Annotated in this window: 46 protein-coding genes and 1 pseudogene; 29 read left to right on the top strand and 18 right to left on the bottom strand. The window is 73.6% G+C overall.

Annotated features, from left to right (window positions below; all coding sequences use genetic code 11):
* Positions 1-104 precede the first annotated feature (104 nt).
* The 3 genes from AB0L40_RS05035 (at position 105) to AB0L40_RS05025 (ending at position 4,568) form a co-directional block, all read left to right on the top strand.
* Positions 105-1,256 (top strand): methylenetetrahydrofolate reductase C-terminal domain-containing protein, encoded by a 1,152-nt coding sequence (locus AB0L40_RS05035; RefSeq protein WP_364350119.1) that lies wholly within the window; start codon positions 105-107, stop codon positions 1,254-1,256.
* A gap of 427 nt (positions 1,257-1,683) precedes the next feature.
* Positions 1,684-3,006, top strand: a complete 1,323-nt coding sequence (locus AB0L40_RS05030; protein ID WP_364350116.1) for a cytochrome P450 — start codon at positions 1,684-1,686, stop codon at positions 3,004-3,006.
* Positions 3,003-4,568 (top strand): amidohydrolase family protein, encoded by a 1,566-nt coding sequence (locus AB0L40_RS05025; RefSeq protein WP_364350113.1) that lies wholly within the window; start codon positions 3,003-3,005, stop codon positions 4,566-4,568. Before AB0L40_RS05030 ends, AB0L40_RS05025 begins: the two co-directional genes overlap by 4 nt.
* Before the next feature lie 83 nt (positions 4,569-4,651).
* On the opposite strand, the gene AB0L40_RS05020 is transcribed toward AB0L40_RS05025, so the two are convergent.
* Positions 4,652-5,164: a hypothetical protein gene (locus tag AB0L40_RS05020; protein ID WP_364350110.1), complete on the bottom strand. Its 513-nt coding sequence runs from the start codon at positions 5,162-5,164 to the stop codon at positions 4,652-4,654.
* Between the two features lie 62 nt (positions 5,165-5,226).
* Here AB0L40_RS05020 and AB0L40_RS05015 point away from each other — a divergent pair, with 62 nt between their 5' ends.
* The 3 genes from AB0L40_RS05015 (at position 5,227) to AB0L40_RS05005 (ending at position 7,562) form a co-directional block, all read left to right on the top strand.
* Entirely contained in the window at positions 5,227-6,699 is a 1,473-nt protein-coding gene (locus tag AB0L40_RS05015; RefSeq protein ID WP_364350107.1) for a PLP-dependent aminotransferase family protein, read from the top strand.
* Positions 6,700-6,871: 172 nt separating this feature from the next.
* Positions 6,872-7,036 (top strand): hypothetical protein, encoded by a 165-nt coding sequence (locus AB0L40_RS05010; RefSeq protein ID WP_364350104.1) that lies wholly within the window; start codon positions 6,872-6,874, stop codon positions 7,034-7,036.
* Between the two features lie 367 nt (positions 7,037-7,403).
* On the top strand, positions 7,404-7,562 hold the full coding sequence (locus tag AB0L40_RS05005) for a hypothetical protein (protein WP_364350101.1): 159 nt from the start codon (positions 7,404-7,406) through the stop codon (positions 7,560-7,562).
* Between the two features lie 172 nt (positions 7,563-7,734).
* Here the strand turns inward: AB0L40_RS05005 and AB0L40_RS05000 are convergent, their stop codons facing one another.
* From AB0L40_RS05000 to AB0L40_RS04990, 3 genes are all read right to left on the bottom strand, one after another.
* Positions 7,735-9,465: an NAD(P)/FAD-dependent oxidoreductase gene (locus tag AB0L40_RS05000; RefSeq protein ID WP_364350098.1), complete on the bottom strand. Its 1,731-nt coding sequence runs from the start codon at positions 9,463-9,465 to the stop codon at positions 7,735-7,737.
* Positions 9,466-9,553: 88 nt separating this feature from the next.
* A complete protein-coding gene (locus tag AB0L40_RS04995; protein WP_364350095.1) occupies positions 9,554-10,864 on the bottom strand; it encodes an amidohydrolase family protein in 1,311 nt (436 codons plus the stop codon).
* A gap of 139 nt (positions 10,865-11,003) precedes the next feature.
* A complete protein-coding gene (locus tag AB0L40_RS04990) occupies positions 11,004-11,858 on the bottom strand; it encodes a creatininase family protein (RefSeq protein ID WP_364350092.1) in 855 nt (284 codons plus the stop codon).
* A gap of 250 nt (positions 11,859-12,108) precedes the next feature.
* Here AB0L40_RS04990 and AB0L40_RS04985 point away from each other — a divergent pair, with 250 nt between their 5' ends.
* The 12 genes and pseudogenes from AB0L40_RS04985 (at position 12,109) to AB0L40_RS04930 (ending at position 30,584) form a co-directional block, all read left to right on the top strand.
* Positions 12,109-13,305 carry an LLM class flavin-dependent oxidoreductase gene (locus tag AB0L40_RS04985; RefSeq protein ID WP_364350089.1) on the top strand — a complete coding sequence of 399 codons (1,197 nt, stop codon included), beginning with the start codon at positions 12,109-12,111 and terminating at the stop codon, positions 13,303-13,305.
* Entirely contained in the window at positions 13,302-14,798 is a 1,497-nt protein-coding gene (locus AB0L40_RS04980; RefSeq protein WP_364350086.1) for an amidohydrolase family protein, read from the top strand. Before AB0L40_RS04985 ends, AB0L40_RS04980 begins: the two co-directional genes overlap by 4 nt.
* A 74-nt stretch (positions 14,799-14,872) precedes the next feature.
* Positions 14,873-15,574 carry an ABC transporter ATP-binding protein gene (locus AB0L40_RS04975; RefSeq protein ID WP_364350125.1) on the top strand — a complete coding sequence of 234 codons (702 nt, stop codon included), beginning with the start codon at positions 14,873-14,875 and terminating at the stop codon, positions 15,572-15,574.
* Positions 15,575-15,576: 2 nt separating this feature from the next.
* The gene (locus AB0L40_RS04970) at positions 15,577-16,449 is read left to right on the top strand and encodes an ABC transporter permease subunit (RefSeq protein WP_364350122.1); all 873 of its coding nucleotides are present in this window, start codon (positions 15,577-15,579) and stop codon (positions 16,447-16,449) included.
* 180 nt (positions 16,450-16,629) lie between these two features.
* Entirely contained in the window at positions 16,630-17,826 is a 1,197-nt protein-coding gene (locus AB0L40_RS04965) for an ABC transporter substrate-binding protein (protein ID WP_364350083.1), read from the top strand.
* Between the two features lie 170 nt (positions 17,827-17,996).
* Entirely contained in the window at positions 17,997-20,108 is a 2,112-nt protein-coding gene (locus AB0L40_RS04960; RefSeq protein WP_364350080.1) for a hypothetical protein, read from the top strand.
* Between the two features lie 1,161 nt (positions 20,109-21,269).
* Positions 21,270-28,532 (top strand): RHS repeat-associated core domain-containing protein, encoded by a 7,263-nt coding sequence (locus tag AB0L40_RS04955; RefSeq protein WP_364350077.1) that lies wholly within the window; start codon positions 21,270-21,272, stop codon positions 28,530-28,532.
* A 56-nt stretch (positions 28,533-28,588) separates the two neighbouring features.
* Positions 28,589-29,023 (top strand): hypothetical protein, encoded by a 435-nt coding sequence (locus AB0L40_RS04950; protein ID WP_364350074.1) that lies wholly within the window; start codon positions 28,589-28,591, stop codon positions 29,021-29,023.
* An 80-nt stretch (positions 29,024-29,103) separates the two neighbouring features.
* Positions 29,104-29,226 (top strand): annotated as a pseudogene (locus tag AB0L40_RS04945) (polymorphic toxin type 8 domain-containing protein); the annotation flags it as partial.
* Between the two features lie 99 nt (positions 29,227-29,325).
* The gene (locus tag AB0L40_RS04940; protein WP_364350072.1) at positions 29,326-29,685 is read left to right on the top strand and encodes a DUF2750 domain-containing protein; all 360 of its coding nucleotides are present in this window, start codon (positions 29,326-29,328) and stop codon (positions 29,683-29,685) included.
* Between the two features lie 51 nt (positions 29,686-29,736).
* Positions 29,737-30,102, top strand: a complete 366-nt coding sequence (locus AB0L40_RS04935; RefSeq protein WP_364350069.1) for a hypothetical protein — start codon at positions 29,737-29,739, stop codon at positions 30,100-30,102.
* Between the two features lie 71 nt (positions 30,103-30,173).
* Entirely contained in the window at positions 30,174-30,584 is a 411-nt protein-coding gene (locus AB0L40_RS04930) for a hypothetical protein (RefSeq protein WP_364350066.1), read from the top strand.
* 45 nt (positions 30,585-30,629) lie between these two features.
* On the opposite strand, the gene AB0L40_RS04925 is transcribed toward AB0L40_RS04930, so the two are convergent.
* Positions 30,630-31,115, bottom strand: a complete 486-nt coding sequence (locus AB0L40_RS04925; RefSeq protein WP_364350063.1) for a hypothetical protein — start codon at positions 31,113-31,115, stop codon at positions 30,630-30,632.
* 310 nt (positions 31,116-31,425) lie between these two features.
* On the opposite strand from AB0L40_RS04925, the gene AB0L40_RS04920 reads away from it, so the two are divergent.
* Positions 31,426-32,481, top strand: coding sequence for a hypothetical protein (locus tag AB0L40_RS04920; RefSeq protein ID WP_364350060.1), 1,056 nt, complete (start codon positions 31,426-31,428; stop codon positions 32,479-32,481).
* Positions 32,482-32,790: 309 nt separating this feature from the next.
* Here AB0L40_RS04920 and AB0L40_RS04915 read toward each other — a convergent pair whose 3' ends face one another.
* Together AB0L40_RS04915 and AB0L40_RS04910 are read right to left on the bottom strand one after the other, a co-directional pair.
* Positions 32,791-33,186 carry a PIN domain-containing protein gene (locus AB0L40_RS04915; protein ID WP_364350057.1) on the bottom strand — a complete coding sequence of 132 codons (396 nt, stop codon included), beginning with the start codon at positions 33,184-33,186 and terminating at the stop codon, positions 32,791-32,793.
* Entirely contained in the window at positions 33,183-33,443 is a 261-nt protein-coding gene (locus AB0L40_RS04910) for an AbrB/MazE/SpoVT family DNA-binding domain-containing protein (RefSeq protein WP_364350054.1), read from the bottom strand. Before AB0L40_RS04910 ends, AB0L40_RS04915 begins: the two co-directional genes overlap by 4 nt.
* Positions 33,444-33,698: 255 nt before the next feature.
* Here AB0L40_RS04910 and AB0L40_RS04905 point away from each other — a divergent pair, with 255 nt between their 5' ends.
* On the top strand, positions 33,699-33,959 hold the full coding sequence (locus AB0L40_RS04905; protein ID WP_364350051.1) for a type II toxin-antitoxin system CcdA family antitoxin: 261 nt from the start codon (positions 33,699-33,701) through the stop codon (positions 33,957-33,959).
* Positions 33,956-34,342: a PIN domain-containing protein gene (locus AB0L40_RS04900; protein ID WP_364350048.1), complete on the top strand. Its 387-nt coding sequence runs from the start codon at positions 33,956-33,958 to the stop codon at positions 34,340-34,342. Before AB0L40_RS04905 ends, AB0L40_RS04900 begins: the two co-directional genes overlap by 4 nt.
* Before the next feature lie 85 nt (positions 34,343-34,427).
* Here AB0L40_RS04900 and AB0L40_RS04895 read toward each other — a convergent pair whose 3' ends face one another.
* Both AB0L40_RS04895 and AB0L40_RS04890 read right to left on the bottom strand, forming a co-directional pair.
* The gene (locus AB0L40_RS04895) at positions 34,428-35,270 is read right to left on the bottom strand and encodes an alpha/beta hydrolase (protein WP_364350045.1); all 843 of its coding nucleotides are present in this window, start codon (positions 35,268-35,270) and stop codon (positions 34,428-34,430) included.
* Positions 35,267-35,881: a TetR/AcrR family transcriptional regulator gene (locus AB0L40_RS04890; RefSeq protein WP_364350042.1), complete on the bottom strand. Its 615-nt coding sequence runs from the start codon at positions 35,879-35,881 to the stop codon at positions 35,267-35,269. Before AB0L40_RS04890 ends, AB0L40_RS04895 begins: the two co-directional genes overlap by 4 nt.
* Positions 35,882-35,978: 97 nt before the next feature.
* On the opposite strand from AB0L40_RS04890, the gene AB0L40_RS04885 reads away from it, so the two are divergent.
* Positions 35,979-36,128, top strand: a complete 150-nt coding sequence (locus AB0L40_RS04885; protein WP_364350039.1) for a hypothetical protein — start codon at positions 35,979-35,981, stop codon at positions 36,126-36,128.
* Positions 36,125-36,406, top strand: coding sequence for a hypothetical protein (locus AB0L40_RS04880; protein WP_364350036.1), 282 nt, complete (start codon positions 36,125-36,127; stop codon positions 36,404-36,406). The genes AB0L40_RS04885 and AB0L40_RS04880 overlap by 4 nt, the downstream gene beginning before the upstream one ends.
* 323 nt (positions 36,407-36,729) lie before the next feature.
* On the opposite strand, the gene AB0L40_RS04875 is transcribed toward AB0L40_RS04880, so the two are convergent.
* On the bottom strand, positions 36,730-37,035 hold the full coding sequence (locus AB0L40_RS04875) for a metal-sensitive transcriptional regulator (protein ID WP_364350033.1): 306 nt from the start codon (positions 37,033-37,035) through the stop codon (positions 36,730-36,732).
* 196 nt (positions 37,036-37,231) lie between these two features.
* Here AB0L40_RS04875 and AB0L40_RS04870 point away from each other — a divergent pair, with 196 nt between their 5' ends.
* On the top strand, positions 37,232-38,275 hold the full coding sequence (locus tag AB0L40_RS04870; RefSeq protein ID WP_364350030.1) for a hypothetical protein: 1,044 nt from the start codon (positions 37,232-37,234) through the stop codon (positions 38,273-38,275).
* A complete protein-coding gene (locus AB0L40_RS04865; RefSeq protein WP_364350027.1) occupies positions 38,272-40,707 on the top strand; it encodes a heavy metal translocating P-type ATPase in 2,436 nt (811 codons plus the stop codon). Before AB0L40_RS04870 ends, AB0L40_RS04865 begins: the two co-directional genes overlap by 4 nt.
* A 495-nt stretch (positions 40,708-41,202) precedes the next feature.
* On the opposite strand, the gene AB0L40_RS04860 is transcribed toward AB0L40_RS04865, so the two are convergent.
* Positions 41,203-41,610, bottom strand: coding sequence for a hypothetical protein (locus AB0L40_RS04860; RefSeq protein WP_364350024.1), 408 nt, complete (start codon positions 41,608-41,610; stop codon positions 41,203-41,205).
* A gap of 717 nt (positions 41,611-42,327) precedes the next feature.
* Here AB0L40_RS04860 and AB0L40_RS04855 point away from each other — a divergent pair.
* Positions 42,328-42,693, top strand: coding sequence for a VOC family protein (locus tag AB0L40_RS04855; RefSeq protein ID WP_364350021.1), 366 nt, complete (start codon positions 42,328-42,330; stop codon positions 42,691-42,693).
* A gap of 95 nt (positions 42,694-42,788) precedes the next feature.
* On the opposite strand, the gene AB0L40_RS04850 is transcribed toward AB0L40_RS04855, so the two are convergent.
* Positions 42,789-43,220 carry a MarR family transcriptional regulator gene (locus AB0L40_RS04850; RefSeq protein WP_364350018.1) on the bottom strand — a complete coding sequence of 144 codons (432 nt, stop codon included), beginning with the start codon at positions 43,218-43,220 and terminating at the stop codon, positions 42,789-42,791.
* Positions 43,221-43,285: 65 nt separating this feature from the next.
* On the opposite strand from AB0L40_RS04850, the gene AB0L40_RS04845 reads away from it, so the two are divergent.
* The 3 genes from AB0L40_RS04845 to AB0L40_RS04835 all read left to right on the top strand — a co-directional run bounded on the left by AB0L40_RS04845 (position 43,286) and on the right by AB0L40_RS04835 (position 46,907).
* Positions 43,286-45,142 carry an MFS transporter gene (locus tag AB0L40_RS04845; RefSeq protein ID WP_364350015.1) on the top strand — a complete coding sequence of 619 codons (1,857 nt, stop codon included), beginning with the start codon at positions 43,286-43,288 and terminating at the stop codon, positions 45,140-45,142.
* Positions 45,143-45,155: 13 nt separating this feature from the next.
* Complete coding sequence (locus AB0L40_RS04840; RefSeq protein WP_364350012.1) at positions 45,156-45,824, top strand: MBL fold metallo-hydrolase; 669 nt, start codon at positions 45,156-45,158, stop codon at positions 45,822-45,824.
* 492 nt (positions 45,825-46,316) lie between these two features.
* The gene (locus AB0L40_RS04835) at positions 46,317-46,907 is read left to right on the top strand and encodes a hypothetical protein (RefSeq protein WP_364350009.1); all 591 of its coding nucleotides are present in this window, start codon (positions 46,317-46,319) and stop codon (positions 46,905-46,907) included.
* A 94-nt stretch (positions 46,908-47,001) separates the two neighbouring features.
* Here the strand turns inward: AB0L40_RS04835 and AB0L40_RS04830 are convergent, their stop codons facing one another.
* The 6 genes from AB0L40_RS04830 to allB all read right to left on the bottom strand — a co-directional run bounded on the left by AB0L40_RS04830 (position 47,002) and on the right by allB (position 53,360).
* A complete protein-coding gene (locus tag AB0L40_RS04830) occupies positions 47,002-47,286 on the bottom strand; it encodes a DUF427 domain-containing protein (RefSeq protein ID WP_364350006.1) in 285 nt (94 codons plus the stop codon).
* A gap of 59 nt (positions 47,287-47,345) precedes the next feature.
* Positions 47,346-48,632 carry a type II toxin-antitoxin system HipA family toxin gene (locus AB0L40_RS04825; protein ID WP_364350003.1) on the bottom strand — a complete coding sequence of 429 codons (1,287 nt, stop codon included), beginning with the start codon at positions 48,630-48,632 and terminating at the stop codon, positions 47,346-47,348.
* Positions 48,625-48,852, bottom strand: coding sequence for a helix-turn-helix domain-containing protein (locus AB0L40_RS04820; RefSeq protein WP_364350000.1), 228 nt, complete (start codon positions 48,850-48,852; stop codon positions 48,625-48,627). The genes AB0L40_RS04825 and AB0L40_RS04820 overlap by 8 nt, the downstream gene beginning before the upstream one ends.
* A 151-nt stretch (positions 48,853-49,003) precedes the next feature.
* Positions 49,004-50,614, bottom strand: coding sequence for a malate synthase A (gene aceB / locus AB0L40_RS04815; RefSeq protein ID WP_364349997.1), 1,611 nt, complete (start codon positions 50,612-50,614; stop codon positions 49,004-49,006).
* Positions 50,615-50,628: 14 nt separating this feature from the next.
* Positions 50,629-51,741, bottom strand: coding sequence for an allantoicase (alc, locus tag AB0L40_RS04810; RefSeq protein WP_364349994.1), 1,113 nt, complete (start codon positions 51,739-51,741; stop codon positions 50,629-50,631).
* Complete coding sequence (gene allB, locus AB0L40_RS04805; RefSeq protein WP_364349991.1) at positions 51,738-53,360, bottom strand: allantoinase AllB; 1,623 nt, start codon at positions 53,358-53,360, stop codon at positions 51,738-51,740. Before allB ends, alc begins: the two co-directional genes overlap by 4 nt.
* Between the last annotated feature and the right edge of the window lie 363 nt (positions 53,361-53,723).

Raw genomic sequence — 53,723 nt, 5'->3', positions numbered from 1 at the left:
CGGCGACTGGGACGGCATCCCGTACATGGCGATGGAGCTCATCGACGGGGTGACGCTCAAGGACGTCATCCGCGACCAGGCGCCGCTGGACCCGGGGCCTCCGAGTGACCATCGCGACCGATATCTCCGCGCCCCGGACGCCGGAGCCCCTGGGCCCTGCGGGCCCCGCGCGCCGGCCCACGGGCGCCGCGTGCCGTCCCGCCGGGATCCGGTCGGGGGCCGCGGAGCGGCGGGCTCCGCGCCCCGGCGTCGCGGACTGCCCGAAGACGATGGTCGACGGGCCGTGCGGAGGCGTCCGGTCCGACGGCGGCTGCGAGACCGGGGACCGGCCCTGCGCGTTCGTCGGGCCGGGCGCGGCGGCGCCGCGCACCAGGCCCGTCGGCCGCGTCCCCCTCGCGGCCCCGGCGGCCGCGCTGCTCGGCGTGCTCGACGCACGACCGCTGATCGTCGCCGAGCTGCCGTCGTCGGGCCCGGACCCCGACGAGCTGCGTCGCACCGCCGGCGTGCTCGCCGGCCACGTCGACGCCGCGCTGCTGGGCGACGCGCCGTGGGCGCGGGTGCAGCTGCCGCCGGCGCTGCGCGCGACGCTCGTGGCCGCCGAGGGCGTGCGGCCCTGGGCGAGCCTCAACTGCCGGGACCGCAACCGCGTCGCGCTGGAGGGCGAGCTCGCCGGGCTCGCGGCGGCCGGCGTCGCGGCCGTCCACTGCGTCACCGGCGACCACCCGCTGACCGGCGGTCGGCCGGATGCGCTGCCGGTCTTCGACCTCGACGCCGTCGCCCTCGCCGCGCTGGCGGCGGGCAGCGGCCTGGCGGTCTCGGTCGCGGAGTCCCCGAGCGCGCCGCCGGCTGACGAGCGCCCCGCGCGGGCGGCCCGCAAGGCGGCCGCCGGCGCCGACGTCGTGATCGTCAACCACGCCGGCGACGAGGACGCGCTCGGGGCGTTCGTCGTGGCGACGCGGGCCCTCGCCCCGGCGCTGCGGATCCTCGTCTCGGTCCCGCTGGTCTGCTCGACGGCGGGCGCCCGCCGGCTGGAGGCCTTCCTGCCCGGTGCGGTCCCGGCCGACGTGCTCGCGGCACTGGACGCCCCGGATCCGACCGCCGCGGCCGTCGACCGCGCGATCGCCGCGGCCGGCCGGGCGCTGGCCGTCGACGGGGTCGCGGGCGTCGACCTGTCGGGCGTCGCGGGGCCGGGCGAGGAGCCGGTCGTCGCGGCGGCCCTCGCGTGGGTCGGCGCCGACCTCGGGGGCGGCTCGTGAGCACGATCGCCCTCCACGCGGCGGCCCTCCCCGTCGCGTTCGGCATCGGACGGCGGCGCCCGACGCCGGGCCGGACGTCCGGCCCGGCCGGCGCGCGCGCGACGCAGGCCCGGGCGGCAGGTCCCGCCGGCACCCCGGCCACGCCGGGCCGGACCACCGGTCCCGCCGCCACCCGGCCCATGGCCGGCAGCCCCGGCGGCCCGGCCGTGCCGGGCCGCGCCGGGTCGGTCGCCGTGATACGCGACCGCGCGCCCGGCAGCCGCACGTCGGCGCTCCCCTCGACCCGGTCCCCGGGCCCGCGCCCCGGCCGCAACGTCCTTCCCCGGCCGCACCGCGAGGTGCCCGCCCCGATCCCAGACGCAGCACCGAATCCGTCCCGGCCCGCGACACCCGCGGCCCCCGGAGGCGACACCGAAAGCACCACCCCATGACCACGACGACCGACCCCTCCGCGGGCGGCTTCGACCTGTACGACCCCGAGCTGCCGTCGCGCCTGCACCGCGCCTTCGACGTGCTGCGCGAGGAGGACCCCGTCCACCCCACCGGCGACGGCCGCTGGCTCCTGACCCGCTACGACGACGTCCAGGAGATCCTCAAGGACCGCACGCGCTGCGGCACGGACATCCACGCCGTCCGCGGCTACGACGAGACCCGGCCGTTCGGCGCCGGCAGCGACCTCGAGCGGGTCCAGGAGGGCCTGCTCATCAACCTCCCCGACGTCGAGCACAAGCGCGTGCGCGGCGCCTTCACCAAGCCGTTCACCCGTCACAACGTCGAGGCCCAGGTGACCGCGCTGGTGGAGGGCCTCGTCGACGAGCTGTTCGCCGCGCTGCCCGACGAGGGCGAGGTCGACTGGGTCGACGCCGTCGCCCGGCCGATGCCCGCCCGGGTCTTCCAGGCGCTGTTCGGGCTGCCCGAGGACGACCTCGAGCGCCTGCTCGGCCTGCTGCACGAGGACACCGTCGCGATCGACGTCCTGCTCTCGCCCGACCTCGTCGCCCCCGACGACCTCGACCGCGCCGGTGCCGCGTTCCTGCAGCTGCGCGCCGACATCGACGCGCTCGCGCGGGCCCGCCACGCCGGGGCCGCGACGGGCACCGACATGCTCTCGTTCCTGCTCACGCAGCACGACGCCGGGCGGCTCTCCTGGGACGACGTCCTGACCCAGGCGATGGAGGCCCTGGCGGCCGGCACGAGCACGACGATGACGCTGCTGGCCGGCATGGTCGAGGCGTTCGCGCAGCACCCGGACCAGTGGGACCGCGTCCGCGCCGACGCGTCGCTGATCCGCCCCGCGGTCGAGGAGTCCCTGCGCTGGGTCAGCCCCGCGCTCTCGATGGGCCGCGTCGCGATGGTCGACTTCGAGCTCCACGGGACGACCATCCGTGCCGGCGACGTCGTGCAGTGCGGCGTCCTCCCGGCCAACCGCGACCCGCGGGTCTTCGCCGACCCGCACGCCTTCGACGTCGGGCGCGGCGCCACGCCCCGGCCCGACGGCGGGAAGGGTGCCCCCGGCCAGGCCGGTGCGGCGCACGTCGCGTTCGGCGGCGGCACGCACGTCTGCCTCGGCGCGCACGTCGCCCGGCTCGAGGCGCGCGTGGTCCTCGAGCGCCTGCGGGAGCGCTACGCGCGGATCACGATGGATCCCGACGCCGCGGCGCTGCACCCCACGCTCCTGATCCGCACCTACCGGAGCCTGCCGGTGACGTTCCACGCGGCCGAGGCGCCGGCCGGGCGGGCGGCGGCATGAGCGCGCCGGATCCCCCCGCCGGCGCGGTCCTCGAGGAGATCGCCCCCCTGGCCACGACCACCGACGAGGTCCCGGTGGGGGAGCCCGAGGTCGACCTCGTCGTCATCGACCTCGACGTCCTGGTCGCCCCCGGCGATCTGCGCACGGGCGTCGACCTCGTGATCGCCGGCGGACGCGTCGTGGCCGTCGACCCGTCGCCGTCGCCCTCCCGCGAGATGGCCGCGAACGTCCTGGACGGGACCGGGCTGCTGGCCGTCCCGGGCCTCGTCAACGCGCACACGCACTCACCCGAGAACCCGATGCGCGGCCTCGGCGACGGCCTGACGCTGGAGCCGTGGCTCGCGACGCTGATGGCCGAGAGCGGCCTCTACACCCCCGAGGACCACTACTGGTGCTCGCTGGCCAGCGCCGCCGAGCTGCTCTGCTCCGGCGGCACGTCGGTCATCGACCACCTGGTGATGACGCCGATCTCGCCCGCGTCGTTCGACGGCGCGATGCGCGCCTACCGCGACTCGGGCATCCGCGGGGGCGTCTCCCCGCTGCTCTCCGACGACGACGCGACGCTGCTGCTCGCGGCCGACCTCGGGGTCGACGTCGCCGGCCTGCGGATGATGATGCCCCAGCAGGTGCCGTCGATGCCGACGAGCGAGTTCCTCGCGATCACCGAGGACGCGATCTCGCGCTGGCACGGCACGGAGGACGGCCGCATGCACCTGCTGACCGGCTGCAGCGGCGTCCAGTGGGCGTCGCACGAGCTGATGGGTGGCATGGCCGCGCTGGCCGAGCGGACGGGGACGACGATGCAGCTGCACTGCGTCGAGACCCGGGTCCAGGCGGCCTCCGCCCGGCGCCGCGACGGGAAGTCGGCGGTGCGGACGCTCGACGAGCTCGGCGTGCTGAACGAGCGCGTCTCGCTCGCCCACTGCGTGTGGATCGAGGAGGACGACATCGGCCTGATCGCCGCGCGCGGCGCGACGGTCGCCCACAACCCGGCGGCCAACCAGCGCCTGCGCTCCGGCCGCGCGCCGATCGCGGCGCTCCTCGAGGCCGGCGCGAACGTCGGCGTCGGCACCGACGGCGCGGCTTCCGGCGACGACCAGAACGCCTGGATCGCGATGCGCCTGGCGGCCCTGATCCACCGCGACCCGGACGAGCGGTGGGTCAGCGCGATCGACGCGATGACGATGGCGACGACCGGCGGCGGGCACGCGCTCGGCGTCCCGGGCCTCGGCGCGCTGAATCCCGGCGCCCCGGCGGACGTCGCGCTGCTGGACCGCCGTGGCACCGGCCTCGCCGGCGCCCGGATCCTCGAGGCGTCACTCGTGTGGTCGGAGACGGGCGAGGACGTCCGGCACGTGATCGTGGCGGGCGAGGTCGTCCTCCGCGACGGCCGGCCGACGCGGTTCGACCTCGACGAGGTGCGCGACCAGATCGCGTCCCAGTGCGCGAAGCGCGCCCGGGTCGGGGCGCGCTCCCCGGAGCTCGAGGCGACCATCGGCCGCCTCGACGAGGTGCGCCGCCGGCTGGCGGAGCGCGACGGGCGGCCGTTCTTCGGGCCGTAGGGGACGGCGGAGGCGCGCGGCGTCGGCCGGCCGACGGGGCGGACGCGCGCGGGACCGGTCCGCCGCGCCCGCCGTGAAGGGCCTCAGCCCGCGACGCGCGCGCGGCGCTCGGCGCCGCGACGCGGGCGGCGGAGCCGCTCGGCCCAGGCGCGCCGGCGCGCCGCGCCGCGCAGCTCGGCCGCGTTGGCCTGCAGCAGGTCGACGGCCGCGGCGGTCGGGATCCACGGGTCCGCGATCACGCGGCGGTCGAGGATCCCGATGGCGGCGACGGGCGTGCCCGCGACCTCGGCGAGGAGGACCGGTTCGCTCGGGATCCGGGTCGCGCTGTCCAGGTCGGCGAGGCGGGCGAGGGCCGGACCGTCGCCGGCGTTGGCCGTGCGGATCGTCCAGTCGCCCGCGCCGTCCAGCGACGGGCGCCCGCCGAGGAGCGCGCTCCGGAGCTCGGCCTGCCGGGCGACGCCGCGGGCGACCGGGCCGCCGGCCGGGCGGCCCGCGGCGGCGGCCGGGGTGCTCGCGAGGAAGCGGTCGACGGGGCTCGTGCCCGAGGCGGAGGCGGTGCGGTCGACGGGGTTCGTGGGGTCGGAGGGGCGGGCCATGAGAGCAAGGTGACACCAAGTGGACTTGCGATCCAGGGCCACTTGCGTCAGAGTGGTCTGCGATGACGCCTCGCAGCATCAGCAGCGCTTCCCTCGTCCGCCAGCTCGGCGCGTGGCGGGACGACGAGCGGGCCGGATCGGGTGGCGATCCGTTGTACGTGCAGCTCGCCGACGCGATCCGGCTGCTGATCCTCGACGGGCGGGTCCCGCTCGACGTGCGGCTGCCGGGCGAGCGCGAGCTCGCCTCGGTGCTCGCGGTCAGCCGGACGACCGTCTCGACGGCGTTCGGGCGCCTGCGCGAGCAGGGCCACCTCGTCAGCCGGCACGGCTCCGGGAGCCGGACCAGCGTCCCGGCCGGCGCGGCGGGCCGGGGCCTGGGCGGCCTCGTCGCCGACGACGACCCGCGGGTGATCGACCTCGGCGCGGCGGCCCTGCCCGCCGCTCCGGGCGTCCACGCCGCCTACGCCGCGGCCCTGTCGGCGCTCCCGGCCCACCTGCCCGGCCACGGGTACCAGGCCCTCGGGGTGCCGGAGCTCCGGCGGGCGCTGGCCGACCGCTACACCGCGCGCGGCCTGCCGACGACGCCGGCGCAGATCCTCGTCACCAGCGGTGCGCAGCACGCGTTCGTGCTCGTCCTCCAGCTGCTCGCCGGACCGGGCGACCGGGTGCTGATCGACCACCCGACGTACCCGCACGCGATCGACGCGATCCAGCGCGCCTCATGCCGCCCCGTGCCGGTCGGCCTGCCGGGCGCCGGCTGGGACGTCGACGGCGTGATCGCGGCGCTGCAGCAGACCGGCCCGCGGCTGGCGTACCTGCTGCCGGACTTCCACAACCCGACCGGCCGCTGCATGGACCCGGAGAGCCGCGCGCGGATCGCGGCCGCGGCCGCGCGGACCCGCACGACGCTCGTGGTCGACGAGACGATGGCCGACCTCAACCTCGACGGCCCGCCGCCCGCGCCGTTCGCCGCCCACGACCCGACGGGCGCGGTCGTGATCACCGTGGGCGGCACGAGCAAGAGCTTCTGGGGCGGCCTGCGGATCGGCTGGGCGCGCGCCGACGAGGCGACGATCGCGGCGCTCGCGGGGATCCGGCCGGGCCTCGACCTCGGGACCCCGATCGTCGAGCAGCTCGCCGCGACCGAGCTCCTGACCGCCCACGAGGCGAGCCTCGACGACCGCCGGGAGATGCTGCGCGAGCGCCGCGACCGACTGATCGCCGCCCTCGCGACCCACCTGCCCGACTGGCGCGTCGAGCGGACGCCCGGCGGCAACTCGCTCTGGGTCGAGCTCCCGGCCCCGGTCAGCTCCGCCCTGACCGCGTCGGCCGAGCGCCACGGCGTGCGCGTCGTGCCGGGCCCGCGCTTCGGTGTCGACGGCGCCTTCGAGCGCTTCCTCCGCCTGCCGTACACCCGACCGGCGGAGGAGCTGGAGGACGCGGTCGTCCGCCTGGCGCGCGCCTACGCGGACCTGCGCGTGACCCCGGGCCCGCGCCCCGCCGCGCCGGCCGCGCCGGCGACCGCGGTGGTCTGACGCACGAGGGACGGGCCGGCCTCCACGGGGCGACGTCGTCCACCCGTCGAGGCGGCCGCCCCGGTCTCCGGGATCCGGCCCGCCCGGCCGACCACACGGGTGAGGGCGGAGCCGCCGGCCCTCGCGGGGGCGCCTCGACCGCGGCCCCCGGCCCCGTCCGTCCGGAGGTCCGATGAGCACCATCCACATCCCTCGCCCGATGCGCCACCACGGCGTCGCCCGTCGCCGGACCGCGGCCGTCGTGGACCCGGGCTCCTGGGCGCTGGCGCTCGCCGGCGTCGCGGCGCTCGTCGCGCTCCCGGCGGCGCTGGTCGGGCTCTCGCTGCTGCTGCCCTGACCGTCGCGGTCCCGCGGGCGATCGTGGGTCCGCCCGCGCACGACGGTGCGTCCCGGGGTTCCGGTCGCACGCCGGCGGCGTGTTGCGGACGACGGACGGACGACCTCCTGCCCGTCCGAGGACACGCGTGTCTCCAGGCCTATGTCGCTGGTGAATCGTTCTATTCATCAGCGACATAGGCCTTCGAGGGGTGCGCGTCCCCGGCGCGGTCGATCCGGCTGGCGGGAGCTCGGCGGCCGGACAGGCGGCGAGGCCGGGGCCTGCCCATGACCCCGCCGGCGCAAACGCTCCGACGCCCAGATTCGATCGTTCGTCCGCGTGCGGCGTTCCGGCCGGGTGTGCTCGCGGTCACAGGGTAAGGACGGGCATGAACCTCTACGGACTCGTCCTCGCCCTCGCCGTGGTGGCGCTGGTGCTCTTCATCGCCAAGGTCGCGATCGGGGGTGGCATCCTCGGCATCCTCGCGATCGTGCTGCTGCTCTACGTCGTGCTCAACGCGCGTCGCACCGGCGCCGGCCGCCTGTAGGCGCCGGCCCCACCATCGCCCGGCCGGCCCCTCGCGGGCGGGCCGGTCACCCGACGCCGGTCGCCGAGGCGCGCCGGCTCCACCCCGACCCGACCGGCCCCTCGCGGGCCGCCCCCGACCCGACCGGCTCCGCCGGTCGACCGCGGGCGCCCGGCGCCCGCCTCAGCCAGGCTCAGCCCCCGGTCGCCGCGAGCACCACGCCCGCGGCGTTCCGTCCCGGAGCGCCGGAGACCCCGGCGCCCGGGAACGTCCCCGCGCCGGTGAGGAACAGCCCCGGCACCGGGGTCGCGTACCGGGTCAGCTCGCGGTCGCGGCCGAGCAGCGCCGTCAGCGGCCCGCCCGCGAAGGACGACGCGTAGCCGCGCGGCATCGAGAAGTCGCGCTCGTAGTCCTCCGGCCCGACGTTCCGCCAGGCGCGCACGCCTTCGAGGAACCCCGGCTCCATCAGCTCCGCGAACGCCGCGAGCCACCGCTCCGGCTCGCCGGACCCGGCCCACCCGCCCCGCAGCGCGTAGGGGGTGAAGAGGACCTCGAGCGAGAAGACGTGGCCGGCGCCCCGGGTTGCGGTGCCGACGTCGCCGGGGCCCGAGGCTCCGCCGCCCCCCGCCGACGGACCGGACGTCGCGGTGGCGTCCGGCGGCCGGCCCGCCCCCGCGTGCGCGTCGTCCCGCGGCCCGACCGTCGGGTCGAGCACGGACGGGACGTTGACGAGCATCGGCGGCCGCGCGGCGATGCCACCGGCCCGCGCCGTGGTCGCCGCGTCGGCGATCGACGCCAGCGTCGGCGTGACCACCATCGTGGCGATCAGCGGGTCGTCGACGCCGACCGCGGCGAGGTACGCGTCGGTCAGGCCGCGCGGACGGGGGAGGACGTCGACGACGGCGTCGATCTTGCTCTCGTAGCCCTCGCCGCCCGCGCGGTCCCGCCACCGCGCGACCAGGTCGCCGGCCGCCGCGGGCGGGGCGTCGAGCAGGTCGACGAGCGTCGTGCGCGGGTCCCCGGCGCCGATCACCGTGGTCGCGTCGATGCGGGTCCCGTCCTCCAGCGTCACGCCGCGCGCCGGGCCCCCGGCGGAGCGGATCGCCGCCACCCGGACGCCGGTGCGGATCTCGCCGCCGGCCGCGGTCACCGCCGCGGCGATCGCGTCGGTCAGCGCCCCGGAGCCGCCGATCGGCCGGCCCACGGGGACGGCGTGGCGCAGCGCGTAGCCGAGCGCGCCCAGGCCCGTGCCGGGGGTCTCGGCGGACAGGCCCCAGACGGCCGGCCCGGTCGTCGCCGGCGACCCCAGCAGCGCCTCGTCGTCGAAGTAGCGGCGCAGCACGTCCGCGGCGCTGCGCCGGCTCAGCCGCAGCAGCGCCCGCGCGCCCCGACCGCGGTGGCGGGCCAGGCGCCCGGCGACCCCGCGCAGCGTCGGGACCCCCGTCGTCATCGCCAGGACGAGGCGCGCGGCGGGCAGCAGCTCGTCGACGTAGCGGCGGTAGCCCGCGACCTGCGTCGGGTGGGTCAGGGACAGCGAGTGCAGGGTCCGCTCGACGTCGTGGAAGAGCAGCCACGGCGTGGAGCCGTCCCAGGGCAGCGCGAGCTGGCCGGGCTCCATGTCGAGGTACCGCAGCCCGTGGTCGGCGAGCTCCAGCTCCTCGATCACGCCCGTCGCGCGGACGAGCGCGTGGTCGCAGTTGCAGACGTTGAAGCGCGCGCCGTCGAACCCGTCGACCGACGAGGCGCAGCCCCCGACGGTGTCCCGCGCCTCGAGGACCAGCACGTGTCGCCCGGCCCGCGCCAGGTACGCCGCGCAGGTCAGGCCGTTGTGGCCGCCCCCGACGACGATCGCGTCGTAGGTCGCGGCGGGTGCACCACCGGTGGGGGCGGCCACCGTGGACGTGGTCGCGGACGGGGCGGTCATCGGGCCCGACCCGCGTGGGCGGCCCGACGCGGGAGGGGGACGCCCGCCCGGGGACGACACGGACGCGTCCGCCCGGTGCGCCCGGTGCTCACGCCACGCCCCGCAGCGCCAGCGTCCGGGCCAGCCGGTTCGCCACGCGCGTCTCGTCCTCCGCCAGGAGCACGCCGTCGCGGACGACCGGCACGCCGTTCACGACGACGTCCCGCGGCCGGCGCCCCGGCGAGGCCCAGATCAGGCCCGCGACCGGGTCGGCGACGCCGGCGTCGGCGACGCCGCGCAGGTCGTAGAGGACGAGGTCGGCGGCGGACCCGGCGTCGAGGCGGCCCAGGGCCGGGCGGCCCAGGCCGAGGGCGGACCCGCGGGTCGCCATGCCGAGGACCTCGAGCGCGGTCAGGGCGCGGCCGGTCAGCGGGGAGGCCTGCATCGCCAGGCGGGCGTCGGCGAGCAGGTGGCCGGCGTCGTTGGAGCCGCCGCCGCTCGTGCCCAGGCCGACGGTCACGCCGGCGTCGATCAGGGCGCCGGCCGGCATCAGGCCCCAGCCCATCGCCAGGTCGCAGGCCGGCGCGTGGGTCGCGGTGACCCCCGACGCGGCGACGAGCCGCAGCTCGTCCGGGGTGATCTCGCAGAGGTGCGCGACGGTCACGCCGGGCTCGAGCCAGCCCCACTCCTCGAGCAGCTCCAGCGGCCGCCGGCCGTGGCGCTGCACGGCGATCGGCACGTCGACCTGCTCGTTGGCCTGGGTCCGGCGCTGCAGGCCGTGGCGCAGGGCGACCTCGCGCAGCGCGGCGAAGGTCTCGGGCCCGTCGGAGTGCACGCCGGCCGGGCCGACCGCGAGCGCGAACATCCCGTCCTCCGAGCGCGCGCCGAAGCGCCCGACGAGCCGCTCGGCCTCCGACGCGGCCGCGTCGGCGTCGTCACCGGCGGTGCCGCGCACGAGCACCAGGCGACCGCCCAGCGTCCGCGCGGCGTCGGCGATCGCCTCGGCGACGTCCAGCCCGTCGACGTCGGCGGGCCAGTTCAGGACGTGGTCGGCGACGGTCGTGACCCCGCAGAGCAGGCCCTCGGCGACCGCCACCGCCGCCGCGGCGCCCGCCAGCTCGGCGTCCAGCTGCGCCCGCCCGTACGCGGCGGCCATCGTCGGCAGCCACTCCCGCATCGGCACGTGCCGGGTCCCGGGAAGCGTCCGGAACGCGCTCTGCAGCAGGTGGTGATGCGCGTTGACGAGGCCCGGCGAGACGAGGCAGCCGATCCCCTCGATCACCGTCATCCCGTCGGCGCCCGGCAGGTCGGCCCCGACGGCGACGACCTGGCCGGCGTCGCAGAGGACGTCGGCGTCCTCGTAGAGCTCCGACCCGGTCCAGACGAACGACGCGCCGCGGACGAGGAGGGCGCCGGTCATCGGGCGGCCCGTGATCGGCGGCGGCGCCGTGGACCGTCCGGGCGCTCGCCGACGCGGGTCGCGGTGCCGGTCCCCGACGACGTCGCCGATCCTCCGACGACGCCCGGCCGACGCCCGGACGCGGCAGGGCCGACGCGCCTCACGACGGCCCGCCCGACGACGTCACCGGGAACTCGAACGTCGCGACCTCGGCCAGCGCGTCCCCGAGCGACGCGACCGCCCCGTCGACGAGCCGCCGCCCGAGCTCCGCGTCCGCGAGCGTCGGATCGCCGACCGCGCCGGTCGTCGAGAGGTCGTCGCTGCACCAGCCGAACGCGACGTCGCCGCCGAAGCGCACGTGCTCGCGCTCGGCCATCTCCTCCGGGACGGCCCGCACCGCGAGCGACAGGTCGACGAGGTCGGGCCGCAGGTGCAGCACCATCGACGTCTCGTCCCGGCCGCCGTGGATGCCCATGCCGAGCTCGTCGGGGACCGGGTCGTCCGCCTCGGCGGCCTCGGGCGCCGTGTCGGCCCCGGCGCCTGCCGCTCCGGCCTTCGCCGCCGGCGTGGTCGCCGGCGGCTGCCGCGGGTGCAGGAGGAACGTCATCAGCCCGTGGTGCCGCCGCAGCTCGCGGCCCGCGACCGCCAGCAGCGCCGAGTTGCCGCCGTGCCCGTTGACGAACGCGAGGCGCTTGGTGGGCAGCGTCGCCAGCGAGCGACCGAGGTCGTCGAGGACCGCGAGCATCGTCGTCGCGCTGAGCCAGACGGTCCCCGGCGACCAGGCGTGCTCGTCGCTCTTGGTGTAGGCCAGCGGCGGCAGCAGCCAGAGGTCGAGCTCGTCGCCGCGCTCGGCGACGACGCGCTCGCAGAGCGTCTCCGCGATCAGCAGGTCGGTCGACAGCGGCAGGTGCGGGCCGTGCTGCTCGATCGCGCCGACGGGCTGGACCAGGACGGAGTTCGGGCCGAGCGCCGGGACGACGTCCGGGCCGCGGAGCTCGTGCAGCCGGCGGTTCACGCCCGGCCCCGCGAGCCGCGCCGTCCGGCGTCCCGGGCGGCCCCGGGACGGTGGTCCGGGGTCTGGAGGAGGCGGTCCGGCGTCGTGCTCACGGTGGCCGACGATAGCCGTGCATCGCCCCGATTTCGCCCTTCGGGACCCCATCTGGGACGCCCGGACAATCGTTTGCGTCATCGCGTTGTCCCGGTGGCCAAGATTTGAGCGGGGCCGCCTCCGAGCCCCTACCGTCGGCCTCCGACAGGGACTCTGCATGCGCGCCGACATCCATCTCTACGCCTCCACCGACATGCCCGACGCGGGTGCCGACGGGCCCTCCCCGCAGGACCGCCGGTACTCCAACGACGAGGTCGTCCGGGCGTACCGCAAGGTCGAGGTCTGGGCCAAGCACGCCGACGCGCTGGGCTACGACACGCTCTGGCTGACCGAGCACCACTTCCAGTACGAGGGCTACGAGGTCGTCCCCAACCAGGTCGCGATGGGGCTGCACCTCGCGGGCATGACGGAGCGCCTGCGGTTCGGCCAGGCGTTCAACGTCGTGCCGACCTGGCACCCGCTGCGGCTGGCCGAGGACTTCGCGATGGCGGACGTCCTGACCGGCGGCCGGATGGTCTTCGGCGTCGGCCGCGGGACGGTGCCCCGCGAGTCGATCCCGCTCGGCTCGGCCGTCGCCTCGGGCGACAACCAGATGTCCAAGGACGCGGACGCCGCCAACCGCGAGGCGTTCGAGGAGGCGATGGAGATCATCCAGCGCGCCTGGACGCAGGAGCGGTTCTCCTTCCACGGCAAGCACTACGACCTGCCGCCCGCCGGGATCCCCGACCGCGGCCGCGACGTCCAGGAGCTCACCCTCGTCCCGCGCCCGCAGCGCGACGTCGAGATCTTCCAGCCGGTCGGGTCGCCGCGCACGACGAGCTACGTCGCGCAACAGGGCTTCCAGGGCGTCTTCGCCCTCGCGTCGCCGGAGCGGATGAAGCGCACCTGGGACCTCTTCTCCGACGAGGCCGCGAAGGTCGGCCGGATCCTGGCCCCCGGCGAGGGCCGCGCGATGCAGCTGATGTTCCACGTGGGCGACAGCACGGAGCACGCGATGAAGCGCGGCCGGCCCGGCCACGACGAGTACGTGAAGTTCCTCTCGCCGTACGGCCGCTTCGGGCTCTACGGCGGCGACCTGCCGTTCGACTACGCGCCGACGCTCGAGGAGACCCGGGCGTCCCGCGCCATGGCCTTCGGCTCGGTCGACGACGTCGTCGACGTGCTCGGCGAGTTCATGGAGACGCTGGACCTGCGCCACGCGCTGCTCTTCCCGGAGCTCCCGGGCCTCACCCAGGACGAGGTCTGCGAGCAGATGGACCTGATGGCGCGCGAGGTCCTGCCCCGCCTGGGCGTGACGCTGCCGGGTGCGGCAGGCGTCGACGCCACCCCCGCGGAGGCCGCGGTCGTCCGATGACCACGCTGCTGCTCACTGGCGGGATCGGCGGCGACGGGGCCCGCCTGGACCTGCGCTGCGACACCGCGACGGGCCTCGTCCTCGAGCGCGGCCGGGCGCTCGTCCCCCGCATGCATCGCGCCGACGCCGGCGAGTCCGTCGACGGCGACGAGGGCCTCGACTCCGCCGACCGCCGGTACCTCTCCGGCGCGGAGCAGGTCGTCGACTGCACCGGGCTCGTGCTGCTGCCGGCCCCGGTCGAGCCGCACGCGCACCTCGACAAGGCGCTGTCGGGCGACGCCGCGCCGAACCCCGCCGGCGACCTGCCCGGGGCGATCGCCGCCTGGCGCGCCCACCGCGCCACCCTCGACGACGAGGACCTCGCCCGCCGCGCCCGCGAGGCCGCGCTGGAGCTCGTCGCCCACGGCACGACCACGATCCGCACGCACGTCGACGTCGGCCCCGGCATCGGCCTGCGCGGCCTGGACGTCCTCGTCGCGCTGCGCGAGGAGCTCCGCGCCGACGGGCTCTGCGACCTGCAGCTCGTCGCGCTCGTGACGCCGCCCGTCACCGGCCCCGCCGGGACCGAAGGCGCGCAGATGCGCGCGCTGCTGCGCGAGGCGATGGCCCGCGGCGCCGACGTCGTCGGCGGCTGCCCGCACGTCGACCCCGATCCGGTCGCCGCCACCGCCGAGCTCGTCGCGATCGCGGACGAGCTCGGGTTGCCGCTGGACCTCCACGTCGACGAGCAGCTCGCGCCCGGCGCGCTGTGGGTGCGCGACCTCGCGGCCGGCGTGGCCGCCCGCGACGCGGCGGCGACGAGCGGGTCCGCCCCCGCCGACGGGGCCGGGTCCGCCGCCCTCGGCCCCGCGGCATCCGCCGCCCGCCCCGCCCTCGCCGCCGTCCGCCCCACCCTCGGCGGCCGCACCGTCGCGTCGCACTGCGTGTCCCTCGGCGTCCAGGACCCGGAGACCCAGGCGCGGATCGCGGCCGAGCTCGCCGCCGCCGGCGTCGCGGTCGTGACGCTGCCGCAGACGAACCTCTACCTCCAGGCCCGGGACCGCCCCAGCTCGCCGCCGCGCGGCCTGACCGCGATCCGCGCCCTGCTGGACGCCGGCGTCGTCGTCGCCGCGGGTGCCGACAACGTGCGCGATCCCTTCAACGCCGTCGGCCGCTCCGACGCGATGGAGACCGCCGCGCTGCTCGTCATGGCCGCGCACCTGACGCCCGCCGAGGCGTGGCACGCGGTCTCGACGGCCGCCCGCGCCGCGATCGGCCTGCCCGCGACCGAGCTGCAGCCCGGCCAGCCGGCCGAGGTGCTCGCGCTCCGCGGCACGTCGCTGACCGACGCGATGGCCCGCGCCTCCGACGAGCGGGTCGTGGTCCACCGCGGCCGCGTCGTCGCCTCCACCGTCCTCACCACCGTCCTGCGCCCGCTCCCGGCCGCCGCGTCCTCCGGGGCCCCGGCCGGCGCGACGTCCCCCGTCACCCCGACCCACCACGCCCTCGCATGAGTCCGATCGTGACCGAGACCTCCACCCTCGCCGGCGCCGCGACTTCGCCCGGCCTGACCTTCGACCACGCGTCGATGCGCTTCCCCGACGGGACCCACGCCGTCGACGAGGTCAGCTTCCACGTCGACCCCGGGGAGTTCGTCTCCGTCGTCGGCCCGTCCGGCTGCGGCAAGTCGACGCTCCTGAAGATGGCGTCGGGCCTGCAGCCGCAGAGCTCGGGCGGCGTGTCGGTCGGGGCGGGCAACCTCGGCTACGTCTTCCAGGACGCGACGCTCCTGCCCTGGCGGACGGTCCGCCAGAACGTCGAGCTCCTCGGCGAGCTCGAGGGGATGGGCAAGAAGGAACGCAAGGACGAGGCCCAGCGCGCGATCGAGCTCGTCGGCCTGAAGGGCTTCGAGGACAAGCATCCGAAGTCGCTGTCGGGCGGCATGAAGATGCGCGCGTCGCTGGCCCGGGCGCTGACGCTCAAGCCCAAGGTCTTCCTCTTCGACGAGCCCTTCGGGGCGCTCGACGAGATCACCCGCGAGCACCTCAACGACGAGCTGCTGGCGCTCTTCGAGCAGGAGCGCTTCGCCGGCCTCTTCATCACCCACTCGATCGCCGAGGCGGTCTTCCTCTCCACCCGCGTGATCGTCATGTCGGCGCGGCCCGGCCGGATCGTCGGGGACTTCCCCGTGCCGTTCGCCTTCCCGCGGGAGCCCGAGCTCCGGTTCGAGCCGGCGTTCGCCGAGCTCTGCGGCCACGTCTCCGAGGTCCTGAAGGAGTCGCACTCGTGAGCATGTCCCCGACCCCCACCATGAGCGGCGCGCCCACGGTGCCGTCGACGATCCCGGTCGAGCGCAGCCCGCGCGGCCAGGGACGGGTGGCGACGCTCGTCAAGCAGGTCCTGCCGCCGGTCGTCGTCTTCTTCGTCTTCATCGGGGCGTGGATCGCGTTCCACTACCTCCTGTCGGAGGAGAAGCGGATCACCGTCCCGCTGCCGTGGGACGTGGTGAACGTCGGCTTCTTCGACGGCGCGAACCTCAACACCGCGCTCGACGGCCTGTGGCTGTCGGCGAAGGGCGCGATCGTCGGCCTGATCATCACGATCGTCGTCGGCATGGCGTTCGCGATCGCGATGAGCCAGGCCAAGTGGGTCGAGCGCGCGCTCCTGCCCTACGCGATCGCGCTGCAGACGACCCCGATCCTGGCGCTCGTGCCGATCGTCGGCGTCGTCATCGGCTTCGACTTCCCCAGCCGGGTGCTGGTCGTCGTCCTGATCTCCGTCTTCCCGTTCATCTCCAACGCGCTGTTCGGCCTGCTGACCGCGGACCAGAGCCAGCACGACCTCCTGACCCTGCACAAGGCGAGCCGCATGACGCGGCTGTTGAAGCTCCAGCTCCCGGCGGCCCTGCCGGCGATCTTCACCGGCCTGCGCGTCGCGGCCGTGATGGCCGTCGTCGGCGCCGTCGTCGGCGACTTCTTCTTCACGCAGGGCGACCCGGGCCTCGGCCAGCTGATCAACCTCGACGCGTCACAGCTGCAGTACGAGCGCATGTACGCCGAGGTGATCCTCGCCATGGCGCTCGGCCTGATCGCCTACGTCGGCGTCGGCCTGCTGGAGCGCCGCGTGATCGGCCGCTGGCACAGCGCGGTCCGGCCCGGAGGCTGACCGTGGCCGCCGCCCGCCGACCCGGCCGGCGCGCCGGCCCACCCATCGTCCCGTCCTGACGCCGCGCTCGTCCGCCGTGCCCCCACCGGGGCCGGCGGGCGGGCGGCCGGCCGTCGGACGACCCGCCGTCCACTCCCCTTCTCCACCACCCGAACCACCCGCATCGGAGCCCCAAGCCCCATGACCCCAGGCCGCACACCACTGTCTCTTCTGGCCGTCCTCGTCGCCTCGACCCTCGCGGTCACGGCGTGCGGCAGCGACGACGACTCGTCCAGCACCACCACCGAGGCGTCCACGGCGACGACCACCGCCTCGACGGCGTCCTCGGCCGTCTCGCTGAAGGACGTCTGCCCGTCCAAGGTCGTCATCCAGACGGACTGGCACCCGGAGTCCGACCACTCCGAGGCGTACGCGCTGATCGACCCGGCCACCGCGAAGTACGACAAGGGCAAGAAGCGCGTCACCGGCGAGCTCGTGGCCAAGGGCCAGGACACCGGCGTCCAGGTCGAGGTCCGCGCGGGCGGTCCCGCGATCGGCTTCCAGAGCCCGACGCAGCAGATGTACACCGACAAGTCGATCACCCTCGGCTACGTCAACACCGACGAGTCGGTCCAGAACTCCGGCAAGTTCCCGACGGTCTCCGTCATGGCCCCGCGCGAGCAGTGGGCGCAGGTCCTGATCTTCGATCCGGGCACCTACGACTTCAAGACGATCGCCGACATCGGCAAGACCGACACGAAGGTCCTGTACTTCAAGGGCAACGTCTACATGGACTACCTGACGGGCGCGGGCATCCTGAAGAAGAGCCAGGTCGATTCGTCCTACGACGGCAAGCCGGCGCGCTTCGTCACCTCCGGCGGCAAGGTCGTCCAGCAGGGCTTCATCACGGCCGAGCCGTGGCAGTACGAGAACACGGTCAAGCAGTGGGGCAAGAAGGTCGCCACGCTCTCGATCGCCGACGCGGGCTACCCGAACTACGGCGAGACGCTCGCCGTGCGCAAGGCCGACATCACGAAGGAGAGCGGCTGCCTGAAGAAGCTCGTGCCGATCATCCAGCAGGCGCAGGTCGACTACGCCGCGGACCCGGCCGCCACCAACGCGGTCATCGTCCAGGCGGCGAAGGTCTACAACAACGGCTGGGAGTACCCGGCCGAGCTCGCCGCCTACGCCGCCAAGGCGCAGGTCGACAACGGCATCATCGGCAACGGCGACACGCCCCCGCTGGGCGACATCGACGCCACCCGGGTCCAGAAGATGATCGACCTCGTCGGGCCGATCTACTCGAAGCAGAACATCAAGATCGCTCCGGGCCTGAAGGCGGCGGACCTGTTCACGAACGAGTTCATCGACACGAAGATCGGGCTGCCGGCGAAGTAGGGCGGGGGAGGGCGCCCGCGATCGGCTTCGGCCCGAGTTCGCCCCGCATGCCGGGGACAACTCGAGCCGGAGCGGCGGGGCGCTGCCGGGCCCTCGTCCGATGGTCGGGCCGCCCGAGTCGGTCGATGTGACGTGACGGCGGCGGCACCCCGGATGCCAGACTGGGTCCGATGGGACCCGTGCTACGCGGAGCGCTCTCGGCGCTGGCGGTCACGCTCGCGATCCTGGGCCTCGTCGCCGCCTACGTGCGCGCCGAGCTGGCGGAGCCGGAGGCCTTCGCGGATCGCGGCGTCGCCGCCCTGCGGTCGGGGCCGGTCCGCTCCGTCATCGCCGAGGAGGTCGCCGTCGACCTGCTCGAGCGCCGCTCGCCGAACCTCGTGGCGGCGCGGCCGCTCGTGCTCACGGCGGTCGAGGCGGTGCTCGAGACCCAGCGCTTCGAGCAGGTGCTCCGCCGCGCGGCGATCACCGCCCACGGCGTCCTCTTCCGCGGCGACGACGACGTGGCGATCGAGCTGCGCGAGGTCCGCCAGGTGCTCCTTCCGGCCCTGCGGACCGCGTCGCCGGCGCTCGCGAGAGACATCCCCGAGGACCTGCGCCCGCAGATCGCGGAGATCCGCCGCTCCGACGCCGCGGCGTCGGCGGTCCGGGTCGCCGACCAGGCCTCCAGCGTCGCGTGGCCCGCGCTCGGCGGCGCGCTGCTGGCCCTGGTCGCCCTGATCGCGACCGCCCCGGACCGACGCCGGGCCGCGGCCGGCGTCGGCGTGCGGATGATGGTCGGCAGCCTGCTGGCGGTGCTCGCGCTGTCGGGCCTGCAGTCCGAGATCGTCGGCCACGTGCACGGGGTCGGCGTCGTCTCCGAGGGCCAGGTCCGGGCGGCGGCCGACGCGACGTGGGACGCGTTCGCGGGGGACCTGCGGCGCCTGCTGATCGGGTTCGGCGTCGCCGGCCTGCTGCTGTCCTCCAGCGTGCTGCTGGCCGCGCTGCGGGTCGACGGGGAGGCCGCGGTCCGCCGGACGGCGACCGTCCTGGCGGGCCACGGCCTGCCGACGCCCGCGCGCGTGTTGCGCGGCACCGTCCTGGTCCTCGTCGGCGCGGTCCTGCTGCTGCGGCTCGGGACGCTGTTCGACGCCCTCCTCGTGCTGCTCGGCGGGGCGATCGTGCTGCTCGGCCTGACCGACGTCGTCTCGACGCTGCGCTCGGGTCGGGAGGCGCGCGCCGGGATGCCGCGGTTCGGGGTCCGCCGCCGGACGCTGGCCGGGGGCCTGGTCGCCGCGCTGGTCGCGGCCGGCGTCGTCCTCTGGATCGCGCTCCCGGGCGGGACGCCGCGACCGCTCAAGGACGCCGAGCTGACGACCTGCAACGGCTCCGCCGAGCTCTGCGGCCGTCGCCTGGACCAGGTCGTCCTGCCCGGCACCCACAACTCGATGTCGGCCGCGAACCGGCCCGGCTGGCTGTTCGCGAACCAGACGAAGGCCATCCCCGCCCAGCTCGACGACGGCATCCGCCTGTTGATGGTCGACCCGCACTACGGGGTCGTCAACGCGCAGGGCCGAGTCCGCACCGACCTGCAGGCGGAGGGCACGACCCGCAACCGCGTCGCGGCGCAGCTCGGCGCCGACGCGATCGGCGCGGCCGAGCGGCTCGCCGGCCGCCTGGGCCTCGTCCCGGCGGGCGGCAAGCGCGAGGTCTACTTGTGCCACACCCTCTGCGAGCTCGGCGCCCAGCCGTTCGGCGGCGCGCTGAAGGAGCTCCGCGGCTGGCTCGAGCGGCATCGCTCGGAGGTGGTCGTCCTGATGCTCGAGTCCAGCGTGGCGCCGGCGGACATCGTCGACGCCGTGCGCAACGCGGGCCTCGAGCGCACGGTCGCCACCCTGCCCCGCGGCCGGCCGCTGCCGACGCTGCGCGACCTCGTCACCAGCGGCCGGCGGCTGATCGTGCTGGACGAGGGCGACGGCGGCGGAGCCCCGTGGTTCCAGCCCGCGTTCGTCTTCGCCCAGAACACCTCGATCAGCGCCTTCACGAAGGACCCCCGCTCCTGCGAGCCCGACCGCGGCACCCCGGACTCGCCGCTCCTGATCATGAACGACTGGATCGACCGCTTCCCGCCCCCGGCCGCCGCGGCCGCCCGCGTCGGCCGGGCGTCGGCGCTGGAGGACCGCGTCGCCGCCTGCCGGGGGCGCCTGGGCCGCGTCCCCAACGCGATCGCGGTCGACTTCTACGACCGGACGGACGTGCTGCAGGTGGTGCGGGAGCTCAACGCGCGGGGGGATGCGGCGGGGTGAGGGGCGGGCGGCGGCCGCCGGCGGCGCCAGGGTGCGACCGGCGCGAGGGACGCGGCGGACGCCCCCGTGGTCATCGCCGCCCGCGGACCGTCGAGAGTGCGCTCCTCCTCCTCTGAGCAGGAAGAACGCACGCTCGATCCCCGCTCCCTGGCCCTCGCCGGCGTCTCCGGCGCTGTGGTGTCGTCGCTGGGAGCGCCGACGCGCCCGGCGGCCCAGAGCGTCGGCGTGGCCTCGCGGCCTCAGCCGGTGAGCGACGAGCTCGCCGAGCGCCTGTCGAGGGCCAAGCAGGAACAGCTGCGCGCGCTCGGCACCGTCGTCAACGAGGCGACGGGCGGCGCGCGCCCGGCGGAGCCGGGGCTCGGGTTCGAGGACTGGATGACCTACGACTCCACGGACACCGGGTCCGGGAGCGTCCAGCGCGTGAACCTCGCCACCGGCAACAGCCTGTGGTCGGTCACGCCCGTCTCCAACCCCGGGATCGGGTTCGACACCGTGATGCGGCTGACGTACAACAGCCTGGAGCCGTCGGGCCTGGTCCCGGGTCTGCTGGGCGAGAACGGCGCGCTCGGCTACGGCGTCGCCGGACGCGGCGTCTCGGTGCAGCTGGGATCGATCACGCGACTGAACGAGCCGCTGTGGATCACCGACGGCGCCAACCTGCCGTCGACGGTCAACGACGGAACCGGGGTCAAGACGATCGTCCTGACCGACGGCGACGGCACGCGCCACACGTTCACCAAGGACGAGAGCGCCACCTCCGGGCTGCGGTTCAACGCCCCGCCCGGTGTGCACCTCGAGCTGCGTCGCTATGCGACCGATCCGGCGAGCCCGCGCTTCTGGGCGGCGACCCGCCCGGACGGCGCGACGTTCTTCTTCTATCGCGACGGGCGCGCTTCGGAGTCCGAGGACCGTCACGGCAACGTCCTGCGGCTCGTCTACGAGGAGCGCCCCGACTTCAACAACGTGCTCCGGCGTCTGCGGCCCGGTTGCGGCTACACGTTCGAGTGCCGCTTCCGCGTCAAGGAGGTCGTCGACGCCGCCGGCACGAATCCGGCGGGCCTCGAGGGGGTCAGCCAGACGCCGGCCACCGCGGCGAACGAGCGCAAGTGGATCCTGGGCTACGACGACCAGGCGGACGCGAACGACCAGAGCTACGACACGATGCGCCTGGTCTCGGTGCAGGACCGCAAGCGGATCGGGTCGCAGCGCAGGACGACGACGCTCTCGTACGACGGCAGCAACCGGCTGACCGGCGTCGAGGTCGCGTCGAACGCCCCGGTCGCGCCGCAGCGGCGCTCCTGGACGCTGGGGTGGCTGGACGGCACGGCGTTCCTGTCGTCGGTCACCGACCCTCGCGGCAACGCGACGCGCATCGACAACGGCGACCCGCAGGGCAGCGGGCTGCCCTTGAGCGGGGCGCTCGATCCGCTGCTCGGCTGGATCGGCCTGATCCAGGACGTCCGCCAGGTCAAGGGCGTCGCCGATCGCGCGTCGGTGCGCACCAACGACGTCGAGTCGCGTGAGCGGCGCTACCGCTACGACGCGCCGACCGGGACCGGGCAGGGCACGACCTTCACCACGTGGGTGCGCAACGCACGAAAGGTGTCGTCGCGGTTCACGATGGACGCGGGCGGCCGCCTGACCCGCGTGGTCGAGGACCTGAACGATCCCGGCCGTGACGACGACAGCCCGCCGGCCGGCGTCCAGCACCTGCAGCTAGGGTCGATGCAGACCTGGAACGACGCCGTCAACGCCGTTGCGTCCTCGACGATCGGCATCAAGGGTGCGCTCGAGCCCTACGACACCACCGAGGCGACCACCACGGAGTACCAGTGGGGTGCCCTCGGCCAGCTCGAGGTCGAGAAGGAGTACAAGGGCGCGCTCGGAGGCAGCCCGGGCGGCGACGACGAGCGCTCCCGGTCGTGGTCGTACAACACCCACAACGGTCCGTTGGACGCGGCGTCCACCGACGGCGACGGCGACGGGGGTCGCAGGTTCGTCTACGACCTCGCGACCGAGACCGACCGCAATGGCAAGCCGACCGGGTACAGCTACCTGCCCGGCGAGAAGGGCGACATCGACGAGATCGACAAGCCCGGCGGGAACGACGGCGTCTTCGACGAGAAGTTCAGCTACGACGCCCGCGGCCTGGTGACCGCCCACCAGACCCGCCAGTGGGACAGCGCGGAAGATCGCCCGGACTGGGCGAAGCCGGACTCCAGCATCGGCGACACCACGGGAGAGGCTGTCGTCGTCGAGGAGACGTTCGCGCAGTTCGACGGCAACGGTGACGCGCGCTACCGCCGCGATCCCCGAATGAAGGTGTGGCGGTCGCTCTACGACGAGGTCGGTAACGCCACCCGCGTCGGAGACCCCCGGGCCGGGACGACTATCGACGAGACCGCGTCGACAGAACAGCCGCTTGCGACGTCTCCTGATCCGGCCGGAGCGGCCGCTGCGGGCACACGAGCGTCCGCGCGTAGCACCGGCCAGTCCTACGTCGCGCGATTCACCTTTGACGCGCTCGATCGCGAGATCGTTCAGGCGATTCCGAAGCGCACGGGCGTGGCTGGCGCCACGGACCGTTTCCGCGTGACCGCGAAGACGTTCGACAAGAACGACAACGTCACCGGCGAGCGCGAGGAAGAAGATCAGCTGACCTCGCGCACCTACACCGAGACCGACAAGATCAAGCGCAACGAGGCGCCCGGCGTGCTTGCGCGAATGGATTCGCCGTCGGCGACGACCGACGGAACCGCTGTCACGCAGACCCGTTGGCCGGTCACGGAGTACGCCTACGACGCCGATGACAACACGGCTCGGCGAAAGGATCCTGCTCAGACACTGTTTGATCCCGACGGCAGCGGCCCGCTAGCGCCCCGCAACCCGACGATCGACGATCCGGGCTATCGGACTGAGTGGCGCTTCGACCGACTCGGACGCGCTGTCGCGCAGGTTCGAGAGGGCAAAGACGCGTCCGTTGCCGAACGCAAGACGACCTCGAGGGTCTACGACCGACGCGACAACGTCGTCGGCGAGGTCGACGCGAAGACCAACGGCGACGCTGACGCTGAACAGGCGGTCCTGAACGCGGGCACTTTCGAGACGGTCGAGACGAACAACTACCTGCGCTTCCGATACGTCTACGACGCGTTCGATCGTAAGAAGCAGCAGATCGAGAACCCGCGCACGACCTCCGGCGGGACGGACACCAACCGCACGACCTCGTGGGTGTACGACAAGGAGGACCGGGAGAAGGAGCAGCGGACCCACGCCGGGCGCGTCACCAAGCGTAACTACGACGACCGCGGCCAGCTCATCGAGGTCGGGGAGCCGTTTGGGTACGACGCCGACGCGAAGGCCACGACGTCGTGGGCGAAGACGACGATCGAGCGTCGCCGCGACGGTCAGCCGACGCTCGTCACCAGCCCGCGCGGCAACGACTCCGACGACGCGGGCGCTGGCACGGGCGCGTTCGAGACGAAGCTGCGGTACTACGACACCGGCGAGGTCTACCGCCGCTGGGTCCCCAAGGTCAGCGGCCAGTACGGCGCACCCTGGGAGATCCGCTATGGCATCAACGACGTCGGCGACCCCACCACCGTCCGAGACGCTCGCGACAACCTCATCACGAACACCTTTCTCGATACCGGGGAGCTCCAGGGCACCGACCGTCCCGGCTGGTGGTTCTACGACGAGGAGCAGGGCATCGTTCGCGAGCGGACCGGTGAGGACCCGGCACCGACCGACGGCACGACCAACGCCGACGGCCTGCCAACCGAGCCCGGCAACGGCGACTTCGGCAAGGTCGACCCGCAGGATCTCCCGAGCGTCCTCCCACTGAAAGGCCAGACCGACCTCAAGTACAACGGCCGCCTGCAACTGACCGAGGTGAAGGGTCCTGACGACGCCGGCGGACAGCTCACGCAGCAGTTCACCTACGACAACCTCGGCCGACTGTCGCTGCATTCGATTCCGCTGCGCGCTGCGACCGCCGACCCCGACAACTCGCAAGCACAGCTGCCGCAGGTCTATAACGTGTTCTGGCAGTACGACCTTCGCGGCAACACCCGCGCGGAGTACCGAGCCCGCCGCACCGAGGATGGCGGTCCCGCCGTCTCCACATGGCGCTACGACGCGTTTGACCGGCTGACGTCGACGACCGAGCCTCCCAGCTGCGAGGGCGCCGGGTGCTTGGCACCGGTCACCGACCAGACGTGGGATCGCAACGACAACCTCCGCACCGTTGCACTGCCGACCGTTTCCAATGCGCCGGCCAGCGGCGCGGGGACTACCACCGGCACCCGCACGATCATGCCGGACCTCGCCGACCGTGGCGCCACCGTCGTCGACGAGGCGGGCGGCACCACGAAGGAGCAGTACGACCTCGACGACCTCGTCACCAAGCGTTACGCGCCCCGCGCGTTCGTGGAAGGCGGCGGCACCCCGACGAACCCCAACGAGAAGTTCGCTTCGTCGTTTCAGTACGACGGCGGCGGCCGTGTGACCCGTCAGGAGAACAAGATCTCCGACCCGATCAACGGGGGCACGCTGGTGACGTCTACGACCTACGACCGCGAGGGCAACCCTCGCCGGATCGAGGAACCCGGCGCGCGAAGCGAGGCCGGCGACGACGCCGCACCGCAACGCGTGACCACGACGCTGTTCGATGCCCGCGGCCTGCCGTGGAAGCGCACCATCGGCTCGGGAACGTCCGAGGCGACGACGATCACGGAGTACGACGGCCAGCAGAACCTCCGGCGGACGGTCAATCCCAAGGGGGTCACCGGCCAGGGCAACGCGGCGCATCCGACGAAGGCCGATGAGGGCGGAAACGGCCTCTCCGGGTTCAGCGCATGGAACTCCAGCGTCATGAACTACGACTCCGATCAGCTGATCGAGAGCCGGGCGCTGCCGTGGGATGACGCCGACGGCAGCCCCACGGCCGAGAATCGTCACCGTTGGAGGCAGGACTTCACGCGGACGGACCGTGGTCTGCCGCGCTACATCACCGGCATCTACGACGACAAGACCGGGCCGGGCAACTCGACCTGGCGCACCGAGCTGGAGTTCAACTACGCCGGGTGGCCGACGAAGTCCACCGAGCAGCGGCGCAACGGCTCCAACTGGGAGACCGCGTCGCAGCCGCTCCGGTACGAGTACGACGAGCACGGCAACCAGACCCGGTGGACCAGCCAAGACGACAAGCGCACGATCCAGCGGTCGTTCTACCGCTCCGGGCAGCTGCGCGTGAAGTGCGGCCGCCGCACCGGCGGAGGGAGCCAGGAGCAGGTCTACAGCTACCGCTACGACACCGCCGGGGGACTCAGTCAGATCGTCGACTGGATGCACCAGGACGCACCCGCCACACCTCAGGCCTGCCGGCCGGGTGAGGTCAGTGACAGCGACGGCAACCTCGGGGCGCGGCGCACCAACGTGCAACGCGACAAGGCCGGGCGCCCGGTCAGCGTCGATGAGTCGTGGACGAGCGGCGGAAAGGACACGCGCTTCACCTACGTTCCACACGCCGCCAACCTCGTGCAGTCCGTCCAGACCGACGGGCGTTACAACGCGACCACCGACTCGTACTCCGGCGGCACCTCGACCGTGTACGAGTACGACGAGCAAGACCGCAACACGTCCGTTCAGGTTCGAAACGGTGCCGCGCTCTCCGGCGCCGTCGACCGCCAGACCGACATGAAGTGGTGGCCGTCCGGTGAGCGTCGGGAGACGAAGAAGCCTGTCACTGCTACTGCTGGCAGGACGACCGAGACGCGCCTCTACAGCCCCCGTGGCGAACTGATCGAGCGCAAGGTCACGCCTGCCGCTGCCAACGACAACGCCACCGACACGGATGCGGACACCAAGACGTACCCGTACGAGTACGACGAGCACGGCAACCGCACGAAGGACGAGCGGTCGACCACGAACCTCTACAACGCCCGCGACCAGCTGACGAAGTGGGTCCGCAAGCGGCAGGGTCCCGGTGCGCGCAGCGAGCGCGATCCGGACAAGACGACCGCGTACACCGACATCGACGGTGCAGGCCGCCCGATCGCGATCAAGGAGACGGTCATTGCGCCCGAGCCCGATCTCGGCACGGTCACCACCACGATCGACACGGCCAACAGCTACCTGGGTGATCGGCTCGAGAAATCGGTGCGCAGCACGAAGGCGTCGCCCGATGGGCCGAACACCGTCGAGAGCCGCTCGTCGCAGACCGACTGCCTGACGTACAACGCGTTCGGGTCGCAGACCCAGAGCTACCGTCAGACCGACAACACCCAGGCATCGGCTGCGGGCGGCACCGCCCCGGCCCCGACGGTCGCGACGAGTTGCACCGACAGCAACGCCGATATGCGCGGCACCCTCGAGCAGCGCAACGTCTACGACATGTTCGAGCGGCTGACCGCCGGCAAGCAGCGCACCCATGGCAAGACCGACGGCTCTGACGGCGGCTCGCTCAACGGCACCCAGGCGTTCTGCTTCGACCCGTTCGATCGTCGCGACCGGGGCGTCACCGGCCTCACCGGTGCCGCGGATCCCGCGGACACCTCCAACGAGGATTCCGGCCGAACACGCGCGCAGACGGCCTGCACGTCCTCGGCGGCCTCGCTCGGGCAGGGGGTCGCGGCGTACGACTACAGTTATCTCGGGCTGACCGAGCAGCTCTCTCGCGAAGGCCGGCCCGACAACCGGACGCAGTCCTACGAGTACACCGCGGCCGGCGAGCGACTCGGCCGGGTCAAGAACCCCGACTCGAGCAACCGCGAGTGGCGTGCCTACGACGTCGATGCACAAGGCTCGGTCGTCGGCCTTGAGAAGGCCGACACCGGCGCCACGAATCCCGAGCCGTCAACGGGCACGGACGCCAACAAGCTCAACACGTTCGACACCGACCCGTTCGGCGCACCGGTCGCCGCGGAGACGAACCTGGCGCCGGAGGCGAAGGAGAACCCGTTCCGGTTCCAGGGCTTCTATCGCGATCAGGACACCGGCACGTACGACATGCAGGCCCGGGCGTATCGTCCGGAGACCGGCAGGTTCCTGCAGCAGGATCGCTTCGAGGACCCGCAGGCCGATCTGACGCTCGCATCAGACCCGCTGACCGCGTCGCGGTACGCGTTCACGGCCGGCAATCCGTCGTCGCGGGCGGAGTACGACGGCCACTGCTGGGGCGGATTGCTGGACTTCTTCAGGAAGTCGCTGCCCGGCGCGTACCAAGCGTGCCGTCAGCTCCGCACTACGCTCCGCAGCTCGGCCGGCTCCGCGGGCTCGAAGGTCAACCGCGGTCTCGATCGCGCGTTCGGTGAACGCCAGCAGGTGCTCAGGCAGGCGATCGCTCCGGTGCAGAAGGTGTTCCCCAAAGCGACGGCCGCGGACATCAAGCCCACGCAGGGGCCGAGCGCGTACGTCTACAGCCGCGCTGACGCGACCGAAGGCGCGATCGTCAAACGCGCCGGCGACGAGTACGGCCTGACGAACGCCTGGGCGGGCGGTGCGGACACGTTCAAGATGTCCCCCTGGTCCGTCATCAAGGAGACGGCCAGCAAGACCCTCGACGTCGCCGAGGCAGCGCTCCTCCCGGACTGCAGCACCGCCGTCAACTGCGTCTCGTCGCTACCCCTGCCCACGAAGCTGCTCCGCGGGAAGAAGGTCCTCAACGCGATCGAGGACGCCGCCGAGGCGGGGGCCGACGCTCAACGCACGCGCCGCGGTGCGGCAGCGGTCTGCGCTGCCGCTGGCGAGATGAGCTTTGGCGGATCGACGCTCGTGTCCATGGCCGACGGCACGCTCAAGCCGATCTCTGACGTCAAGGTCGGCGACGTCGTCCTCACTATCGACCCCCTGACCGGGAAGCATCGGAAGCGCAAGGTGACCCACGTCTGGGTGCACGACGACCGACTGCGCCTGCTCGATATCGCCGGCGACGTCATCGAGACCACCGAGGACCACCCGTTCTGGAACCAGACCGATCGAGAGTGGCAGCAGGCCCAGGATCTCGACGGAGGGGACCTCCTCCGCGCTGCAGACGGCGGGACGGCGCGTGTCATCGGTCTGCGCGTCGCGCCCGGAAGGATCGGGCGTGCGTACAACCTCACGGTCGCAGGCGAACACGTCTACCACGTGGGTCGCCAAAGTATTCTCGTCCACAACGTTGGACCGTGTCGATTGACTGCACCGCAGTCGAGGACCGCCCTTCGTTATCTCGGGGTCGACACGGACAAGGTCGTCGGAAAGGTCAAGGGTAAGGAGCCGATTTACGAGTTGCCCGACGGGCGCGCCATCGTGCGTGACCTCGATGGGCACCGTGGTTCCACGTTCAAGATCGGACGCAGTCCGAAGGACCTCAAGTCCAAGTCGACCCGGGCTGGTTCCTACACGTTCGATGAGCGTGGCGATCTAGTATCGGTAGGCAAATGACGCGAATGCTTGAGCCGTTGCCTCACAGCTGGCGACTCAGTCGGTACACACCCAGTATGCGGGCCCGCGGGGGCCAAGAGACTTGGACTTCGATAAGCGACGTCGGGACCAAATTTGGTGGCATCGAACTGACCCGCGACGAGTACATCCGGGTCGAAGATCTGTACATCGCGGCCGTCATGCTCTTCGCGCGGACCGCGGGGGCCTCCGATTTTGTACTTACGTACGTGGGGGACACGTCTTCGGCGTTTGATCTCACGACGAGCCAAGTAGTCTCGGCTGCTGACGTGCCATCTCTGATCCGAGGAGCTTTGCGTGAGGAGGTCGACTGTGCCCTTGAGTCGGCCGAGCGCGAGTTTCAGATCGAGTTTGGCTTCGATCTCTACATACATTTCGCGGCGGCTGATCCATGTGTACGCGCTGTCGAAGAAGTAGAGGCTGGTGAATTGTTCCTCGAGCGAGGTGTTCCCCTCGTGCTGTGGGAGGACTAGCCAGAACCGCGGGCTCGTCTTGCAATCCGACTTCAGGGTGATCTCTTCGGACGCATGACGCCAACCGGACTGTCCCGTTTGGTTGTGAGCTGGCGCATCGCCGCGGATACGAAGCCCGTGACGGCTACGACTACGGGACTTCCGACCTAAATGACATCCTGCTTCACCGAAACCAGCACCGAGTCGAGAGGCGAAAGCGATGACGTGGAGGGTTAGCCTGGAGGAGGCAAAGAGCCTGCAGGGTGCCTCAGCGGTGAAGCGGTACAAGTATCTCCTCACGAAGGTCGCGGACTGGGGGAGAGATGTGGAGTTTGGCTGACGAGTCCGGCTGGGTCACCCTCGACGATGGCGATGGCAATCTGTTGGTGCCCGTCTGGCCGCACCGTGTCTTCGTGGAGGCCTTCGGATCAGGACCCGCGGATGCGGCGAAGCCCGCGGCATTGGGAACGGATGAATGGTTTGAGGACGTCAGTCCGGCGCTGCGTAAACAGGGCATAGCGATCGCGGCCTTCCCGACTTCGGACGGACTCGGCGCCGTTATCGATCTCGACCGTTTCGACGCAGACCTGTGGCAGCCCTGGACGAGGTCGAGTGATTGCGGACGGCCTTGCGTCGCCTCGATCGGACGTTCACCGTCGACACTTATGCGGTCTACCAAGTGAAAGCGAATGGCGCGGCAGTGCTTCGTACAGTCCTAGGGCGGAGATGACGAGATGACAAAGTCGTTCTGGGCGATCGACCTTGAGGAGGATCGCGTGGTGGTCGAGCGCCTGCTGCGTCAGCGGCATGAGCCGCTGTACTCGCTTCTCGAGGCGTCGATTGAGGCCGCAGACCCTCTCGATACCGTCTATCCGGAGAATCCCGGAGAATATGCCGAGGTGGTCTGGGAATCGATCGTGCTCGCGGAAGGAATCGACTCAGACCTAGCGACAATCTCAGAGCGGGACTTGTGTCGGGTCGTAGAAGAAGGCCTTCTTCGCTGTTTCGGTTCTGACGTCTACGACCTCGAGCCTGGCGCGGGCGCTGCCACGGAGCGAGCCGTCGCAGACTTCATCAAGCGCCGGAAACGTCTGCGGTAGGGCAGCAACCTCGAAGAGATCGGCAACGTAGCTCCGCCGAAGCAGACTCACGGCATCAATGGGGGTGCTCCGTGAAGCGCGTGACTGCTCGTGCAGATCTCGACGCCGAACTCGCTCGGTACCGAGCGTTCGAAGAGTGTCTTCTCAGGAAATTCGCGATGACGGATTTTGGGCTGGCGTTCGAGGCCGAGCTGGAGTACATCTGGGACGACCAGGCCCCCGGAGACGCTCAGTTGGTCGCCGACGTGAGCCGACGTGTGACCATGCGATTCATCCGTCCGGTCCGTGTGGAGGCTAGGTTCAGCCCGCCACCCGTCGCGCCCGGCGGCTTCGACGCGGGGTCTTGGGGGTTGGTCGAACTCGCGCTGGTCGAAGCTCACGAGAAAGTCCGCGTCGGCAACCTCGGGGTGTCTTTCGTATGGGAACACGATCAGCGCATCACTATCGAGTTCGAGGCAGTCGAGATAGCCTCCAAGCCATAGTGGGCGGCCCCCGATGGGTCGTGGGTCACCGTGCAACGAAGGGCCTCAAGACTTGGCCTTCCACGGAGACGGTTCCTGCACCTTCGTGAGCAGGGTGATCCTGCGAGCCACCGAGCACCGGCACCACGGGCAAGGACGGGCTGGCTCGGACGAGCCCCACGCCGGCCCCGCGCCGGTGACGACGAGCGTGACGTTCAGGCCGTGCCGGACGACCGCGTCGATCTTGGCGTCGAGCTGCGCGAGGTCGTAGGACGCCGGATCGCCGGGCCGGAAGCCGGCCGGCATCTTCGCCTCGGTCTTCGTGTCCTGCGGGACGAGCTTGTCCCACTGGGCGAAGATCCGCACGTCCTGGACGCCCGAGGCCTTCCACCGCTCGACGGTCACGTCGGTCCCGCCCGGCGTGCCGCCCGTGAGCACGTTCTCGTCGGCGATCCCGACCTCGAGGTCGTTCGCGGCGCCGGCGAGGGCGGGGGTGGACAGGAGTACGGCGACGCAGACGGCAGTGGCCGTCCATGAATGGCGGGGTCGCATGGGGCTGGTGTCTCCGGGGGGACGTCCCGCGCGGACGCGCGGGCAGGGAGCGGACACGGGGTCCTGATTCGTGGAACCCGGCCGGGAGCGGATCGGAGCGGTCACGGGGTCGACGCCGTGCGCAGAGAGCGCCGAACGTCTTCGAGGAAGGTCCGTGCTCCTGGCCCGCGGCGAACGTCCCAGCGGTGGCGGCGATCGCCGCCACCGCGGCGGGCCTCGCCTCGACGACGTACGCGGGCCGCCGCAACCGAAGGTCCCGCGCCGGGTTCCTACCCACGAAGATCCCCCCATCGACACCACCAGGAGTCCCATGTCCCACCGTCGCTTCCCGGTCCGCGCGCCTGCGGCCCGCCGCCCGTCGCCGCCCGTCCTCGGCGCCGCCGCCCTCGCCGTCACCGCGCTGGTCGCCGTCGCGCCCGCCGGTGCCGCGACCCCCACGTTCCCCACCATCGAGCAGCCGCTGCAGGCCGCCCCGATCGCCCGCACGTCCGTCGGCGACGGCCACGTCGCCTGGGCCGTCCCCGAGCAGGAGAGCGGTGCCTCCGCCGGGACCTCCGCCGCCCTCTGGACCGTCAAGGACGGCGTCCCGACCCGCGTCACGTCGGTCCCGGCCTGGGCGGCCGGCGGGCTGCGGCTCGAGGTCGGCGCGGCGAGCGACGGCGCCGCGGTCGCGGTCCTGAACACCACCGACGGCATCAGGCCCGTGTACCGGCTCAACGACCTCGGCACGGGCGCCACCCAGACGTTCTCGGCCACCCGGCACGGCCAGCAGGTCGGCGGCGTCGCGATCGACCACGGGCAGCTCTACTACACCCTCCACGTCGCGAAGGTGGGCAAGCGGAACACCTCGGCGCTCTGGCGGGCACCGATCACCGGCATCCGGCTGGGGACCGCGAAGAAGATCCGCACCTCGCGTCGCGGCGAGACGTGGGGCGAGGTGGTCGCCGACCGCGGCCGCGTCGCGATCCGGACCGACCGCCTCGTCCAGAGCGGCGGGCGCCCCGGCCGGCTCGAGCAGATCGCCTTCGGCACCCCGCTGGGCACCTGGAACCGCGCCGGCGACGTGGTCTTCCAGGAGGGCCCGGTGAACCTCGTCGCCATCGGCGGCTTCACGCAGGACCGGTCCGCGGTCGTGACGCTCCAGTCCCCCGACGACGGACCGCTCCGCGCCACCGTCACGCCGATCAAGCCGAAGGCCCCGACCCGGTCGGCCCGCCTGGGCACGACGGGCGCGGACTCCCTTGGCGGGGTGTCCTACGTCCCGGCTTCGGGCCGGTTCCTGGGCGTCGGGCCCGACGCGGTCGGCGCCTCGTCGATCGGCTACACGGCCCCGGTCTTCGCGTACGGGGCGGACCCGAAGGGCTGAGCGGGCGCATCGGTCGCCCCCGGTGGGTCCGGCCGGGCGACCGACCCGGCCTCCTCGTGCATCGACCGGACAGGCCGCGCCGCACGGCCTTCGCGCGGCCGCATAAGAGCCGAGCTCCGCAGGATGAGCCGTACTGGCATCGGCGGACAGTTGTCGTCTTTGGGTACGCCTGTGGGCTCTGGTGCCTTCGGCCTCTCAGCGTTGGCTGCCCGATCTCGCCCGGCTGACGTCGTCCAGGTGGTGTGCAGCGCCAGGAGTGCCCGGGCGACGCGGCGAGACGCGAGTGCTCGGCCTGGCGGGTGGTGCTGGCTACGTGCTCGCGTCGCGGAGGTCCACGACGTCGATGCGGCCGTTGAGTGCGATGAGCTCGGGGTCGCCGGTCAGGAGCGGCGCTCGGTGGCGCTCGGCGGTCGCGGCGGCGAAGGCGTCGGCGTAGGAAAGCCCGCCGTCGGCCTTCCACTTCGCCGCGTGCATGACGAGGTTCGGGTCGGGATCCTCGGCGCGTACCAGCGACCTGGCAGCGTCGCGAACGACCTCCTCGGCGCGGCCCCATCCGACGCGCCGAGCGGCGATGTAGGCGACCTCGCCGAGGTTGACCCACGAGATGACGGCCAGACCGGATTCCTCGATCGCCTCGCGCACCGCGGGAGCCGCGGGCTCTGCGCGAAGCAGGGCGAGCAGCGCCCAGCTGTCCAGGACGATCACGCAGGCGGCTCGGGGTCCAGGAGCTGCTCGCGGCGGGCCTCGCGCTCGCGGTCCTCGGCCTTGTGCGCGGCCCAGTCGCGCATCCCGTCGGGCGGCCCGAGGATGCCGACGAACGCTTCGGGGGTCGGTGCGCGGCGGATGCGCACCTCGCCGTCGATCTCGTCGACCACGACGTCGGCACCCGGGTGCAGACCGAGTCGGTCGCGGATGGGCTTCGGCACCACGACCTGGCCCTTCGGTCCCACGCGCATGGTCATACCGCCAGTATAACCAGAGGTCGTCGGGCCCCGGAGAGGCGCAAGCTCGTCGCTCTCGGCTTCGCTCGGGAGCGCAGTGGGCGGTCGCAAGGACGCCTGCCGTAGGCGAGGATCGCAGGCACGGCGGACCTGGCTCTCGAGTCCCGGATCGAGCGCTCGACGGCGATCGCCTCGTGGCTGGTCGTGAGGGACGATCCTGCGGATCGACGGGGCTGGGCCGCACCTGCGCCGCGACCCAGTGTGTATTCTATGCGCATGGCACGGGTGAACATCACGGTCCCCGACGCGGTGCTGGAGCAGGCACGTACGGCCGGCCTCAACGTCTCCCGCGTCGCCTCCCGGGCCCTCGCCGAAGAGCTCGACCGCAGGGCGCGGATCCTGGCGTTGGATCGGTACCTCGGAGAGCTCGAGGACGAGCTCGGGCCGGTCCCCGAGGACGAGCAGCGTGCCGCCCGAGCCTGGGCCGACGGGGCGTTCCCGGTGACCGGTCACCACCGGCAGGCGCCGGCGGCGTGACGCTGGTCCTCGACGCCGGAGGGCTCAGCGCCCTCGCCGGCCAACGCGCCCGGCTGCGCGAGTTGCTGGATCGCGGACTCTGGCCCGCCCAGGTCCCCGCGATCGTGCTCGCCGAGGCGCTGACCGGCGACCACCGTCGCGACTTCCACGCCAACCGCCTGTTGCGCGCCTGTCAGATCCGCGAGGTCGACGAGCCCTGTGCCCGCGATGCCGCCCGCTTGCGCACGGCGACCGGACGCGCCGGCGAGATCACCGCCGTCGACGCCACCGTCGCCGCGCACGCCGCCGCCCAGCCGGCGCCCGTGGTCCTGACCAGCGACCCGAGCGACCTCCGCGATCTCGTCGCGCACGCCGCCACGCCGATCTCGGTCGTCGCCACCTGACCGGGGGCCGTGAGTCGCGAGGGCGGGATGGGTGCCGTGGTCGATCCCGTCGACGGCGCGGGCGCCCTCGCGGACGGCATCGCGCTCAGGTCGCGACGAACGTCCGGATGGCGGCGGCGAGCTCGGACGGCCGGTCCAGGGGGATCAGGGTGTAGCTGTCGGCGATCTCCACGAGGCGCCCGTCCGGGAGGAGGTCCAGCAGGCGGTGGGCATGCTCGATGGGCATGATGCGATCCTCGCTCGCCCACACGACCAGGGCGGGGCGCCCGAACGCCGGGAGCCGCTCGGCCACGCGCTCGAGGACGCTGCGGTCGGCGCGGATCGCGCGGAGCACCTTGACCGCGTCGCGACGGATCTCGGCGCGGCTCAGGAGCGCGCGGATCCAGCGGGCGGTGGCCGCGTCGCCGCGCTTGGTCAGCCAGCCGAACGCGATCGGCAGGCGCCGCGCGGGCCTCAGGCGCATCTGCTGCATGAAGAGCCCGAACAGCGACGGCGGGAGGCGACCGGCCCGCACCAGGGCGGTCCCGGTGACCCGCGGCGGGAAGTTGTCGAACGCGTCGCACGACGCCAGGACGATCCTGCGCACCCGCGGCGGGTCGTCCGCGGCGACCAGTTGCACGACGGCACCGCCGGTGTCGTTGCCGACGAGGGTGAGGTCGTCGAGCGCGAGGTGGTCGAGCAGCTGCACGACGAGGTCGGCGATCGCGGGCAGCGCGAGGTCGGCGTCGGGCGGCATCGGCTCGACGTGCGCACCGAGGGGCAGGGTGGGGACGACGCAGCGGTGCTCGGGCGCGAGCTCGGCGACGACGTCGTCCCAGAGCGTCGCGTCCATCAGGAGCCCGTGCAGCAGGACGACGACCGGTCCCGTGCCGCCGCTGTCCTCGTACGTGATCGTGCCGCCCGGGAGCGCCGCCGTCCGCGTCGTCATCGTTCCGTCCTCGGCTGGGGGGCGACCGCGAAGATCCCGCGGACGGTCGTGGCGAGCGCCCGGGTCGGGACGTCGAGCGGGACGTCCGGCCGGTCGAGCCACCACATCGCCATGGCGGTGAGGCTGGAGCGGACGATCTCGCCCAGAGGCTCCGCGTCCGCCGCCGAGAGCTCGGGCAGGAACTCGCGCAGCAGCGCGACCTGGGTGGCCCGCTGCCGTCCGTGGAGCTCGCGCTGGATCTCCTCGACCTCCGCGTCGCCGGAGATCGGCCGCAACAGCAGCCGTGCCGCGTCGGGATGCGCGCGGACGTGGAGCAGCCAGGCCTCCAGCATCGGCACGAGACCATCCTGCGGACTGTCGGACGACGGGTCGAACTGCCCGAGCGGGGCCGCGACGAGCTCCGCTCGGTAGCGCTCGAGGAGTGCGACGCACAGGTCGCGCTTGGACTCGTAGTGGCGGTAGAGCATCGGCTTGGTGACCCCGGCCTCGCGGGCGATCTCGTCCACGGTGGTGGCGGCGTACCCCCGCCCGGCGAACAGGCGCGTGGCGGCCTCGTCGATGCGGGCCTTGCGCTCGGTCGGGGACAGGCGGATCCGGGGCTCTCCGGGCATACGGGTCAGTATACCAAGCGGTAACTTCCGCGGGAGCGCAGCGCTGGCCCCTGCCGGGTGTTCCGAGGCGCTCTGGACCCTCAGGGACGGCGCGCCCGTGCGGGTGACGTCGGTCCCCTCCGGCGACCCGGGGGCGCTGCGGATCGAGGTCGGCGCCGCCGACCCGCAGGCCGCGTCGGGTCGACGAGAAGGTCTGCACGTCACCAAGGTCGGCAAGCGGAACACCTCCGCGCTCTGGCGGGCGTGAGCCTCGTCGATGTCGCCGGGTTCACCCAGGACCGCGGCGCGGTCGTGACCCTCCAGTCGCCCGAGGGCGGAACGCTCCGCGCCACCGCCACGCCGATCAGGCCGAAGTCGCCCGTGCGGTCTGCGCTCCTGGGTACCAGCGGCGCGGACTCGATCACCGGCGCGTCCTACGTCCCCGCCGCCGGTCGCTTCCTCGGCGTCGGCATCGGCGCTGACGGCGTGCGGTCCGTCGGCTACACGGCCCCGGTCTTCGCGTCCGGCGGGGACGCGACGCGCTGAGCCCCGCGCCCGGCCCGCCGGTCTCCCGCTCGGCGGCGCCGGCGGGGGTGGGCGGGGCCCGGGGGCGTCGATCCGAAACACGACGCCTGCACGGCGCAGCCCCGAGAGTCCGCTGCCGTCGGGTGCCGAATCGCCTCCCTGCCAGGGCGTCGATCCGAAACACGACGCCTGCACGGCGCAGCCCCCAGGGCCCGCCGTCGCCGGTGCCGGGTTGCCTCCCCACTGCGGCGTCGATCGAGAACACGACGCGGGCGAGCCACCGCCCTGAGCCCCCGACGGTCGCCTGGACGACCTCCGTGACGCAACGACGGGGACAGCCCCGCTCAGCCCCGCCGCATCATGCGGCCGACCGCGGCCATCAGCTCGTCGGTGCGCTCCAGGCGCAGGTCGCCCTCGGCGCCGGCCACGCACGTGCGGGCGTGGTCGTCGAGCAGGCCGAGCGCGACCTTGTCCAGCGCGGCCTGGACCGCGGAGATCTGCGTGAGGACGTCGATGCAGTACCGCTCCTCGTCGACCATGCGGTCGATGCCCCGGACCTGGCCCTCGATCCGCTTCAGGCGGGAACGCAGCTGCTCCTTCGTCGCGGAGTAGCCGCGGGTGGGGGTGGCGGCGGAGGGCGCAGCGTCCATACCCGCATTCTGGCATACCCCCGGGGGGTCAACCTGGGAACGACGGCGCCGCGTCCAACCGTTTCACCAGATACCCCCTAGGGGTATGGTACGGTCTCGACCCGATACCCCCGACCCGTATCCTGGGACGCAGGACGCCGGGGACCGATCCATCCGAGACCCCGGAGCCCGTCGCATGCCTACCCTCACCGCCCCCGTGAAGCTCACCGCCTTCGCCGGCCTGCTCGCCGTGGCCTTCGGCGCCGCCTTCGGGCTGGGCGCCGTGGTCGACCCCACCGACGGCGCGCCGCGATCGGCCGGGCACGCGGCGATGGCCGGCGGGGCGACGTCCTCGTCTCCGGCGGACGAGCACGGCGGCGCGGACGACGGCCACGGCGCGGCCGGGGGCCGGGAGGCGGCCGGTGCCCACGCACCGACCGGCCACGAGGCGACCGGGGACGGAGCGGCCGAGTCGAGCGATCCGGGTGAGAGCGACCACGAGGCCGCCGGCGAGGGGTCGTCCACGGGCGATCACGCCGCGTCGAGCGACCACGCCGACGCGGCGCCGGCCGGCCTCTCCGCCGTCCAGGACGGCTACCGCCTGGTCCCGGAGCTCACGCGCGTCGCGGTCGGACGCACCGCCTCGTTCCGCTTCCGCATCGAGGGGCCCGACGGCCGCGCGGTCCGCTCCGGGTACGAGCTGGAGTCCGAGCGGGAGCTGCACCTGATCGTCGTGCGCCGCGACGGTGCCGGGTTCCAGCACCTGCACCCGCGCCGCGCGGCCGACGGGACCTGGAGCACCGACCTGACCCTGGGCGAGGCCGGCACGCACCGCGTGCTCGCGGACTTCGTGGTCGGCGGCACGCGGCGGACGCTCGGCGTCGACGTCGAGTCCGCGGGCAGCTACCGGCCGGTGCCGACCGCGGCCGCGTCGACGTCGGTCGACGTCGACGGCTACCGCGTCGTGCTGACCGGCCCGCCGGCGACGGCCGGCCGGACCTCGGCACTGCGCTTCCGCGTCACCCGCGGCGGCCGACCGGTCACCGCCCTGCAGCCCTACCTGGGCGCGCGTGGTCACCTCGTCGCGCTGCGGGACGGCGACCTCGCCTACCTGCACGTGCACCCCGACCCCGACCCCGAGGCGGGCGAGATCCCGTTCGCGGCGACCTTCCCGAGTGCCGGCCGCTACCGGCTCTTCCTGCAGTTCCGGGCCGACGGCGTCGTCCGCACCGCCCCGCTGGTCGCGGAGGTCGCCCGATGAGCGCGCCGCCCGTCACCGACCAGCTCGACCTGACGCTGCAGGGCATGACCTGCGCGTCGTGCGCCAACCGCATCGAGCGCAAGCTCAACAAGCTCGACGGCGTCACCGCGACCGTCAACTACGCGACGGAGAAGGCGGCTGTCACGTTCGACCCGGCGGTCGCGACGCCCGACGCGCTGGTCGCCGCGGTCGAGGCCGCCGGCTACCACGCGACCCTGCCCGCGCCTCCGTCGGGTCCCGCGTCCGACGGCGGGGACGACGAGGCGGACGCGAACGGCTGGGGTCCGCACGAGCGCGCGCTGCGCACCCGGCTGATCGGCTCGGCGATCCTTTCCGTCCCGCTGCTGCTGATCTCGATGGTCCCGTCGCTGCAGTTCGAGCACTGGCAGTGGCTCGCGCTCCAGCTCGCCACCCCGGTGGTGTTGTGGGCCGGATGGCCGTTCCACGTCGCCGCGTGGCGGAACCTCCGCCACGGCAGCGCGTCGATGGACACCCTGATCTCCGTCGGCACCCTCGCGGCCTGGACGTGGAGCGTCGTCGCCCTGTTCTTCCTCGGCGCCGGCGATCCGGGAATGCGGATGCCGTTCGACCTCTGGCTGGACCGCGACGCCGCGAGCGACCACATCTACCTGGAGACCGCGGGCGTCGTCACGACGCTGCTGCTCGCCGGTCGGCTGTTCGAGGCCCGCGCCAAGCGCCGCTCCGGCGACGCCCTGCGCGCGCTGCTGGAGCTTGGGGCGAAGGACGTCGCGATCGTCGGCGACGACGGCGTCGAGCGGCGGGTGCCGGTCGACCAGCTCGTCGTCGGGTCGCGCTTCGTCGTCCGCCCGGGCGAGCGGATCGCCACCGACGGCGTCGTGGTCGACGGCCGCTCCGCCGTCGACGAGTCGCTGCTGACGGGCGAGTCCGTCCCGGTCGAGAAGGCGCCGGGCGACGGGGTCGTCGGCGCGAGCGTCAACGCCGGCGGCCGCCTCGTCGTCGAGGCCACGAAGGTCGGCGACGACACCGCCGTCGCGCAGATCGCCCGGCTCGTCGAGGACGCGCAGACCGGCAAGGCACCGGTGCAGCGCCTGGCGGACGCGATCTCGGGCGTCTTCGTCCCGATCGTCCTCGTGCTGTCGGTCGCGACGCTCGGGTTCTGGCTCGGCGACGGGGCCGGCACGGCCTACGCGTTCAGCGCCGCGGTCGCCGTCCTGATCATCGCGTGCCCCTGCGCGCTCGGCCTGGCGACGCCGACGGCCCTCCTGGTCGGCACCGGCCGCGGCGCCCAGCTCGGCCTGCTGATCAAGGGCCCGGAGGTCCTCGAGTCCACCCGCCGCGTCGACACGGTCGTGCTCGACAAGACCGGCACCGTCACGACGGGTCGCATGCGACTGATCGCGGTCGTCCCCGCCGACGGCGAGGACGCGGACGAGCTGCTGCGGGTCGTCGGCGCCCTGGAGTCCGGGTCCGAGCACCCGGTGGCGCGGGCGATCGCGGCGGCCGCCGCCGACGGGTGGACGGCGGTCGTTCGTCGGGCGGCGACCGGCGAACCGACGGGGACCGACGCCGGACGGGCGGCGGCGGACGGCCCGGCGGCACGGGCGACCGGGGGGACCTCGGGCGACGACGCGGCCGTCGGCCGCCCGGCCGCCGCCGGCCTGGCCGGCGACCGCACTCGCCTGCCCCTCCCGACTCCCGAATCGTTCGCCAACCGCGAGGGCCTCGGCGTCGAGGGCACCGTCGAGGGCCGGGCGGTCGTCGCCGGCCGGCCGGCGCTCCTGGAGGAGTGGGGGATGCCGCTGCCCGACGCCCTGCGGGACCGGCTGCGGGACGAGCAGTCGCGGGGCGGCACCGCGATCGCGGCCGGGTGGGACGGTCGGATCCGCGGGCTGCTCGTCGTCGCGGACACGCCGAAGGAGTCCAGCCGCGAGGCGATCGCCGCCCTGCAGGCGCTCGGCCTGCGGACGGTGCTGCTCACGGGCGACAACGCGGCGACCGCCCGCGCCGTCGCGGATGCGGTCGGCATCGACGAGGTGATCGCCGACGTCCTGCCGGCCGGCAAGGCGCAGGTGGTGCGCGACCTGCAGGCGCAGGACCGGGTCGTGGCGATGGTCGGCGACGGCGTCAACGACGCGCCGGCGCTCGCCCAGGCCGACCTCGGGCTGGCGATCGGCACCGGCACCGACGTCGCGATCGAGGCGTCGGACCTGACCCTCGTCTCCGGCGACCTGCGCGGCGCGGCGGACGCGATCCGCCTGTCGCGCTCGACGCTGGGCACGATCCGGACGAACCTCTTCTGGGCGTTCGCCTACAACGTCGTCCTGATCCCGGTCGCGGTCGCGGGCCTCCTCAATCCGCTCCTGGCCGGCGCGGCGATGGCGCTCTCGAGCGTCTTCGTGGTCTCCAACTCGCTGCGGCTCCGCCGCTTCCGCATCCACCGGGCGGGCTGAGGAGCAACCGGAGGGGGAGGGCCGAGGGCCGCGGCGGGCCGAGGGCGAGGCGGGCCCATCGCGGTGGCGGGCCTACGCGCGCGAGAGCACGCGGCGGATCGGGAGCCCGCCCACCGGCACCAGGAGACCTTCCTCCCAGGTACGAAGTCTGGTGCGGGTCGCCGGCGGCGCCCGCAGCCGGGCCGCGCCGCCCACGAGCACCAGGAAACCCTCCTCCCGGGTCGTGAATCTGGTTCCCGTCTCCGGCGGCGCCGTCGGCCCGGCCGCGCCGCCCACGAGCACCAGGAAGCCGCCCTCCTAGGTAGCGAATCTGGTGCCTGTCACCAGCGCCGGCCGTGATCCCCGGACCCACGATGCTCCAGCGGCTCGCCCGCGCCAAGCGCCGGGTCCGCGACGCCGGCATCGCGTTCGTCGTCCCCGACCGCGCGCTGACGCCCGAGCGGGTGCCCGCGGTGCTCGAGCGGGTGCCGCGCCCCGAGCGGCCGGTGGAACGGCTCAGGCCGTCACCCGCCGACCGCCGACCAGGAACGGATCGTCGAACGTCGTGGCGCCGTCCGGCGTCGCCCCGCGGATCCGCCAGGCGCCCGAGAGGAGGTCGTGCGTCGAGACCAGGGTGAGCCATACCTCGGCCCGGAGGTGCCCGGTGACGATGCGATCGTCACCGTCGAGGATGACGGTGACCGTCGCCTGGTCGCCGGGGCGATATCCGGCGACCGCCAACACCTGCTCCGACGCCGGGCCGATTGGAGTCACCTGCGTCGTGAACGCCTCGAGCATCAGCGCCGGCCGTTGCCGGCCCGTGTCGCAGAGCCACACCGTGCGGTCGGCCGCGCGGCGCGCCACGACCGCCCGCACCGCAGGACCGGCGATCGCCACGGCGAGCTCCTGGGCGTCTCGCAGCAAACCCGCGACGTCCTCGACGACCGGAAGCGCCCGTTCGTCACCAGCCGCTGGGACGAATCCCACCGACCTCGCATCGGGTTCCTCGCGGTCTTTGGCGTACATCGGAGGCTAGTCGGGGCAGGTCATCGAGTTGAGCTGCGAGTTCCCGGCGCCGGGATACCCCTGACCGCCGACGACCGCATAGACGAACACGTTCGTTCGATACGGGATCGAACTACTGTGATTGCAATCGTACTGAGCGCTCTGGGACGACGTTCCCGGACGGGTAGACAACTCGAGCGGGAGGGGATGCGATCAGGGAACACTGAAATCCGAACGGCACCCCTTGGTGCTCGTTGGACCATGACAAGAGCCTCTGAGGGCCGTCACCTGCTGTTCGCGCGAGCCCCCATCTTGTGACCGCGTGTGCGTCCGAAGTACGTGCGCGGGTCGTCAGCGGAGGTTCCAGGTCTCCTGCACCGGTCAGGAACCCGTCGCCTCGGGACGGCGGCGACGGCCGGGTGGCGGGCGGGCCCTCCCGCCCCGTCGAGCTCCGGATCGGCACCGTCGTAGGGCGGCGGTCCGGCAGCCGTCGCCGCACCGCCGCTCGGTGCTCGGTGCGCGGGGCGCGACCGATGAGTCCCGCCGCGCGCCCCGGTCCTTGGTGCACGGACCGGCGCCGCGGCGACCGGTGACACCCGCGCGGCCCGGCCGCGCGAGCACCCAGGGGGACGACCGATGTTCCAGGACTCCAAGGCGTTCAGCGGCTTCGCCGTGGACGACATCCCGAAGGCGCAGGCCTTCTACGGCGGCGTGCTCGGCCTCGACGTGGAGAGGAACGAGATGGGGATGCTGACCCTGACCCTCGCGGGCGGGGCGGCCGTCCTGATCTACCCGAAGGCCGACCACGTGCCGGCGACGTTCACGGTCCTGAACTTCCCGGTCGCCGACGTCGAGGCCGCGGTCGACGCGCTCGCCGCCCGGGGCGTCTCCGTCCTGCAGTACGAGACGACCGACGCGAAGGGCATCCAGCGCGGCCGGGGCCCGGAGATCGCCTGGTTCACCGACCCGGCGGGCAACGTCCTCTCGGTGTTGGCCGCGTAGCCGGCGCGCGCCGGGGATCGGAAGGGACGGCCGCGCCCCGGCCGTCCTCCGTTTCCCGGCCGCCGTTCGCCTGCCGGCGGCGTCGGCACGTCCGTTCAGGCCTCGGCCAGCCGCGCGAGCAGCGGGATCGCCGCGTGCAGCCGGGCGCGCTCGTCCTCGTCGAACAGGTCCTCGAGGGCGGCGCCGAGCCACGCCTCGCGCTCGGCGCGGATCGTCAGCAGGCGGTCGCGCCCCTCGGGCGTCAGGTCGATGAACGCACGGCGGCCGTCGGCCGGGTCGGGGCGGCGGGAGACGAAGCCCCGCTCCTCGAGCTCGCGGACGGTCTGGGCCATCGACTGCGGCCGCACGCGTTCGGCGGTCGCGAGCTCGGCGCTGCTCATCGGGCCCTCGCGCAGCAGCCGGCCGAGGACGGAGAAGCGGCCCTCGCCCGGCGCGGCCTCGGCCCGCAGGCGGCGGATGACGAGGCCGAGCGCCTCGCGCAGCTCGTGGGCCGTCTGCGCGGTCGGGGTCGTCGGGGCGGACGGCATCCGGGGAGTGTAGCCGGACGACCGTCAGGGGAACTGATCAGGCTGCCTGTGTAATGTTCCCGCCGATGGGGACGACGACCGACGACCGCTACAAGTGGATCGCCCTGGGCAACGCGACGCTCGCGGTGCTGCTGGCGACGCTCGACGCCTCCATCACGATCATCGCGATGCCCGACATCTTCCGGGGCATCCACCTGGACCCGCTCGTCCCCGGGAACTCCTTCTACCTGCTGTGGATGATCCTCGGCTACCTGGTCGTGACCAGCGTCCTGGTGGTCAGCCTGGGGAAGCTCGGCGACATGGTCGGCCGCGTGAAGATCTTCAACGTCGGCTTCGTCATCTACACCGCGGCGTCGCTGATGCTCGCGATCGACTGGATGACGGGCAGCGCCGGCGCGCTGTGGCTCATCGGCTTCCGCGTCGTCCAGGGCATCGGCGGGGCGTGCCTGATCGCCAACTCGGGCGCGATCATCGCCGACGCGTTCCCGGCCCACCAGCGCGGGATGGCGCTCGGGGTCAACAACATCGTCGGCGTCAGCGGCCAGTTCATCGGCCTCGTGCTCGGCGGCCTGCTGGCGCCGATCGACTGGCGCCTCGTCTTCCTGATCTCGGTGCCGGTCGGGATCTTCGGCACGGTCTGGGCGTACCGCTCGCTGCGCGAGGTCTCGACGCCCCACCCCGGCCGGATCGACTGGGCCGGCAACGTCTCCTTCGCGCTGGGCCTGATCCTGATCATGGTCGCGGTGACCTACGGGATCCGCCCGTACGGCAGCCACGCGACCGGGTGGGGGAGCCCCACCGTGATCGGCCTGATGGTCGCGGCGGCGGTCTGCCTCGTGACGTTCTTCGTCGTCGAGCGTCGCAGCGCGCACCCGATGTTCCGGCTCGGCCTGTTCCGCATCCGGGCGTTCACGTTCGGGACGCTCTCGACGTTCCTCGCGGCGATCTCGCGCGGCGGCCTGATGTTCATGCTGATCATCTGGCTGCAGGGGATCTGGCTGCCGCAGCACGGCTACAGCTTCAGCGATGCGCCGCTGTGGGCCGGCATCTACATGCTGCCGCTGACGGCGGGGATCCTCGTCGCCGGGCCGATCTCCGGGATCCTCTCCGACCGCTACGGCGCCCGGCCGTTCGCGACCGCCGGGATGCTCCTCACCGCGCTGGGCTTCGGGCTGCTCCTGCTGTTGCCGACGGACTTCTCCTACTCGGCGTTCGGCGCGATCCTGCTGCTGATCGGCCTGGCGATGGGCCTCTTCGCGTCGCCGAACCGCGCCGCGGTGATGAACGCCCTGCCGGTCGCCGAACGCGGGGCGGGTGGCGGGATGAACACGACGTTCCAGAACTCGGCCCAGGTCCTGTCGATCGGCGTGTTCTTCACGCTGATGATCATCGGGCTGGCCGCGACGCTGCCGCAGACGATGTCCGCCGGCCTGCAGGCCCACGGCGTCTCCGCGGCCGACGCGCACCACGCGTCGAACCTGCCCGCGGTGTCGATCCTCTTCGCCGCCTTCCTGGGCTACGACCCGATCTCGCACCTGCTCGGGACGCACGCCCTGGCCGGCCTCTCGCCGGCGGACCACGCGGCGCTGACCGGGCACTCGTTCTTCCCGAGCCTCATCTCGGGACCGTTCCAGGACGGCCTCCACGCGGCCTTCGCCTTCGCGATCGCGGCGTGCCTGATCGCGGCGCTCGCGTCGTTCCTGCGCGGCGGTCGCCCGGTCGACGACGCGGATGGCGGGGCGGCGGAGCGGGTCGAGCCCGATCCGCACGCCGGCGTGGACGGACCCGGACCGCGCGACGCGAAGACCGCACCGGACGGCCCGGGGACCGGCGTCGCCGCGCCCGGCGACGACCGCCGACCCGTCGGCGTCCCCCTGCGCACGAGCACCGGGACCCACCGGACCCTCCCCCTCCCCGACTGACACGAGGACCGACATGCAGCTGCAGTGGTACGGACAGTCCGCCTTCCGCCTGACCGACGGGACGACCACCGTCGTGATCGACCCCTTCGACCCGACGGTGTTCGAGGGCTACCCGATGCGCTTCGCGTATCCGGCGTTCACGGCCGACGCGGACCTGCTCCTCGTCACCCACGAGCACGCCGACCACAACGGCGTCGAGGTCGTCGGCGGCGACCCGGTGGTGGTGCGGTCGACGGCCGGCACGTTCGACTCCCCGGTCGGCCCGGTCGTCTCCGTCGCCTCGGAGCACGACGCCGTGGCGGGCACGGAGCGCGGGGCCAACACGATCCTCGTCTTCACATTCGGCGGACGTCGGATCGCGCACCTCGGCGACCTCGGCCAGTCCGCCCTGCGCCCCGAGCAAATCGCCGCGATCGGCCCCGTCGACCTGCTCTTCGCCCCGGTCGGGGGCGGTCCGACGGTGGACGCCGAGGGCGCGCTCGCCGCGGCCGCCGAGCTGGGTGCGAAGGTCGTCGTGCCGATGCACTACCGCACGGAGCGCACCGACTTCCTGGACCCGATCGACGCCTTCGCCGAGCAGGCGCCCACGGTGGTGCGCGCGGACCGCCCGGTCGTGGACCTCGACGACGACGCCCTGTGGACCGGCGACGGGCTGACGGGGCTGGTGCCCGCCGCGCCGTAGACCGGCGGGCGGGCGGCGTCTCGGCCGCGCGCTCGCTCTTGGCCTTCGCGGCGCGCAGGGTCACGTGGTCCGTCGCCGTGCTCTTCGCGCCCGTCGGCCCGGTCGCCGCGATCTTCTCGGCGACCTTCAGCGCGTGCGCGTCCTCAGCGCCCCGGTGGCATCCTTCGCAGTTCGCCGCTGCGGTCAACTGCAAGTCGGGGGTGAAGGGCTGCGGCGGTCGGGGGTCAGTGGCCCGCGTCCGGAACGTCTCCCCGTGCGGGAACAGCGCTCCCCGATACGGGAACGTGCACCCGCTGGCCACGACGACCAAGGCCGACGACCTGATCGCGGGGGGCAACATTCCGGCCGGAGGAGAGATGCGATGGAGGTACCTCACGAAGGACCGGCTGTTCGCTCTCGTGCGATACGGGCACAGTCGTCGTCGGTGGTCGTTCGTCCCGATGGGGTGTCTCGAGCACCCGCTGCAGCCCGGGCCCGGAGGGTGTGGCACCCGTGAGACCCCGAGGAGCGATGCGCCGCGGCTCGACCTCGTCTTCGGGCCTGTCCGGGACGTCCCGGCTCTGGGCAGTTCCGTTCTGCGTCGTGGTGCTCGGGGTCACGAGCTGCGGCTCGGACGCCGGCAGCGATCCCGGAGGCGAGAGGCCGCCGACGGCGGCCGTCGCAGCCACGGCCTCGGCCCCTGCGCCGCCCGCCGCGGACGGTGAGGTCCCGAAGCTGACGAAGCTCGTCCTGGTGCGGTTCAGCGGCCCGGCGCGCCTCTACGCGATCGCGCGCTACCGCGGATACGACTCGTCCGACGACGCGCGCTTCGCCGTCTTCGACGATCCGACGCTCACCTGGCGCGGTCGGGACGCGCTCCTCGTGCCGTTGGGTGCACCCTCGAGCGGGTGCTTCATGTCGATCCTCGGGACGGGTGCGCGACTCCGGGGCGTCGACGACGGCAAGCGCTACCGGGTCCGTCTGCGGTTCGCGGATTCGCGGGCCGGGAGCGGCTCCCATCACGTGCGCGTGAGGGTCGAGGCGTCGACGTCGACCTACGCCCGGGTCGCCGAGCGCCGGCTCGGTTGTCGGATCGAGCGCTGAGGGGCCGGCGAGCCGCGGCCCCGGCCCCGACGACGACCGCGGACCCCGAGGTGCCGGACCCGGTGCCGCGCGACCCGCGCGACCCGGGCGGTGGTCAGTCGGTGACCTCGACGCCCTTCCAGAAGGCGAGGTGGTCCTTGATCTCGGCCGCCGCGTCCTTCGGCGTCGGGTAGACCCAGGCGGCGTCGGTGTTGACCTCCCCGTCGACCTCGATCGACAGGTAGGAGGCGGTCCCCTTCCACGGGCAGACGCTCGTGGTGGCGGACTCGCGGAGGACGTCCTCGCGGACGGACGCGCGCGGGAAGTAGTGGTTGTTCTCGACGACCACGGTCTCGTCGCTCTGCGCGATGACCGTGCCGTTCCAGGTGGCGGTGGGCATGGACGGGATGATGGCGCGCGCCGTCCGCCGGCCCATCGGGACGGGGGATCCGGGTCGCATCACGGCCGCGCGGTCACCTGCTCGAGCAGCAGCCGCGAGCGCTCGCGCACGACCTCGCAGATCCGGTCGAGCACCGGCCGGTGCCGGCCCTCGTCCGTGATCTCCTCCCGGACACGGTCGGCGATGCGCGGCGCGCGCTGCGCCAGCGCGGCGATCCGCGATCTGGTGGGCCCGAAGCCCAGCCCCGCGTCGACGCACATCCGCTGCAGATGGCGGTAGGCGAGGTACTCCGGTCGGTACTCCCCGCCGATCTGCATCGCCATCTTCCGCGTGAGGTCGTGCGTCCGGTGGTAGGCGACGGTGCTGAGCACGTCGTAGGCCGGGGCGAGCGCGGCCCGCCGGACCCCCTCGCGATAGAGGAGGGAGAAGTTCTTGCCGTGGGCGTCGTGGTTGCCGACCAGGAAGCTGAGCGTCAGGTGGTCGACGAAGAACGGCACCGACGGCCCGTCGCCCGCCGCTCGCAGGACGTCCACGCACGCGGTGACGCCCGGACCACCGTCGCTCTCGTACTTCTGGGCGGTCGGGATCCCCAGCGCCTGGCAGAGGTCTTCCTGGTGCAGCCGGATCATCGTGCCATCGCGGAGCGCACGGTCGTAGCGGCGGACGAGCAGCGCCTCGCGGCCCAGCACGTCGATCGGGCGCGCGTGGACGGTCCGGAACCCCGACCGCCTCGACGCGTCGAGGGCCCCTCCGAGGCGCAGGCAGAACGCCTCGTTCGCGACCGTATCGTCGAGGCGCGCGATGGGGGTCTTGAGGATGTGCGTCGAAGGGGTACGGCCCCGGGTGAGCCCGATCGTGCCGTCCTGGGCGACCACGACCGGCAGCTTGTCCTGTGCGCCCGCCAGCGAGAGCCTCCACTCGCCGTCCTGGTCGGCGTGCATCGGGCGCGTCGGCAGCCCGTCGATCAGGACCGCGACGCCGTCGTCGGTGAGCCACTCGACGTCGTCTCCGGCCTCGCCCGTGGCCGGCGCGCCACCGGGATCCACCGAGATCGCCCCGGCGGTGTCGCCGCCCAGCGCGGTGAGGAGGGCGTAGTCGTTCGCCGGGCTCGTGCCGAGCCGCCGGGCGAGGAGGCTCCTCGGCGCCCCCTCCGGCAGCAGACCGCCGAAGAACGCCGTGGACTGCTCGACGCCGAAGTCGCCGTCGAGCGGCAGGGAATGCGACAGCGGCGGCTGGTTCCCCGCGATCCATTCCGCGTCGTAGTCGAACCGGATCCTGCCGCCGTCCGGCCGGACCGTCCCGGCGACGCGGCCGAAGCAGCGGACGGTGGCGCCGTCGTCAGTCATCGTCCGGAGTCACCGCGAGCGTCATCCGGAGGCCCGAGACGATCTTCAGCAGCACGGCGACCTGCGTGGTGGGCTTGCCGCGTTCGAGCTCTCCGATCGCGCGGGGCCCGACGTCGCACCGCAGCGCGAGGTCCTCGATCGTGAGCCCCTGGCGCCGGCGCTCGCCACGGAGCGCGGCCCCGAGCGCCGCCGACGTTCCGACCATCGAATCTTCCCGCACGGGACGATTGTAGCGGTGCGACCCCGACGCGGGGGTCGAGTCCACGGAATCATCCCGTTCGGGAACATTTCCGACGGGTCAGGAGCTGCAGACGGACCTGTCGTTCGAATCATCCCGTACGGGATGATCACGACGTGCGTGCGAGCGGCCCCTACGCCAGGCCCTCCGACGCCGGCAGCGTCAGGAAGTCCACGAAGCCCTCGTCGAGGGTGACCCGCTCGAAGAGGACCCTGGCCCGCCCCACGCGGGCGCGGCCGGCCTCGTCGGTGGCCTCGAGGGCGAGGCCGAGTTCCTCCTCGTCGAGCAGGGCCCGGACCCGGTCGGCGGTGATCGGGGCGCCGTCCTCGGTGGTCGTGCCGGTGCGGATCCACTGCCACAGCTGGGAGCGCGAGATCTCGGCCGTGGCGGCGTCCTCCATCAGGCCGAAGATCGCGACGGCGCCGCGGCCGCCGATCCAGGCCTCCAGGTAGCGCAGGCCGATCGCGACGTTGTGGCGCACGCCGTCGCTCGTGACCGCGCCCGGGGTGGAGGCGACGTCCAGCAGGCCGTCGGGCTCGCTCGGGACGTCCTCGCGCAGGACGCCGAGCTGGTTGGGGGCGTCGCCGAGGACGCGGTCGAAGACCTCGAGGCACGTGTCCACCAGGTCGGGGTGGGCGACCCACGACCCGTCGTAGCCCGCGGCGGCCTCGCGCTCCTTGTCGGCACGGACCTTCTGCAGCGCGGCGGCGTTCTTCTCCGCGTCCCGGCGGTCGGGGATGACCGCGGCCATCCCGCCGATGGCGTGCGCGCCGTGGACGTGGCACGTCTTCACGAGCAGCTCGGTGTAGGCGCGCATGAACGGCACGGCCATCGTCACGTCCGCGCGGTCGGGCAGGACGTACGCCTCGCCCGCGTCGCGGAACGTCTTGATCAGCGAGAACAGGTAGTCCCAGCGCCCGGCGTTCAGGCCCGCGGCGTGGTGGCGCAGCGCGTGGAGGATCTCCGGCATCTGGAACGCGGCGGTGATCGTCTCGATCAGGACGGTCGCCTTGATCGTCCCGTGGTCGATCCCGACGGACGACTCGAGCTCGGTGAAGATGTCGTCCCACAGCCCGGCCTCGTCGGCGGACTGCGTCTTGGGCAGGTAGAAGAACGGGCCGCGCCCCGACGCCGCCAGCTCGCGGCCGTTGCGGGCGACGTACAGCGCGACGTCGACGATCCCCGCGACCGCGGGGCGGCCGTCGACGAGGATCCGGCCCTCGTCGAAGTGCCAGCCGCGCGGGCGGGGGACGATCACCGTCGATGGGGTCCCGTCGGGCCGGAGCGCCTCCGGGGTCAGGGCGTACTCCTTGCCCTCCGGCGTGGTCAGCGCGATCGTGCCGCGCAGGGCGTCGGCGAGGTTGACCTGGCCGCCGATCACGTTGTCCCAGTGCGGCGTGTTGGCGTCCTCGAGGTCGGCGAGCCACACCTTCGCGCCGGCGTTCAGCGCGTTGATCGCCATCTTCCGCTCGGTCGGGCCGGTGATCTCGACGCGGCGGTCCAGCAACGCCTCGGGCACGGGGTCGATGGTCCAGTCGCCGTCCCGGATCGCCCGCGTGGACGCGTCGAACGTGATCGTGCCCGCCGCCGCGATCTCGTCGCGGCGGGCGGCCCGCTCGGCCAGCAGCTCGTCGCGCCGGCCGTGGAAGCGCGCGTCGAGGCGGCCGATCAGGTCCAGCGCCTCGGGGGTGAGGATCTCCTCCCCGCGGTCGACGGGCGGGCCGGTGACGGTGACGACAGGCATGGTGCTTCCGCCCCCTACGGCGAGGCCTCGCCGGTCTCGTTCCAGGCGGTGTCCCAGCGCGCCAGCAGCGCGGCGAGGCCGTCCGGGGTCGGCTCGCCGAACGCGCGCAGCCGGGCGAGGCCGCCGTCGGGACGGGCCTCCAGGCGCAGCCGGCGGACGGGCCGCCCGCCGGGGACGGTGAAGCGGTGCCGGACGTCGGGGACGACCGCGGTCTCCTCCAGCAGCGCGAACCAGTCGTCCGGGCCGGCCTCGTCGGTGTCGGTCTCCCGGCCGAGGATCCGGACGGTGCCGGGAGCGTTGCCGACGAAGTAGCGGGCGTCGACCTCGAGCATCCGCACGACGCCGTCGACCGCGAGCCGCAGCTCGACCCAGTCGAAGCCGCCGTCGCGGCGCCGGGACGTCTCCCAGCCCTCGCCCATCGTCCGGGCCGCGCCGGGCGCGATCAGGTTGCTGGCCGAGCTGTAGAACGCGTTGGACGACGCCGTCACGCGGCCGCCGTTCTCCGTCGCCGCGAGGTCGAACGGGCCCGCCTGCAGCACCGCCGGGTCCGGCAGCGGCTCGCCGTGGACCCGCAGCCGCGCGACGCCGCCGTCGGGATGGATCCGCAGCCGCACGTGCGTGACGAGGCCTTCGTCGGCGACGAGGAAGCGGTTGGAGCGGTTGCCCTGGAGCGCGTCGCGGGGGACGAGCGGCCGCCACGCCGCGGCGCGCACCTGGGCGACGCCGGGGTAGCCGGGCAGCGCGCAGCCGTCGACCTCGACCTCGGGCGGGAAGTTGCCGATGAAGTGGCTCGTGTCCACGTCGATCCCGCGGACGATGCCGGGCAGCCCGAGTCGGACGATCGCCTCGTCGTGGCCGGCCTCGCGGCGCCGCCGGGTCTCCCAGCCGTCGTAGACCTGGCCGCGCGAGCCGAACGTCGCCGGCGTGAAGACGGACGGGCCGTCCGCGACGAGGTTGTCCCGCGGGGCGAAGAGCTCGTCGTTGGCCCACGGGACCGTGCCGCCGACGGCGCGCGCCGCCAGGTCGGGGAGGGCGTCGAAGGGGTCGATCGTGGTCACGGGCGCATCCTGCACGGGATCGAGGGCGGGTGCGGGCTCGTCGCCGAGGCCGGGGTCGACGGTGCTCATCGGCCGCCCCCGAGCGCGGCGCGGGCCGCGGCGGCGTCCGACAGCGGGTCGTCGTGGTGCTCCGGCCCCCGCGACGATCGGCCGGCGTCGGCGCCATGGCCGGCCGCCACCCGGTCGCCCACGGCCTCGGGGCCGGTCATTGCCCGGTCATCGGCTGCCCGGTTGCGGGCCGCCACCCGGTCGCCTGCGGCCTCGTCGTCGGTGGTCGCGGTGATGGTCCGGTGGCGCACGGGGTGATCGTCCTTGGTCGGGGGGCGCAGCAGCCACGCGCCGTGCGGGGCCGCCGGGGAGACGTCGCGTCCCCGCAGCCACGTGGCGCGCACGACGCCGTGGAGCTCGCGGCCCTCGTATGGGGTCTCGGGGTGACGGTGGGCGAGCTCCGCGCCGCGCACGACGAGCGTCGCGTCGGGGGCGAACGCGACGAGGTCGGCGTCGGCACCGGCGACGATCGCGCCCTTGCGGGGCAGGGGCCCGCGGCCGTCCAGACCGGCGATCGCGGCGGGGCCGGCGGCCATCCAGCGGACCACCTCGGTCAGGGGCACGCCGCGCCGGCGGGCGGCGGTCCAGACGACGGGCAGCCCGATCTGCAGCGACGCGATGCCGCCCCACGCGGTCGCCAGGTCGCCCGTGTCCTTGAGCGCCCACGGCGCGGGGGAGTGGTCGGAGACGACCGCGCAGAGCGTCCCGTCCGCGAGCCCGGCCCAGAGCGCGTCCTGGTGCCGGCGCCCGCGGATCGGCGGGAAGCACTTCACGCGCGGGTCGCCGTCGGGGAGCTCCGCGGCGTCCAGCGCGAGGTAGTGCGGGCAGGTCTCGCCGCTGATCGCGACGCCGTCCTGCTGCGCGTCCCGCAGCAGCCGGACGCCCTCCTCGGACGTGACGTGGACGACGTGGACGTGCGCGCCGGTGCGCCGGGCGAGGGCGATCAGCCGCGCGATCGCGACGGTCTCCGCGGCGACCGGCCGGGCGGCGAGCAGGCCGGCGTACGCGGTCGGGTGGGCGCGCGGCGCGTCGGCGCAGACGCCGGCGTCCTCGGCGTGGACGAGCAGCGGCAGGTCCGCCTGCGCGACGGCCCGCATCGCGCGCTCGAGCCCGGCGTCGTCGGTCAGCCCCGCGAACTCCTCGGTCCCGGAGTCGACCATGAACGCCTTCAGCCCCAGGACCCCGGCGTCCAGCAGCCCGGGCAGGTCGTCGAGGCGGTCGGGCACGGCGCCGCCCCAGGTGGCGACGTCGACGGCCGGGTCGGGGCACGCGTCGAGCTTGGCGTCGACCCCGGCCGCGTCGACCGTCGGCGGCAGGCAGTTCAGCGGCATGTCGACGACGGTCGTGATGCCGCCGAGCGCCGCCGCCGTGGTGAGGCTGCGCAGGCCCTCCCACGAGGTGCGGCCCGGGTCGTTGGCGTGCACGTGGGAGTCGACGAGACCGGGGAGCAGGACCTCGTCGGGGGCGAGCTCGACGGTCGCGACGGCCGGCGGGCGCGGGTCGTCCGGGTGCAGCACGGCGTCGATCCGGCCGCCGCGGACGACGACGACGGCGGGCCGATCGCCCTCGGGCAGCACCGCGTGGGCGGCCACGAGGAGCAGGTCGGCGGGGGGTTCCGGGGGCGGCGAGGTGGCGGGCACGGGAGGCTGGGGCGGCGCGCGGCGGAACGGGGGATCGTCCGGGCGGCGGGTCCCCAGTGTCGTGGCTGCGGCCGCGCAATCGTTTGTCCACCGGTCACGCGAACGATCGCGCAGGTCGTACCGGGTGGCGGGTGGTGCGGGACGGTCGGCGGCCGAGGCAGTCGCGCGGACCAGGAAACCTTCCTGGGAGGTACCGATCCTGGTGTCCGCCCGCCGGCCGCGTTGGCGCGCCGGCCGTGCTCGCCGCGCGGACCAGGAAACCTTCCTGGGAGGTACCGATCCTGGTGTCCGCCCGCCGGCCGTGTCCGCCCGCCGGCCGTGTCCGCCCGCCGGCCGTGTCGGCCCGCCGGCCGTGTCCGCCCG

Origin of the sequence: Patulibacter sp. NPDC049589, from assembly GCF_040675535.1 — a bacterium.
Classification (GTDB): domain Bacteria; phylum Actinomycetota; class Thermoleophilia; order Solirubrobacterales; family Solirubrobacteraceae; genus Patulibacter.
The sequence above is the reverse complement of the archived record's forward strand: the minus strand, read 5'-3'. Positions and strand labels throughout refer to the sequence as shown.

What these genes read in the sequence shown, in the direction of transcription:
- AB0L40_RS05030 (WP_364350116.1), top strand. Translation starts at nt 1,684, where the DNA reads ATGACCACGACGACCGACCCCTCCGCGGGCGGCTTCGACCTGTACGAC.
- AB0L40_RS05025 (WP_364350113.1), top strand. Translation starts at nt 3,003, where the DNA reads ATGAGCGCGCCGGATCCCCCCGCCGGCGCGGTCCTCGAGGAGATCGCC.
- AB0L40_RS05020 (WP_364350110.1), bottom strand. Translation starts at nt 5,164, where the DNA reads ATGGCCCGCCCCTCCGACCCCACGAACCCCGTCGACCGCACCGCCTCC.
- AB0L40_RS05015 (WP_364350107.1), top strand. Translation starts at nt 5,227, where the DNA reads ATGACGCCTCGCAGCATCAGCAGCGCTTCCCTCGTCCGCCAGCTCGGC.
- AB0L40_RS05010 (WP_364350104.1), top strand. Translation starts at nt 6,872, where the DNA reads ATGAGCACCATCCACATCCCTCGCCCGATGCGCCACCACGGCGTCGCC.
- AB0L40_RS05005 (WP_364350101.1), top strand. Translation starts at nt 7,404, where the DNA reads ATGAACCTCTACGGACTCGTCCTCGCCCTCGCCGTGGTGGCGCTGGTG.
- AB0L40_RS05000 (WP_364350098.1), bottom strand. Translation starts at nt 9,465, where the DNA reads ATGACCGCCCCGTCCGCGACCACGTCCACGGTGGCCGCCCCCACCGGT.
- AB0L40_RS04995 (WP_364350095.1), bottom strand. Translation starts at nt 10,864, where the DNA reads ATGACCGGCGCCCTCCTCGTCCGCGGCGCGTCGTTCGTCTGGACCGGG.
- AB0L40_RS04985 (WP_364350089.1), top strand. Translation starts at nt 12,109, where the DNA reads ATGCGCGCCGACATCCATCTCTACGCCTCCACCGACATGCCCGACGCG.
- AB0L40_RS04980 (WP_364350086.1), top strand. Translation starts at nt 13,302, where the DNA reads ATGACCACGCTGCTGCTCACTGGCGGGATCGGCGGCGACGGGGCCCGC.
- AB0L40_RS04975 (WP_364350125.1), top strand. Translation starts at nt 14,873, where the DNA reads ATGCGCTTCCCCGACGGGACCCACGCCGTCGACGAGGTCAGCTTCCAC.
- AB0L40_RS04970 (WP_364350122.1), top strand. Translation starts at nt 15,577, where the DNA reads ATGTCCCCGACCCCCACCATGAGCGGCGCGCCCACGGTGCCGTCGACG.
- AB0L40_RS04965 (WP_364350083.1), top strand. Translation starts at nt 16,630, where the DNA reads ATGACCCCAGGCCGCACACCACTGTCTCTTCTGGCCGTCCTCGTCGCC.
- AB0L40_RS04960 (WP_364350080.1), top strand. Translation starts at nt 17,997, where the DNA reads ATGGGACCCGTGCTACGCGGAGCGCTCTCGGCGCTGGCGGTCACGCTC.
- AB0L40_RS04955 (WP_364350077.1), top strand. Translation starts at nt 21,270, where the DNA reads ATGCGCCTGGTCTCGGTGCAGGACCGCAAGCGGATCGGGTCGCAGCGC.
- AB0L40_RS04950 (WP_364350074.1), top strand. Translation starts at nt 28,589, where the DNA reads ATGCGGGCCCGCGGGGGCCAAGAGACTTGGACTTCGATAAGCGACGTC.
- AB0L40_RS04940 (WP_364350072.1), top strand. Translation starts at nt 29,326, where the DNA reads ATGTGGAGTTTGGCTGACGAGTCCGGCTGGGTCACCCTCGACGATGGC.
- AB0L40_RS04935 (WP_364350069.1), top strand. Translation starts at nt 29,737, where the DNA reads ATGACAAAGTCGTTCTGGGCGATCGACCTTGAGGAGGATCGCGTGGTG.
- AB0L40_RS04925 (WP_364350063.1), bottom strand. Translation starts at nt 31,115, where the DNA reads ATGCGACCCCGCCATTCATGGACGGCCACTGCCGTCTGCGTCGCCGTA.
- AB0L40_RS04920 (WP_364350060.1), top strand. Translation starts at nt 31,426, where the DNA reads ATGTCCCACCGTCGCTTCCCGGTCCGCGCGCCTGCGGCCCGCCGCCCG.
- AB0L40_RS04910 (WP_364350054.1), bottom strand. Translation starts at nt 33,443, where the DNA reads ATGACCATGCGCGTGGGACCGAAGGGCCAGGTCGTGGTGCCGAAGCCC.
- AB0L40_RS04905 (WP_364350051.1), top strand. Translation starts at nt 33,699, where the DNA reads ATGGCACGGGTGAACATCACGGTCCCCGACGCGGTGCTGGAGCAGGCA.
- AB0L40_RS04895 (WP_364350045.1), bottom strand. Translation starts at nt 35,270, where the DNA reads ATGACGACGCGGACGGCGGCGCTCCCGGGCGGCACGATCACGTACGAG.
- AB0L40_RS04890 (WP_364350042.1), bottom strand. Translation starts at nt 35,881, where the DNA reads ATGCCCGGAGAGCCCCGGATCCGCCTGTCCCCGACCGAGCGCAAGGCC.
- AB0L40_RS04875 (WP_364350033.1), bottom strand. Translation starts at nt 37,035, where the DNA reads ATGGACGCTGCGCCCTCCGCCGCCACCCCCACCCGCGGCTACTCCGCG.
- AB0L40_RS04865 (WP_364350027.1), top strand. Translation starts at nt 38,272, where the DNA reads ATGAGCGCGCCGCCCGTCACCGACCAGCTCGACCTGACGCTGCAGGGC.
- AB0L40_RS04855 (WP_364350021.1), top strand. Translation starts at nt 42,328, where the DNA reads ATGTTCCAGGACTCCAAGGCGTTCAGCGGCTTCGCCGTGGACGACATC.
- AB0L40_RS04850 (WP_364350018.1), bottom strand. Translation starts at nt 43,220, where the DNA reads ATGCCGTCCGCCCCGACGACCCCGACCGCGCAGACGGCCCACGAGCTG.
- AB0L40_RS04845 (WP_364350015.1), top strand. Translation starts at nt 43,286, where the DNA reads ATGGGGACGACGACCGACGACCGCTACAAGTGGATCGCCCTGGGCAAC.
- AB0L40_RS04840 (WP_364350012.1), top strand. Translation starts at nt 45,156, where the DNA reads ATGCAGCTGCAGTGGTACGGACAGTCCGCCTTCCGCCTGACCGACGGG.
- AB0L40_RS04830 (WP_364350006.1), bottom strand. Translation starts at nt 47,286, where the DNA reads ATGCCCACCGCCACCTGGAACGGCACGGTCATCGCGCAGAGCGACGAG.
- AB0L40_RS04825 (WP_364350003.1), bottom strand. Translation starts at nt 48,632, where the DNA reads ATGACTGACGACGGCGCCACCGTCCGCTGCTTCGGCCGCGTCGCCGGG.
- aceB (WP_364349997.1), bottom strand. Translation starts at nt 50,614, where the DNA reads ATGCCTGTCGTCACCGTCACCGGCCCGCCCGTCGACCGCGGGGAGGAG.
- alc (WP_364349994.1), bottom strand. Translation starts at nt 51,741, where the DNA reads ATGAGCACCGTCGACCCCGGCCTCGGCGACGAGCCCGCACCCGCCCTC.